We start from the raw sequence: 57445 nt of genomic DNA, 5'->3' as shown, positions 1-57445 counted from the left end.
CGAAAGCCCATCATTCGATTTGGCCCTGCCGAGGAATAGGCAAACTGCCCGCTGCCGTCGAAGGTGCGATCTTGGATGATCAGCGGAATGTCGTCGACACCCCACTCGGACGGGAGGGCATCGCCCCCTGCATCCGGGTCGGTCAGCAGCATCATCCCCGCGAGCCCTTGATAGACCTGCGGACCCGTTTCTCCGTGAATGTGCGAGTGATACCAGAGGGTTGTTTCCGGTTGGTCGATTTCGAGCTCAGGCGCCCAATCGCGGCCGGGTGCAATTGCCAATTGCGGACCACCATCCGCTTCGCCGGGCACGTGCAGCCCATGCCAGTGAGCAGTGACAAGCCTGTTCAATTCATTGATCACACGTGGTCGTGCGATGCTGCCCCTGCGGACGCGAAGCACCGGCCCAAGGAAATTCTGAGAATAACCGATCGTTGACGTATCTCGACCTGACAGGAAGGAGGCACGTCCGGTTCTGGCCACAAGGTCGGTCGATGCCCCGTCCGACAAATCCCAGATTTCGGGGATCGGAAGTGGTGCCCCAGCCTCGGCGGCAAATGCGCCGCGCCCGATCGCCGGCGTAACCAAAGCGGCGGCGCCCGCCGCGAGGAATGAACGTCGTTTCATGAATAGTCTCCTTTCAACAGGGGCGTGCTGCGCGGTCGGAAAACGGAATGGTGGGCCGAAACGCCCTCCGGTCGGGGCGACCGCCTGATCCGAGGATTGGCTTGCGCGCCTCAACCGCTGTCTCGCGGGGAGGAAACCGAAAACATGGTGAAGCGATTTCCTCTAAAGCCGCCGGTAGATGGCGCGCTGTGCACTTGGATTACTCGCTACACTGCCACCAGCCTTCGTAACCCGCGCGCAGGCGGTCATCAACGCGCAGGACCATGGTCGCCTTAGTCTCGTTCGCCAGCGACGTGTTCAGGTCCCCGCCTTGCGACGCCTCGAGGGCGATGTTCAACGCAATGTTGTCAAATGCGGGCAAAGTGCCGGTGAGTTCGACGAGATCATTGCTGATTTTGATCAACGCAGTTTCTCCATCGGTCACCAGCACAGGGCGGCTATCGGTCGTGTAGGCAAAGGTGCAGGCGGGACCGTTCGGAAAGGCCAAAGCAATTTCGTCGTCGCTCATGGGTTCTGCATCTAACCGCGCGATGACCGGGGTCGAGAGCGCCTCGTCGGGTGAGACGATTTTCGGCGCAGATGCTGGCTCGGACTCGGGGGCATCTCCGTTCGCGGCGATGTCCGAGATCAGATACCGCATCTCGGCGATTTCCTTGTTCTGGGCTTCGGCGATCCCGCTCGCCAACTCCTGGACCCGCGGGTCGGACAGGTTCGAGCGGTTCGACGTCATGATCGCGATTGAATGGTGCGGGATCATCGCACGCATATACGACAAATCGCCTACGGTGGTCTGACTGCGCACCAACCACAGTGACCCCGCAAAGACGACCACCGAGCCCACGAAAATCGCCGTATTGATCGCCTTACTCGCATACATCGAAAGCATGAAGGCCAGCATGATGAACGCCATGACCGCGCCCATCAGCACCGCCATGTAGGCGCGGGTTTCCGAGAAAAACACGTGCCCGATCAGATAGCTGTTCAGATACATCAAGCCGAACATCACGAGCGTGGACGTGGCGATCATCGCAGCAAAGCGCCAATAGGACATGGTTGGTCTCCTCTTTGTTATGAGGACACAACAACCTTCCCGCGCTGGAAGGTTCCAAATTTGTTGGCCGTCAGTGTGGCATGCCGCCACGAGCGGGAGCGCCGATCTACCAACGAGGAGCGAAAGCATCCGTTCGGGCCGGTCAGAGTTTGGCCACCCGCAAGCGAAGCGCGTTGCCGATCACGGAGACCGATGACAGACTCATCGCCGCAGCCGCCACGATGGGAGACAGGAGCACGCCGAAAATCGGGAAGAGGACGCCTGCCGCCAGTGGCACACCGCCAGAATTGTAGACGAAGGCGAAAAACAGGTTCTGTTTGATGTTGCGCATCGTCGCTTCGGCCAGACGGCGGGCGCGGACGATGCCGCCCAAGTCGCCTTTGACCAGCGTGATGCCCGCGCTTTCCACCGCCACATCCGCACCGGTGCCCATGGCGATGCCCACATCGGCGGCGGCCAGTGCGGGGGCATCGTTGACCCCGTCTCCGGCCATCGCGACCGACAGCCCCTCTTTGCGCAGTTTCTCGACCATCGCTTGCTTGTCTTCGGGGCTGACGCCTGCGTGGACCTCATCGATGTTCAGGTCTCGCGCGACCGCCTGTGCCGTCGCTTCGGCGTCGCCCGTCGCCATGATGATCCGAAGACCCGCCTCATGGAGCGCACGGATCGCCTCCGGCGTGCTGTCTTTGATCCGGTCCGCGACAGCGATGACACCCGCGGGGGTTCCGTCGATGGCAACGAACATAGCGGTTTTGCCCTCGGCCTGAAGCGCCTTCACGCGCTCATCAAGTGGGGCGGTGTCGACGTTCTCGCTGGTCAGAAGCGCTGCATTGCCCAAGAGCACCTGCGCGCCGGAGACCCTGCCTTTGACGCCTTTGCCCGTGACCGCCTCGAAATCGCTCGCGTCTGGGAGGTCGAGACCCTCTACCTTGGCACCCGCCACAATGGCTTCGGCCAACGGGTGTTCGGAGCCACGCTCAAGCGCCGCTGCATAAGTCAAAAGCTGCTCGCGGGAGGTATCGCCGATCGCTTCTGCGTCGGTCAGGGTCGGCTTGCCTTCGGTCAATGTGCCCGTCTTGTCGACGATCAGCGCGTCCACTTTGGAAAACCGCTCCAACGCTTCAGCGTCGCGGATCAACACGCCCGCCTGAGCGCCGCGCCCGGTGGCAACCATGATTGACATCGGCGTGGCAAGGCCAAGCGCACAGGGGCACGCGATGATGAGCACGGAGACGGCTGCAACGAAGGCGTAGGACAGTTGCGGCGCGGGGCCGAAGATCATCCACGCGACAAAGGCGATGATCGCGACGGCGACCACGGTGGGCACGAAGAACAGCGACACGCGGTCGGCCAGCCCTTGGATCGGGGCGCGAGACCGCTGCGCCGAGGACACCATGCCGACAATCCGCGAGAGCGTCGTGTCAGCCCCCACGCTGTCCGCCCGCATCAGGACCGAGCCTGATTTGTTGAGCGTGCCGCCGGTCAACTCGTCACCTTCGGCCTTTTCCACCGGGACCGGCTCGCCCGTGATCATGCTTTCATCCACCGAGGTGCGCCCCTCGGTCACAGAACCGTCCACCGGAACGCTTTCGCCGGGGCGCACGCGCAGGATGTCGCCGGTTTGGACCTCGTCCAGTGGCACGTCTTCCTCCTCACCGTCCTTGACTCGCCGCGCGGTTTTCGGCGCGAGGTCCATCAAGGCACGGATGGCGTCGCCCGTCTTGTCGCGGGCAGAGAGTTCGAGGACCTGACCGATGAGCACAAGCACGAGGATCACGGCGGAGGCTTCGAAGTAGATCGGGGCCATGCCCATGTCGTCGCGCACCGCGTCCGGGAAGAGACCGGGGGCCAGAAGCGCAACGATGGAAAAGAGGTAGGCCGCCCCGGTGCCGAGCGCGATCAGGGTCCACATGTTCGGGTTCACGTTCACTACGGAGTTCCAGCCACGCTTGAAAAACGGCCAACAAGTCAGCACGACAGGGGTGGCCAAGGCGAACTGCACCCAGCCAAAGGCGGTGTGCCCGATCCAATCAGCAAACGGCAGGCCGACATGGCTGCCCATTTCGAGGACGAACACCGCCAAAGCCAACGGCCCGGTGATCCAAAGCCTACGTCGGAAATCTACGAGTTCGGGGTTTGGACCGCTGTCCTCTGACGGTGTGATCGGCTCCAACGCCATACCGCATTTCGGGCAGTCGCCGGGGGCATCTCGGATGATCTCCGGGTGCATGGGACAGGTGTATTGCGTGCCCGTCGGCATCTCGGCCGCGGCAGGTTTCTCGCCAATGTAGGCGTCCGGGTCGGCTTCGAATTTCGATTGGCAACGCTCCGAGCAGAAGTAGTGCTTTGCCCCATCAAGCTTCAGCATGTGTTCAGCGCTGGCGCGTTCCACGTCCATGCCGCAAACCGGATCTTTCGCAGTGATATAGGCCTCGGGGTTGGCGCGGAATTTGTCGCGGCAACCCTCGGAGCAGAAATGATAGCTGTGGCCCTTATGGTCGAGAGAGGGGTTTTCTGCCGCCGTGTCGACCAACATCCCACAAACCGGATCACGCGTCACAGCTGCGCCCTTGTGGTTGTCGTGCTGGTGGTGAGCTTGATCGTCGTGTGGCATGGAATTCTCCGATTAGCGGTCCTTGCCGTGCAAGATGGTGCTTCCAGTCACTGGAAGGTCAAGGGCAGGTCATCAGAATTACCCACCCCGCGTAGTTTCAGTTCCCCGGCTGGTGGCTCCGCATATCCTGCATGGCCTGCACGCGATCGGACCATGTTGAGCGGATATAGCCCAGAACGTCGCGGATATCCGCATCGCTCAACGTGTCCGCAAACGCGGGCATGCCGCTCGTGAACCCTTCGACGCCGCGTGCTTCGAGCGCGGCTTGTCCGCCGAACTTGGTGTAGTCGAACAATAACTGGCTGTCGTGATGCCACGTGTGGCCGGCTTTGTCATGGGGCGGCGCCGGCATCACACCGTCCGCGCCCGGCGTCTGCCAGTCGGGCTGCCCCTCAAGGTCGGCCCCGTGACAGGCGGCGCAAGCCTCGGCATAGACCGCTTCACCGTTGGAGATATCTGCACCTCCGAGGATATGCTCGGAGGTGGCGATGGTCGGGGTCAATGCCAAGATGGCCGCAAGGATGGCTCTCAATCTCGATACTCCGAATGACAGGATTTACAGGTTGCACCAATCTCGCCCATCAGAGGGCGCAGATCGTCGGGGCCGGACACCGTGCCTTGACGCGTGGCGGCCAGCGTTTCCAGCGTCAACGCCTTTTCGTTAAAGTCGTCCGTGCTCTCCCAGATCGTAGGGCGCGCTTCGGACTTCGGCGTGATGACGTTTTCTTCGAACCGCTCCGGGATACGCGCGGCGCGGTTTTCGATCTCGGCCAGAGCGGCATCGACAGCGGCGCCATCGAAGGCTGTCTCGCCCTTCATCATCGTGCCGATGGTTTTCACGGCCTGCCCGATTGCGCTCATCCCGTCCATGCGGGCTTTGACGTTGGGGTCCTTGACCCCAGTGTGCGCGATTGCCGCCGTTGCGAGCGCGATGAACGCGCCCGCCATGATGGGTTTGATAATTTTCATGTCTTTCCTCCTCATTCGTGGCTCAGGCCACGTTGATCCATGTCGTCATGCCGCTTTTGGCATGGCCGAGCATATGGCAGTGAAACAGCCATTTGCCGGGGTTGTCGGCGGCAAAGGCGATCTCAAGCGATTCGTTCGGGATGCTCAAAATGGTGTCGCGCAGCGGTCCAAGGTCGCCACCCGCGCGCACCTCGCGAAAATGCATGCCGTGCAGGTGCATCGCATGGGCGAAGACCGTGTTGTTCTCGATCCGCATCCGCACGACCTCACCGCGATCGAGATCCGCGAAGGGCGCGTCCGGCATCCCGACCTGTCCGGCAAGCGACCAGAATTGGCCCTGCATCATAAGCTCACGAAACCCCATATCGCGCCCCTGATAGGACGCCGTTTCGAGACGACCCATCGCGCCGCCCTCCATCACCATGTCGAGCCTGCGGGCCTCCGTCAGGTCTGGCAGATCCGTGTTGGGGTTGGGCGGCAGAGGCGCGGGAATACCCCGCGCGGTTCGGGAATGGGTCCCGGTCACGGGAAACGCCACCTGCCCGCGCCATTGATCGTCGTCATCGAAACGAAGGATCGCTGCGGTCTCGCCTTCCTCCGCCGTAACGTCGACGATGAGATCGACACGCTGCGCTGGGGCAAGAATGATCTCGCCCATCACCGGCTCCGGCGCCTCCAATGGCATCCCATCCAACGCCATTGTCCAGCCCGTCAGTCCTTGAAGCCGCAGCGCGAAGATCCGCGCATTGGCAGCATTGATCAGGCGCAGGCGGAGGCGTTCGCCTTTGCGCGCGGGAAGCTCCAACTGATACTGCCCGTTGGTCCCGTTCAGGTTCCCCATGCGCCCACCATGCGACAGGCTCATGGGCTGATCGAAGTCGTCATAGAACTGCCCGTCCTCCGGATTGATCAGCCAATCGTCGAGCATGAGGACCTCGTCGCGGTCCACATCCGGCGCGTCGGGTTCCTCGACGATAAGCGCCCCGGCAAGGCCCCGCGCCACCTGCTCCATCGAATTGGTATGCGCGTGATACCAATAGGTTCCGGCATCCGGCAGCGAGAAGTCGTAGTCAAAGCTCTCACCGGGTGGCACCGCGTCTTGCGTCAGCCCCGCAACCCCGTCCATCGCGTTGTCGATACGGATACCGTGCCAGTGGACCGAGGTCGGCACGTCGAGGTTATTGACCAACCGCCGGGTCAACCGCCCGCCCTGAGGCACACGGATGGTCTGGCCCGGAAGCGTGCCGTCGTAGCTCCAAACCTCGGTCTGGGGATAATCCTCGGGGGCAAGTTGCACGGACGCCTTGCGCGCGGTCAGGGTGTTTGGCGTGTCGGCCCAAGTCGGGCGCGTGCAGAGCGCCGCCGCACTTCCTGCGAAAAAGGCACGGCGGGATAGGGTGAAACGGTCCATCAGTCGATCCCATTCGCGCGCTGGAGTTCACGGACGTAAGTGGTGATCGCCTGCACGTCGGCCTGTGTCAGACCGTCTTGCGCGGGCATATTGCCGAACTTCCAATGATGCGCCGTGACGCCATTTTGCACGGCCAGCTGAAACGCCATGTCGGCATGGTGGGATGGCTCGTAAATCTTGTGAACCAACGGCGGGCCGAAGCCCATTTTGCCTTGGGCGTTTTCCCCGTGACAATCGGCACAGACCGCGTTGAACCCGCGCTCGCCCATCTGCGCTTGGGGTGACAGGGTCTCCGGCAGGGTGACGGCGACGAGCGGCGCACCTTCGGCAGGGGTGTCACTCGGTGCGCTCGCGCCCTGCGGCATGGAGGTATCCGGACGAGTCGCAATGTAAGCGCTGCCCGCGACGATGACCGCCAAAGCGGCCAAAAGATAGAGTTTGTTCATATTGCTCTCGATAAGACTGCCCGCGCACTCCGCGCGGCTTTCGGACGTCGGACAAGACCGACGGCGAAACGAAAATCAGCCTCAGGCGCGCGGAGGCGGCAGATCGAGCGTTGGGCTGGCGGAAACAACGGTGATGCTCGCCGGCACGGCGATCCACTCGGTCACCACCCGATCCATCACGACAGGGCGTTGACCGACAGTCACCGCTGCCATCATGCAACTGGCCCCGTTTGCACAATCCCCCATGTGGGGCGTTGCGTCATGGTCCACAGCATCGGGGCAGGCATTGCAATCCATCCGAGACATCTCGCCTGTCACGCCATGCGGAGCATCGACGTCCATCACCAGAACCGTCGCACTAAAAAGCGCGGCGATCAGGGTAAATACGATGACCTTGGCAAGTGCCATGCAGACCTTTCGATGCTGAAGGAGTTGTGGCGCGACTTTGGAACATAACTAAAGAATCAAAACGAGCCGGGCAAGCTCGCGGAGCTTGAAGGTCATGCTGGACGCGAAGCGGACTTTCTCCGCAGCCAAAGCAACGGCAGCTTAGGGCCGCTTCCGGCCTCTCGCATTGTTGGGCTTCAACGAAAGCCTAGGGCCGAACACGTAGCCTGGGAGGTCGTGGTTCGGTCTCGTCCGGTGCCGCACCGGCGCATGACAGGTTTGGGCCCGAAGCTACCTTTCAGTCCTACACAAGAACAGCTTGCCACCGTGAGACAAGGCCGTATGCCAGCATGCTGGATGTGCGGACAGAACGCTTTTGAAGTCCTCGATGTTGGAAGTTTCATCGGCGATCAAGACCCATCCTTGCTTTTCCACATGGTCAAGCAATCTTCCTAGCACTGTGAGACGTTCTTGCCGAGCCAGCATGTGCAATGTCCGGTCAATCAACACGATGTCGAAAAAACCAACTGGCTCGTAGGAGGCAATGTCAGCGACAACGCCTTCAATAGGCAAACTCTCCTGCGCTGCCACATTCCTTAGATCACGGATGCCATTCTGCGAGATGTCCACTCCGACCACGCGATGGCCCTTTCTTGCGACAAAAATTGCATCGCGCCCTTGCCCACAACCGACATCCAAAACTCGGACGTCTTGCCGCCCAAGTTGATCAAAGAAATCGACAAAAACTGCTGTAGGCTCACCCAATGCGTCGCGGGTTTCGCCAAATAGCTTGTCATAATTATAGGCCATGAGAACAACGTTAGAAGATTGGCCATCAGATGGCCAATTGAGATTTTTCGTGGTCGACGATGTCGTCCCGCACTGCGGACCTCAGACTGGAAAACGATACTGCACGTTGCCACCAAGGACCGGTTCGTGGAAGCTGTGACGCTGCGATAACCAGTCTGGCAAATTCAGGATTGGGCCGTTCACGCCGATCTAAGGCTGTGCAAATTTTAGTGAGGTGCCGCAACGCGGAAGGTGGTACCGAGCCCGGTGTCGCCGTTGCGAAAGAAGCGGTAAAGGGCAGACGTCGTCAGTCCATGTGAAATAGTTTGGCGGTAATAACCCAGTGGTTCCCGGCATCGCGGATTAGTTGAAACAGATTTACGAAAGACCGGTCGTCCCATAGTCCATCTTCATAGATGGTTGCAGTTGCGGTTCGGCCAATGACGGAAATCGAACCGATGGTAGCTTTGTAGTTGGGCCCCGATTCGGTACTTGCGGCGCGCGCGATGAAGCCATCTGGGCGGCGCAGAAGCAGGTCACCGCCGAACCAACCAGCAACCATAGCTTCCGGGTGGAAAACCCGCCTGAGAAGTTCGGCATCGCCCTCGCGCGTTCCCTGAATGTAAGACTCCATTACGAGGGTCACTTCATCAACTTCCTGAGTTCTCAAATGATACTCCTCGGCCTGAAATTCCAGCACTCGAACCGGTCCGAGCCTAAGCGGAATTTCCCGCTCAGCCAATGGCAGTGCTGTCCCGTGGATTGTGTATTCGCTTGCCCACCGATTTCAAGGTCGCAGCGAATGTCCGAAATTTCGGGCCGCGGCACGGCGAAGGAGGCCCCATTTGAAAGACTGGAATGGTCCGTTTTCCGCATCACGTGTGGAGCGCGGAAAGTGGAATTTCGCTGCGGTTGCAAGTATGCCGTAGCCAAAGGTTAAAGGGGACGTACGATCGCACTATCCAGAATTCCAAGTACACCTTCGGGATGTACAATCACACTAAATTGGAGTGACAAAGGCACTTTGCTTGCATCCCCGTTCGAAGACAGCGCCAGAAAACCATTAAATGCGATAAACGTGTTTAAAGACGCAACATTTGTCATCTATTGGCTATAAGTCCAGACCTCAAAACGTGTTGATGGAAATGCCACCAAAGATCTCTTGCGAATTAATGCGATATCCGAAGCGGACTCGCGCTTTCGTTTCGGGAATGCCGATTGTCGCGGCGACAGATTGGTCGAGGTAGCCTTTATTGTCGCCTTGAACGGTGAATTCGAAATCGACATCCGGTTCGTTAAAACCAACGGCTAGCAACCCAAAATAGCCCGCGTCGATGGTTGTGAATTCACCAAGCGCGAAGACATGGCCGAAGGAGGTATCCGAGTAATGCTCGGCTACGAAGCGCAGACCGACCTTCGCGGTCGTTAGCGCCTCGTATTGAAACGCCGGACCAGCACGGAACGTGACCGGAAAAGCTTCTCCTATGACTACTTTGTAAGTTACAGAAGCATTTAAGTCGGTTCCCCCGATATATTGGCTGACGCCTGCGCCATAGGCAATTTCTCCGCGCTCGACGGACAATGTGCCGTTTGCGGTCGTCGGCGAAGCATCGACTTGGAAAAACGTGCCATCCGCCAGAACGGTACTGGGGCAGTTCAAAGCCACGCACGCAGCAAGGACTCCAGCCCAGATATTTTTCAGGAACTTTTTAAGTGCCATTGGCATTACTCCTGCTTCTTCTCCGAACTGAATGTGAACCGCCGCGCGATATCACGTAACATGCTCGACATCCGAACACTAAGGATTCCAGGGGTGTTATCCTCGGTGTAGAACTTGAGAAAAAGAGCTTGGCGTTGTTTGTCGTCTGGAAGTAGCTGCAACCTTACGCCGTTTTCCAGCCGCGCACTGACATAGGCTGGCACGCCGCCCACACCTTCAAGCTCGATTGTCCCATGCGTACCAACATCAAACCGGTGCCCCCGCAACCTTGCATGGTCGAGCGTCAAGTTGGACATCCAAAGTTTTAGATTCTGCCCTGCAAAGTGCACTTGCACCTGCTCTGGCACATCGGCCACATGACGTTCCCGCCGTGGCAACTCTACACAGGCCACCATCGTTACCATCAGCACGACGATGTTGTAGACGGTCCAAAACAATATCACCCATTTACCGTCGCCCGCATCGAAGAACGCGAAGCGGTCGAAAAAGACGCCGAGCATCAGGGCGACCACCGTGAGCAGAAGCATGAGAGCAAAAGGTAGCATCATCCGCCATTGCACCACGACTGTACTCCTGTCACCGCCTTTTGCGGTCACGCTGAACGGATGGCCATATGGTTTGATCAATCCCGTGATTGCGGACCTTGCAATAGGATAGGCCGCGATCAACTGGCTCACATCGCTAAGAACGGGGACCACTTGCCCACGCGACAGGAGGTTCAGTGTAAGTAACACCCACAGGTAATAAACGCCGAAATACGAAATAACATCGCCAAGCTGCGCGTTTACGACCGTCACGTTTCCGTACCAATAGAGCATCGGGAATACGAGTGCGGCCAGCCGGAAGGCAAAAGTCGTGAGCCAGTAGAAGACCGAGTCCAAAACGCTCCACCGATCCCTTAACCGCAAACCATTCTTGGCAAACGGTCCCATTGCCCCGCGCGCAATCTGCATCAGGCCAAGACACCAGCGCGCGCGCTGCGTCACGTATTCTTTCAACCCCTCGGGCGCAAGCCCTTCGGAAAGTGGTTCGTTCAGATAGACCGTGTGCCAGTCCCGGCTTTGAAGCACTAAGGTCAACAGGAAATCTTCGGTGATGCTTTCGGTCGGGAACCCACCGATTTCCTGTAAAGCCGAGAACCTGATTACCGACGACGTGCCGCAACAGAAGGCGATCCCCCAAGCGTCCCGCGACGGCAGCATATGGTCGAAGAAAAACCGCTGCTCGTCCGGATAGGACCGGCTCACACCGAGATTGTGTTGGATCGGGTCGGCATTGAAGAAGTGCTGCGGAGTCTGCACAAGCCCCACCTCGGGGTCGTGAAACAGGGCGAGCGACCGGCGCAAGAAGCCGCGGTGCGGTACGAAGTCGGCGTCCAGCACGGCCACGAAATCGGGCGGCGACGAACGTTTGGCGAGGCGTTCCAACGCATGGTTGATGTTTCCCGCCTTGGAGTCCTTGTTGTCCGAACGACTCATATAGCCGACCTCTGCGCGCTTGCAGTAATCGCGTAGCCAATCGCGCCGCCCGTCATCCAGAACTAACACCTCCTTGTTCGGGTGGCGCAAAGCTTTTGCCCCGATGATAGTACGCTCGAGCACGTCGAGTTCTTCGTTGTAGGTCGCGATCATAAGCGTCACTGAGGGTTCAGGGGCCGTGCCCCACCAATTTGCGTGTTCCGAGGCCTCCTGGGACCGTGTTTTGAACCGCATCATGATGGCAAAGGAACTCATGGACCCGATCAGAGCGAGCAACTCCAGACCGAGCAACGCCCAACTTGCGAACCAGTCCAAAGTAAACCCTAGCGGTGCGACAGTTTCGGTCGCTCGCCAAAAAATATACCGAACGGCTAGCACCATCGCGATCACGAGCATGACCACGCGATGCGACGTCTTGTTTTTGTCGAAGACGATAGGGATCACGACCGCGAGCCCCAAGATCAGAGTCAGTTGGACCACGCTCGACCAAAGATCGCTCGGATAGATCATCTTTGTGCCCCTAATTCAGGAATCGGCGCAGCGGATCTAGGGGCCGGTCCTCGAAGAACACACGACCGGTCTTGCCCAGATTACAACCGGAGGAGCCATCCGAAGTGCGAAGCTCAGGCACAATCAGGGTCACGTCATAGCGTTGAAGATGCTCGCCGCTCGGTTTGATCGCCATATTCTCATACACTGCTTCGGCACTGGCCCCTGCAAGACGCGAAATTGTGCCCTCCATTACACGCGCTTCTCCGGCCAGTCGAAAAATGGCGGGATCGCCTGTGCTTAGACGATTATAGACCATCTCCGAAACACTCAGGGAAACGACCGTCGACGAACAATCGGCAATCTGCACGACCGGATCACCGCGCTGAATATTCAGTCCATTGCCCGACAGCTTCTCCCAAAGCACGCCATTGACCGTCGCCACGACATCGTCGCCAGTGAGCCGGCTCATCCGTTGGCGTTCCCGCGTGATACGTTCTTCGTAAGACGCGACCACTGCCTGCGCCGCTGTCATTTCCGCTTGCAGCCGTGCCGATAGATGTCGAGCGGTCTCGGACCAATAGGCGTAATTCCATGTCGCCCCCGCCGAATTGTCGAGGAAGATCCCTTCCTTCGCGCCGTTCAATTGAAGTACCCGCAATGACTCCGGCTTTTCTTGCCCTTCGGCCCCAACTGTTTGGTCTTGAACCGCATCCGTTTGGGGTGCGTTCAGGTCGAGCAACCTCTCCGGCGAGTAGAATTCTTCAGTACCCGCATCAGCGTCCGCCCCAACACCTCTAAATATTTCCTTAGCGCGAAAGCTCGCATACGCTTGGTACTTCTGTTCAAGTCGCGTCCTGTGATCCTCGACGGCAGCGATTTGAGTATCGAGACGCTCGACATCGGACAGCGCGATTTCGTGCTCCAGAACGAGATCGTCCAGCCGCAGCCCGTCCGCACGTCTGTCGATCACCGTAAACACAACCGTGTCAGCTGACACCCCCGAACCGACAATACGCGATAGTACATCGACGTCACCCGCGACAGGCGAGCGAACCGTGATGATCGGGGCGTTTACGAAAGCATTGGAACTCGCCCCCGTCACATGCTCGGCCACAAGTATGTAGAGTGCTCCGACAATAACGATAAGCCCGAATACTAGCCGAAAGTACCGCAAGATGAACCTCTTCTGGTTTAGTCCAGCCGGATGCCGAAGCCTTTGGTTTTATTAATCATCATACGAACCAATATTGTCGAAAGTAAGGAACGTCCTATCCATCACAGAGCCCGCTTTCCCGCCTAGCGACATAAGCCAGAAGCCCCAAAGTCGCTGGATAGTAAGGCTCTTGCGTGTCTTGTCCCGGGGCAAGGCGCCCGCATCGGATCAGCTCCGATACGGCTCTGTAGCCAGCGAATGTGCTGCGCTCCAAAATCTGACCATCGACAGTGGATACGACCGGCAGGTCTCGTCCTGCGGGCCATAGAGCGACTTTTTGTGAGACCGCCGGATGATCACCTCGGCCCGACCAAAAAAGATAAAGCGCTGCCCGGATCGCATCATATCCATGCCGATTGCTGTACCCAGTTGCGGGGAGGAAACCGTCCGGCGTGACGAGGACCCAGTCGGGGACGAGACCGACACTTGCGAGTTCGGAGAGGATGATTTCGCCGTGATCGGCCGCGCGTACCAGTTCCTCGGCGCCCGCAAACGCGCCCACCTCTCGCAGCGCGCGCGACATGACGTAGGAAGGATTGAACAAGACTCCCTCAGCGAAAACCGGCGCATCAGCGCTCGGACTCAGAACCGGCTCCTCCGGTGCTCGTGGGTCCGGCAATAGACAAAGCTCGACCAAAGCATTTGCAATGTCTCGGACGGTGTCACCGTAATCGCCCCAACCTGAAAAGACCTCGGCTCTAAGAAGGGCCCACGCCCTAAAAAGGTCCCCATCCGTCGCTGTGTGCCAGTCCCTTGCACCAGTTTCTCTTTGTGCCACGTCTGAAGGGCTCCATCGCCACGCCATAAGCGCGTCTTTACGGATCAGAAGTTGCTCGGTCGTCCATGCCTCGATTGCATCGAAAGCTGCGCGGTCCCCAAAAGCCTGTGCCAGCAAAAGGCCGTATCCTTGCCCTTCCGAGTGGCTCACGCCGCCCTGCATTTCATCAATCACACGACCGCTCTCCTCCAAAAAGTCCGATTTCCAGTGTTCCCAGGCAGTCAAGGTGCCTGACCTCACCAGTGTCGGGACCGCGGCAGGCAATGCAGCCCCCAAAGCCAAAGACATAAGGGTTCGCCGGTTCATCGGATACTTATCTCCTGTCTGTCTGCCGAGATTTCGATTGAAGAGACTATTCTTCAGGAAAGCCTCCTTGCCACTTGGGAAACCTAGTCTTGCCTCAATTTCGCCAAACCTATTTATCAGATAAGGATTAATGCAGCCACGGGGTCATGCAATGTCCTTGACGAAGAAGGCACAACATCAGCCGCGCATTATCAGCACATTGTTCCTTACAGCAACAGTGGCATTCCTGCTGGCTATCTTCGTTTTTCTATTTCCATTCCAGAAGAAGCTCGAGGACCTTTCGATCCGCTCGCAAGGTCAGGTCACTCACCACGCAGCACGCTCGATCCAACTTGCCGTGTCGAGCCTTGTCGCACGGGAATGGGACAGTCTGGTTGGGTTTAGCACTTATGTGAACACCGAGGATTACGACGGCATGCGCGTTCTGACAGACGCCGCCATGATGGCGTCCGACGGCGTAACATGGGCGGCCGTAGTCGATCTTGACGGAACGGTTCTGGCAGGTGGATTGGGAGTGAACGAAGGCACCAACGTCTCCACAATGGCGTGGTTTAATCAAGGCCTTCGCCGCGACACTGTTCAAACCGTCGCAGCACGCAGCGCCACGGGCGAAGCCTCGATTTTCATCTCGCGCCCGGTCCGTGACCGGCTGGGCCGAGTAAAAGGGCTCGCCGTATACAAGCTGCAAGGTTCGTGGTTGGAGGACTTCATCCAGAGCTCCGCCGAACGGCTCGACGTGGACGTCACCGTTCTTGACAACAGCGCAGCCCCCTTGTTCCTGCGCGAAGGTGATCTGGACACACACCTGTCGCCCTTGATCCTGTCCCGCGCCGAACTTGGCACGAACTTCGAGAGCATCGTGATGAAGGACGGTAACAGAGGCAGTGTTTCCGGCGTTCTCCCCGAGCTTATCGAAGGCGACATGCCCGACTTCGGCTGGTCCCTTGTTGTGCAAGTGCCGATTGCGGCAAGCATTGGCACAATCGGGAACGTGTGGACGTCCATGATCTGGACGGCTTTCTTCCTGTTCGCCGCCATCGGCGTGCTCGCTCTTGTCTTTGCTCTGCGCTACCTCAAACCGCTTGCCGATCTAGCCCTTGAAGCTGCGCAGATAGCAGATGGTGAAGAGATCTACCCGTCAGAAGCAACGCGCAGTTTTGAAGCTGAGCAATTATCCAATGCACTGGCCCGGCTGCAGGTTCGCGTGCAAGACACCCCAAAAACAAGTAGCAGATAAAAAGTCTGTACGAAAATGCAACGACGGGGGCCAACTTTCACGTATCCGACATTTTCGCGCGATGTAGTGAAGGACCGGATTGGGGAAGCTGCGCTGCAGCGAAGCCGATAATTGCAATGTTCTGGCATGGGCCGATTCCACTGCAAGATTTCAGGTCCTTGGCGTTACGAACACCGCAATGCATGCGAGGTCCGCTTCATGCTTGTTCCGGCCTCACGCCCACTAACGGGGAGGTATCTTTCGTCGCAGGATGGACGCTAGATTGAGTGCAGAGCGTTCAGACGGGAGATTTCGATGAAAGTGACAGCTGTGCATGAGCCACCGGTCTATTACGATCTGTCGGGTTCCATCGAGCGAGGAGTGGAGATCATCGGACGCGCCGCGGCAGGAGGAAGCAAACTTGTCGTGTTTCCCGAAGCTTGGTTTCCCGGTTATGTCGATTTCGTTTGGGCATTGACACCGACCCATGACGAGGACGGCGATTACGCGGCGATCTACAAACGGCTGTGGGACAACGCCTCCGATCTGACCACAAATGTTCTCGCCCCGATCCAGGAGGCGGCCCGCGAAAACCATATCGTGGTTGTGCTTGGAATACAGGAGAAGTCGGGAGGGACGCTCTACAACACAGGGGTCGTCATCGACGCCGACGGCACGATCCTGAATATCCACCGAAAGCTCATGCCGACCAACGCAGAGCGGACCGTTTGGGGGTTCGGCGACGGCTCCTCCCTTCGGGTGGTGGACAGCGCGGTTGGACGCATCGGTGTGTTGCTGTGTTGGGAGAATTACATGCCGATGGCGCGAATGGCGCTCTATGCACAGAATATGGAGATCCTTTGCGCGCCAACGGCTTATAACGAAGAGGTCTGGCACGTCACGATGCAGCATATCGGTATGGAAGGGGGCTGCATCGTCGTAGGCGTAAACGGGTGCGTCCGCTTCGATAACTTGCCTGCCGATCTGCCCGGGCGCGAAGACATGATCGAGTGGGGCGAATGGGTCAGCCCCGGCAATGCGTCGATCATTGCGCCGGGCGGTCGGGTGTTGGCGGGACCTGCGCAGAAGACACAAGGATTGATCGAAGCCGAGGTCGATCTTTCGTCGGTCGCGGAACGCCGCCGGCTGTTTGACGTGGCCGGACATTATGCCTGCCCGGACGTGTTTACGCTGAAGGTTGATACGCGGCGCAAGGAACCGGTTCTGTTTACGTGAGCTGCAAGTCGACCCCTATGCGTGCAAGGCCGGAATCGAAACCGGCTTTGTATGACAGGCTTGTTGCGCGAAACACTACGTCGATCATCTCCCCAAATGGCGCCGCAGCGAATGGCTGGTTGGCGGGCCGAAACCGCAGCATCCGAGCGTGGTGCCGAGAATGCGGTGCGGGCCGCCCTTGAAAGCGGCCCCCTGTAGGTAGATTTCTATGGCCTCGGCAATCGCCAAGGCACCCTCAAGCTCCACCACAATGTATCGTACCGCGCTTTTTTTGGTGTGGTCTAGGAGGAGCTGGACGGCTCGAAGGTCTCCGGTCTTCTTGTTGATCTGAGTGACTTTTGTTCTGCGGATTGAATGGGTTCTGTTAGCGCTCGCTCCTAGACCAATCGACGTCACCCGGTCCCGAACGATACGCGCGTGTTGGCGTTTTGAGATGTTCAGGCGCTCATGGAACCGGCCAGGCCACAGGTACTTGAAACCGACCATGACCGCATTGCCATCTGTGACCGTGTCATCGCAAAAAAGTTTCGAGGGGCCAATTTGGGCCGGATACGGAACCGTAAATCTGGGCAAATATTGAGTTGTCTTTCCACACGCCAGAAAGGTCTTTCCTAGTATCCTCAGAAAAGGGGCCCCGGCGCGCTTTGGGGGGCGCAACCGGGGAGGGGTACTGAGGGAACCAATTGTTTCCAATATCGATACAATACTAGTATTCATATCTCAATTTTTTTCAGTCATGGAAGATTTTTAAGGTTTCACCCACCTTTTGAGGAGAGCGCCGAAGGGATTCCGGTTCTTATTGGTCATCAAGTGGACCCTGGAAACCTTCAATTCGTGTGTCGTCGGAACCGCGCGTTCAACGACTTCTTGAGCACAGTTTTCGGTTCGACGGTGTTTTTGAAAATTGCGTTACGGGAACAGTCTTCACCGGGACAATGGCAGGCGAATACGAGGCACAAGAAAAATCAATTCCTGCCACGGTCCTGACGCAGAACGAAGTCCCACTAGGTTCGCTATGATCCTTGAAGTTCGTGGAAAACACATTGGAAATCGTCGACATCTCGAAATTTGCGGCGAATGCCAAAGAATGGAGATCGCATGATCTGGGAAGCAGTACAAATGCGGCTGATCATTTGTTCTACAGTTTGGCCAAATACGCGTTCTCGGAGTAACGGCCCTATAGGTAGCGAGACGGCGCACTAACCCGACTTAACCCTCATTTTTGGATGGCAATTTTCGCGCAAGGGTTGAGTACAAAACGGCCTGCGTTTTGCACAAGTAGAAAAAACAAAGTCATATACACCATGCTGCTTGAGTGTCTTGTTTTGCTCTTCAACTTGGGACTGTGGGAAAGAGGAAAACGAGAACGTATGCGTGTTGTGTGGGGACTCACTGTGGGAGGAACCTCCCACACCTGACCATTTTGTTCCCTTTTCTTCCCCTTTTGAATCGTGGAAAATTCCCCGGATATTCCACATATCTTACTGATTTATATGAGGAAAAATATGGAGCGGGTGAAGGGAATCGAACCCTCGTCGTCAGCTTGGGAAGCTGCTGCTCTACCATTGAGCTACACCCGCGTGATCGCTGAGATACGAAGCGCCGGGGGCTTCGTCAAGCCTAACCGCGCCGGCGTCTGCGGCGGCCGCCACCAGCGCCGTCGCCCCCGGTGTTGAAGTCGACCTCCGGCAGGGTCACCACGCCGCGCAGGAGCGGAAAGGGGTCGGCGGCGTTCGGCATGGCGGTGGCGGCAACGAAATGTTCCTGGAACCGGGGTTCCACGGCGGTTTCGATCTTTTCGATTTTGCGCACCAGCCCCTCGATCTCGCGCCGTGCCTCGCGGTTCAGGAGCGCGATGCGCGCGCCGGTCCCAGCGGCATTGCCTGCGCTCGTGACCTTTTCCAGCGGGCAGTCGGGGATCATGCCCAGCACCATGGCGTGCTTGGGCGAGATATGCGCCCCGAAAGCGCCTGCGAGCACCACGCGGTTGACGCTGTCCACACCGCGTTTGTCCATCAGGAGCCGCGCGCCGGCATAGAGCGCGGCCTTGGCCATCTGGATCGCGCGGATGTCGCCGTTGGTGACGGTGATCTGCCGGTCTCCATTTTCCCAAAGAACGTAGGAATGAGTGCGCCCATCGAGAATGCAGCGCGGCGTCCCGGTTTGGTCTGCCGAGCCGATGAGGCCGGTCGGGTCCACAATGCCCGCCATGCGCATCTCGGCCACCGCCTCGATGATGCCCGAACCGCAAATGCCGGTGATGCCGGTCGCGGCGACGGCGGTTTCGAAGCCGGTTTCGTCGGACCACAGGTCCACGCCGATCACACGGAAGCGCGGCTCTTTCGTCGTGGGGTCGATCTGGACACGCTCGATTGCGCCGGGGGCGGCACGCTGGCCGGCACTGATCTGCGCACCTTCGAAGGCGGGGCCGGTGGGCGAGGAGCAGGCGAGGACGCCGGTTTTGTCGCCAAGCATGATCTCGGCATTGGTGCCGACGTCCACGACGAGTGCGAGGTCGTCGGAGCGGTGTGGCGCTTCGGACAGGGCGACCGCAGCGGCATCTGCACCGACATGGCCCGCAATCAGCGGCAGGACATACGCGCGGGTGCCAGGGGCGATATCCAGCCCGAGATCATTGGCCTTGCAGGATTGCGCCGACCCGACGGCCAGCGCGAAAGGGGCCTGGCCCAGTTCGTATGGATCAAGGCCAAGAAAGAGGTGGTGCATCACCGGGTTCATCACGAAGGTCGCATCCAGCAGGCTGCCGCGCTCTATTCCCGCCTCTTCGATCAACTCGTCGACCAACCGCCCGATGCCCTCGCGCACGACCGCTGTCATCTCGGTCGCGCCGCCCTCGTTCAGCATGGCGTAGGAGACCCGGCTCATCAGGTCTTCGCCAAAGCGGATCTGCGGGTTCATCAGGCCGGAGGAGGCGAGCACCTCGCCGGTGTCTAGCTGTACGAGATGGCCTGCGATGGTGGTCGACCCCAGATCCACGGCAAGCCCATGCAGCTTGCCTTCGTAAAACCCCGGCCAGAGCGCCACCACGACCGGGGCGCCGTCATCGTGGATCGCGGCGGTGACCAACCATTTCCCGGCCCGCAGGGTCTTCTGCAACGACGGGAGAAGAGCGCGGTCGAAGTCGAGATCGTCGTGCCCGGTCTGCGCCTTGAGCGCATCCAGGAGCCGCTCCGCATCGCTCGATGGGTGATGCATGTCCGGCTCGGCAACCTCGACATAGGAAAGCGACACCGTTGGAGAAAGCACGATGTCGCGGACCTCGGCGCGTTTTCGCACCACCTGCTTGTGTACCTGGCTTTCGGGGGGCACGTCGATGACCACGTCCGACAGCACCTGCGCCTGGCATCCCAGCCGACGCCCCGGCTTCAGCCCGCGCACCCGGTCATATCGTTCCTCGACCGCGTTGATGGGCGACAGGGCGTCGGGGGAAACGGTCACGCCGTGTTTCGAGAATTCGCCGACACCCGGCGCGACCTGACACTTGGAACAGATCCCTCGCATCCCGCAGACGGAATCCAGATCGACCCCGAGCGCACGGGCTGCGTCCAGCACCTTCGTGCCCGGTGCCACGCGACCGCGTTTGCCCGAAGGCGTGAAAATTACCAAAGGGTCCTGTTCACTCATGCCGCGCGTCCCTTGTCCACGGTCCCCTTCATTGTTCCGAAAATACTTCGGGGGTGCGGGGGCAGAGCCCCCGTTTGCGACGCAAGTCGCAAGTTCAGCGTCTTACATGGAAAAGGACGTGCCGCAACCGCAGGAGCTGGACGCGTTCGGGTTGTCGATGATGAACCGGGCCCCAATCAGTTCCTCGGTGAAGTCGATCGTGGCACCTGCGAGGAACGGGAGCGACACTTCGTCGATCACGACTTTCTCGCCCGAGCCTTCGAGCACGAGGTCGCCGTCGCCGGGATCGTCCAGCGCGATATCGTATTGAAAGCCCGAACATCCGCCACCTTCGACGGCGACGCGCAGGGCTTTGCCGTCCTTGCCCGCACCGATCTCGCCCAGCCGGGCGAAGGCGCGGTCGGTCACTTTGGGGGGCAGGTTGAGTTCCATATCGACACCCGTGTTTTCCTTGTCTCTCCAATGGAATATAGGAGGAGTGCCGGGGGGCGGCAAGGGAACGAGGCGAGCATGACAGCCACATTCGCGTGTGATCCGAAATCGAGCCGCGGGCGGCTCTTCCCTGAGGACGAAAGCGTCTTCCGGTCAGCGTTTCAACGCGACCGCGACCGCATCATCCATGCCTCGGCGTTTCGCAGGCTGAAACACAAGACGCAGGTTTTTCTGGAGCATGAGGGCGATTACTACCGCACGCGGCTAACCCATTCGATCGAGGTGGCGCAGGTCGCGCGGACCATTGCGGGCACTCTTGGTTTGAACGAGCACCTGACCGAAGCCGTGGCGCTGGCGCATGACCTTGGCCATACGCCTTTCGGACATACCGGCGAGGATGCGCTGGACGCGCTGATGGAGCCCTATGGCGGGTTTGACCACAACGCGCAGGCGCTCAGGATTGTGACTTCGCTCGAACGCCACTATGCCGATTTCGACGGGCTCAACCTGACGTGGGAGACGCTCGAGGGAATTGCCAAGCACAACGGCCCGGTGACCGGCGATATTCCCGTGGCGCTGGCGGAATACAACGCACGCCACGATCTCGAACTTGGCACCCATGCGTCGCTCGAGGCACAGGTGGCAGCGCTTTCCGACGACATCGCGTACAACAACCACGATCTTCACGACGCGATCCGGGCACGCCTGATCAGCGAGGAAGACATCTACGAGATCCCGATGATCAAACGCGCATACGACGAGGTGGACCGGCGTTATCCGCTGCTCGATTCGAACCGTCGGCGGCACGAGGCGCTGCGCCGTGTTTTCGGTACCATGGTCGAGGACGTTTTGGCGCGGTCGCAGGAATTGATCGCGGAAGCGAAGCCGGGTTCCGCCGAGGACGTTCGGCACGCGGGCCAGCAGTTGATCCGTTTCTCGGACGCGTTGTGGCAAGAGTTGAAGACGCTGCGGGGCTTTTTGTTCCGGCAGGTCTACCGCGCCCATTCGGTCGTCTTGATGCGCAAGGAAGTCACCATGATCGTGAACGAGCTTTTCCCGCTCTTCATGGAAAACCCCGAGCTTCTGCCTTCGGAATGGCGCGAAGACGTGGCGAAGGCCACGGATGAGCGGGCGCTGGCGCGGATCGTCGCGGATTACATCGCGGGCATGACAGACCGTTTCGCCATCGAGACGCATGGCCAGCTCGTTGGCGGGGCCGATACACGCTCGCGCTTGTGACGAGGCGTGCCAGCCGTTGACCTTTGGGCCAGAGGTGCTAGACCGCGCGGGTCTTATTCCAGAGGAACACCATGAACCTTTTTGCCGACATCCGTTCGCTCGTGATCGCGTCGCTCGATACGATGGTGAGCGAGGGCGCATTGCCCGAAGGTCTCGATTTCGCCAATGTCGCGGTCGAGCCGCCGCGCGATCCGGCGCATGGGGACATGGCGACGAATGCCGCGATGGTTCTGGCCAAGCCCGCCGGTGCCAAGCCGCGTGACATTGCGGACGCGCTCGCGGTCAAGCTGGCGGCGGACGACCGGGTGGCGAGTGCGGATGTGGCGGGGCCGGGGTTCTTGAACCTGCGGCTCGATGCGTCCGTCTGGTCCGGCCTTGTCGAGGCGATCCTCGTCGAGGGCGATTACGGCCAGTCACAGATGGGGCAGGGCGCGAAGGTGAACGTGGAATACGTGTCGGCCAATCCGACGGGTCCGCTTCATGTCGGCCACACGCGGGGCGCTGTGTTCGGCGATGCCTTGGCCAGCCTTCTGGAATACGCCGGTCATGACGTGACCCGGGAGTATTACATCAATGACGGCGGGGCACAGGTCGATGTGCTCGCGCGCTCGGTCTATCTGCGGTATCTCGAAGCACACGGGCAGGAGGTCGCCTTCGAGGACGGCACCTATCCCGGCGATTACCTGATCGAGGTGGGCGAGGCGCTCAAGGCGAAGGTCGGCGACAAGTTCGTGGGTAAGGGCGAACAGTTCTGGCTCGATGAGGTGCGGGAATTCGCCACCGAGAAGATGATGGACCTGATCCGCGCCGACCTTGCCGCGCTTGGCGTCGAGATGGACGTATTCTTTTCGGAAAAATCGCTTTACGGCACCGGCCGGATCGAGGCGGCGATCGAGGACCTCGAGGGCAAAGGGCTCATTTACAAGGGCACGCTCGAGCCGCCCAAGGGCAAATTGCCCGAGGATTGGGAGCCGCGGGAGCAGACCCTGTTCAAGTCGACCGACTACGGTGACGACGTAGATCGCCCGATCATGAAGTCGGACGGCGCGTGGACCTATTTCGCCCCCGACATCGCCTATCATTTCGACAAGGTTTCCAGAGGGTTCGATCAGCTTATTGATGTATTCGGGGCCGACCATGGCGGCTACGTCAAGAGGATGAAGGCGGCCGTGGCGGCCCTGTCCGGCGACCGGGTGCCGCTCGACATCAAGCTCACGCAGCTCGTCAAGCTCTACAAGAACGGCGAACCGTTCAAGATGTCCAAACGCGCAGGCACTTTCGTGACGCTGCGCGACGTGGTGGACGAGGTCGGGCCGGACGTGACCCGGTTCATCATGCTCACCCGCAAGAACGACGCGCCGCTCGATTTCGATTTCGACAAGGCGTTGGAGCAGTCCAAGGACAACCCGGTGTTCTACGTGCAATATGCCAATGCGCGGTGCCATTCGGTCCTGCGCAAGGCCGCTGATCTGGGCGCGCGGGCTGGGGTTCCGTTGCTTGCCGATTCCGCGGAATTTGCCGTGGCCCAGAAGCTTGCGGAGTGGCCGCGCGTGGTCGAGATCGCCGCGCGGACGCATGAGCCGCATCGCATCGCATTTTATCTCTACGATCTGGCGTCCGAGTTCCACACGCTTTGGAACAAGGGCAATGACGACGCGTCCCTGCGCTTCGTGCAGGACAGTGATTCTGCTGCAACAGAGGGAAAAATTGCTCTTCCAAAAGCCGTTTCCGTTGTGATTTCAGCGGGCCTTGGTATTCTCGGCGTGACGCCACTCGAAGAAATGCGCTGATACAACAAAGTGCTGCCGGGTGGTGAATGAGGTTCGGCCCGCGGCGTCGCGGGTCAGGCAAGGCACCAGATAACGGCGAGGGCGGACGCGCCTTGAACGCCGAAGCGAGGCAGGACATGGCAGACGCGCATTGGGGGAGCCGACCGGCACCCGTCGTGACGAATCCCGGATATTATCAACCGCAGCACCACGCGCCGCAGCAATCGCCGCAAGATCACGCGTCGCAGACCTATCACGGCAATCATCCGTCGGCGCAGCCGCAGCCGCAACAATGGCAAGCTGAGCAGCCGAGCACACGCATTGCGCGGAATGAGCCGCCGATGCGCGCGCCGGCTCAACAGCAGGTGCAGCCACAGGGTCATCCCTATGCCGGTCAACATGCCCCGGGGTATCCGGCGCAGATGGATCCGGCGCATCACGGGTATGGCGGGCAGCCGCAGCACTCGCACGCGCAGGCTCACGTGCAGATGCACACGCATGCCCAACAACAACCTCAATCGGCGGCGCACGGGTATCCGGCGGCACCTTCGCAGCCGTATTATCCGCAACATGAGCAGGATTATCGCGCGCAGCCTCTGGATCAGGACGGCGGCTCGGGGCGATTTGGCCGATTGGTCAATGGATTTGGCGCGATGACGTCGATTGCGCTTATCGCCGGTCTTGCTGTTTGGGGCTACAACCTTGCGGTGCGGGACGCGACCGAGGTTCCGGTCGTGGCCGCGCTCGAGGGAGCGATGCGGATCGCGCCGGAGAACCCTGGGGGCGAAGCCGCGGAAAACCAGGGACTTGCAGTCAACAACGTGGCCGCGGTCGGTGTTGCCGAAGGTCCGGCCGACCAAGTGCTCTTGGCACCCGGTGCCGAAGACCTGACGCCTGAGGATGCGCCTGTCGTGTCGGAACCCGTACTGGCGGCTACGCCGGAGGCCGAGGCCGGGGAGTTCCGCCCGGAGGAAGACCTGTCGGCAGAACCGGTGTCGGCAGATGCCGACGATGCGCGTTCCGATGCGCTGGCCCTCGCGGACGAAATCGCATCGGGTCAGGAGCCTCTGAGCGAACCGGAAGCCGAGGCGAGCGCGATGGACGAGGCCGTGGAAGAGGCGATCGGGTCCGAACTCGCGTTCGCATCCGAAGAGGTCGTGACCGGTCCGGGGCCAAAGGTTTCGCCGCGTCCGCGGGCGCGGCCCGAAAATCTCGTCACCCGCGCTGCGGCCCAGCCGTCGACCGATGCGCTTCTGGCCGCGACCGAGGTCGCAACGGACGAAGTCTCGGCGGCCGACATTCCGGCAGGAACCCGGCTCGTGCAACTCGGTGCCTACGACACCGAAGACGTGGCACGCGCCGAATGGGATCAACTCGCCGGGCGTTTCGACGAGTACCTCACCGGCAAATCCCGCGTGATCGAACAGGCGCAATCGGGTGGCAAGACATTCTATCGCTTGCGTGCCATGGGGTTTGACGACCTGTCGGATGCCCGCCGGTTCTGCGCCGCACTGATGGCGGGGCAGGCGGCCTGTATTCCGGTCGTCACGCGCTGATATGCCTCTCGGCGCGACGATCCTGGGCTGTCAGGGCCCGAGACTCAGCCGTGCTGAGCGCGACTTCTTCGCGAAAGCCCAACCCTGGGGTTTCATCCTGTTCGCACGGAATGTGGAGGACCCGGAGCAGCTTGTCTGGCTGACCACGGAAATTCGTGAAGCGGTCGGGCGGGACGCCCCGATCTTCATCGACCAGGAAGGCGGACGGGTGGCCCGGCTGACCGCACCGCATTGGCGGGAATGGTTGCCGCCGATGGAACAGGTGAAGCTGAACCCGCGCAAGGCGGCCGAAGCGATGTACCTGCGTTACCGCATCATCGCGCATGAACTGCGGGCGGTCGGACTTGACGGCAATTGCGCCCCGGTTCTGGATCTGGCCCAACCCGACACGCACGACATCCTCATGAACCGCTGCTACGGCAACGACGTCGTCAAAGTGGCCGAGATCGCGGGCGCGGTTGCCACGGGGCTGGTGGACGGTGGCGTTCTCCCGGTGGTCAAACATATCCCCGGACACGGGCGCGCCACGGCGGACAGCCATCTGGAACTGCCGGTGGTCAAGGCCCGGGAAAAGGCGCTGCGGGTTTCCGACTTCCTTGCCTTCCAGAGCGTATCCGGCCTTCCGCTCGCAATGACGGCGCATATCGTCTATACCGACATCGACGCCGAGAACCCGGCCACGACCTCACCCAAAATGATCGAGATCATCCGGGACAGGATCGGGTTTTCCGGGCTGTTGATGACCGACGACATTTCGATGAAAGCGCTCGAAGGACCCTTTGCCGCGCGCGCATCGGCGGCGAGAAATGCCGGTTGCGACATCATCCTCCATTGTAATGGCGAGATGGACGAGATGGTCCAGGTTGTCGAAGGCGCGGGCGCGCTCGACGGTGTGGCGGCGGCACGCGCCGAGACCGCGCTCACATGGCGCAAGGAGCCTGATGCCATTGACATTGACGCGCTGGACGCGGAATTTGAGGCCTTGTTGACGCAGTAGCTGGGCCGCCCCTTTCACCATGTCCGACGAAGAGTTCCAGGCAGATATTCTGTCCGTGTCCGAGCGCATGGCGGCGGAGGCGCTGATCGTCGAGGTCGAGGGCTACGAAGGCCCACTCGACCTGTTGCTCACCCTGTCGCGCACCCAGAAGGTTGATCTCAGGCAGATCTCGGTGCTGGCGCTTGCCGAGCAATACCTTGGTTTCATCGAAAAGGCGCGTCACCTTCGCATCGAGCTGGCGGCCGATTACCTCGTGATGGCCGCGTGGCTTGCGTTTCTCAAGTCGCGCCTTCTTCTGCCGCCCGATCCGTCGGAAGAGGGGCCTTCGGGTGAGGAACTGGCCGCGCATCTGGCGTTCCAGCTTGAGCGCTTGCAGGCGATGCGGGACGTGGCCGCGAAGCTCATGGCCCGGGACCAGAAAGGCCGCGACTTCTTCGTGCGCGGACAGGTCGAGGTGGTCGAGCGGCGGCGGCGTATCACGTATACGGCGACGCTTCTGGACCTCATGCAAGGCTATGCCCGCATCCGCACCCGTGACGAGTTTCGCCCCTTCGTCATGGACCGCGACAGCGTGATGACCTTGGAGGAGGCGCTCGACCGGATGCGTGGGTTGATCGGTTTCGCGGGCGATTGGACCGACATCATGTCATACATGCCCGAAGGCTGGGAAACCGACCCTGTGCGTCGCCGCTCGGCCACTGCCGCCAATTTCGCCGCCTCGCTCGAACTCGCCAAGGCGGGTGCGATCGAGATACGGCAGGGCGAGACCTTCGCCCCGATCCAGATTCGCAGGAAACCGAATGACTGACGACGCCGACACCACTGAAACCGAGATCGAGGAAAGCCTGTTCGAGGCGCCGCCGATGGGTGAACAGGAACGTATGGTCGAGGCCGTGCTGTTCGCGTCCGCCGAACCCGTGACGGTGGCCGAACTGACCGCCCGGATGCCGCACGGATCGGACCCGTCCGAGGCGCTGGTGCATTTGCGCAAGCGTTACGAGGGGCGCGGCGTGAACGTGGTGCGCGTGGGTGATGCCTACGCGATCCGAACGGCATCGGATCTCGGCTATCTCATGCAGAAGGAAACGGTTGAGCAAAAGAAGCTCAGCCGGGCCGCGATCGAGACGCTGGCGATCATCGCCTACCACCAGCCTGTCACGCGTGCCGAAATCGAGGAAATCCGGGGCGTGAGTGTCAGCCGTGGCACGGTGGACCAGTTGATCGAGATGGAATGGATACGCTTCGGTCGCCGCCGCATGTCGCCGGGCCGCCCCGTCACTTTCGTCGTCACGCAAGGCTTTCTGGATCATTTCGGGCTGGAAAGCGCACGCGATCTGCCGGGTTTGAAAGAGCTTCGGTCCGCCGGGCTTCTGGAAAGCCGTCCGGCGCCGGACGCGGGCGTGGGCGAGGAGGAATCCGACGACGACGACGAGGGTCAATCCGAGCTCTTCGAAGAGTGATTCACAAAAACGCCGCTTTTTGCTATATGATTGGCAATACGCCAGGAAAGAGCAGGCCATGAATATCGAACGAATGATCATGATGATCGGACGCATGATAATGCGGCGCGTGATCCATCGCGGCGTGGATGCGGGGATTGATTATGCCTCCCGCCGCGGGAAGACCCGCGAAGAGATGACGCCCGAAGAACGTAAGCGGGCCCAGTCGGCGAAGGCGACCGCGAAACGCGCGAAGCAAGGTGCGCGGCTGGCGCGGCGCATGCGCTAGAGCCCTTATCGGTTTCGCTTGGGCTGCGCCCAATCGACCGACCGGGGGACCAGTCCCCCGGACCCCCTGAAGTATTTCGGGAACAATGAAGGGATCAGGTGGGCGTTTTGAAATGCTTCGACAGCTTGAGACCCTGGCCCTGGTAGTTTGATTTCAGGTCCGCGCCGTAAAGCGTTTCGGGGATTTCCGACATCTTTTCATAGACCAACCGCCCGACGACCTGACCGTGTTCCAGCACGAAAGGCGCTTCGTGACAGCGGACTTCGAGCACCCCGCGTGAGCCCGCGCCACCGGCGGCGTCATGGCCGAAGCCGGGGTCGAAGAATCCCGCGTAGTGGACGCGGAATTCGCCGACCATTGCGAGGTAGGGCGCCATTTCGGCTGCGCAATCGGGCGGGATATGGACGGCTTCGCGGCTGACGAGGATGTAGAATGCGCCGGGGTCGAGGATGATGCGGCCTTCGGTGGTGCGGATCGGTTCCCAGAACTCCGCCGGGTCGTAATGCCCGATGAGGTCGAGGTCGATCACGCCGGAATGGGGCTTTGCACGGTAGCCGACCAAATCGCCCGAGGCGGGTTTCAGGTCGACCGAGAAGCCGAGGCCGTCGTCGATCACGGCGTCGCCGTCGACGAGCCGTTCGGAAGCGTGGCGCGCGCGCAGGTCGTCGTCCGAGAGGATCGCCTGGCCTTCGCGGAAACGGATCTGGTTCAGTCGCATACCGGGGCGCACGAGGACCGAGAAGCTGCGCGGGCAGATCTCGGCGTAGAGCGGGCCGGTGTATCCGGGCGCGATGCGGTCGAATTCGACGCCGCCATCTGTGATCGCCCGGGTCAGAAGATCGAGACGCCCGGTCGAACTTTTGGCATTGGCGACCGCTTGCACGCCGTCTGGGAGCGCGAGGCTTTCCATCAGCGGGACCACGTAGACTGCGCCTTTTTCGAGCACCGCGCCATTCGTCAGGTCGATGCTGTGCATCTCGAACTCGGCGAGCCGGTCTGCGACCGTTGCCCCTTCGCCCGCGAGAAAAGACGCGCGGACGCGGTAGGCTTTCGTGCCGAGTCGCAGGTCGAGCGAGGCGGGCTGTATCTGTTCCGGGATCACGGCGGGGCTGGCGGTAATCGTGCCGGCCTCGATCATCGCCCGGATCGCCTGATCCGGCAGAACACCTGTGGTCATCCATGCACCTCCCGGATACACGAACGCCCGCCCCGATGAGGGCGGGCGGTTCGGTGATTGGTCGGGCTAGCAGGACTTGAACCTGCGACCTTCCGTCCCCCAGACGGACGCGCTACCAGACTGCGCCATAGCCCGACGTGGGGGGTTACATAACAGTTTTCCGGGCGCGGGCAAGACCTCATTGTCGGGATTTGGAACCTATCCGAGACCGCCGGGCGGCCGCCTGTGCCTGTCGGGATCGCGCAGTGTTTCAAGACGGTCCGACAGAGCGCGAAGTGCCGCTGGGGGCAGGGTCAGGCCACGGGCGCGCATGCGGCGCAGGACGGGTGCGACCGGCGCCTGTAGCGGAACGAGTTCGCCGTCGAGCGGATCGCTTCCGATATCCGGCATGACGAGCGCCGGCCGAAGCGGTTCGGCGGTCTCTGAGGCATGGATATTGGCCTCGGTCTCGGGGTCGGATGGGGCGATCGGGTCGGGCAGGTCGTCGTCGAAGGTGTCCTGGTCCGCGATGGTGCCGGTGTCGTCGTTCGTGCCTTCATCCACAGGCTCGGCGTCAGCCCCATCGGGCAGTTCCGGGGCGGGCATATCCTCGGGGTCTTCGGTAAGGGCTTCATCCTCGGTGAACGAAGCTGTTCCGGGCGCATCTTCGATATCGCCGGGTGTCTCCATGCGGGCATCCACGGGAACGCGGGCCTCGTCCGGTTCTGTCTCTTCGGGCTCGGGGTCTTGAGGTTCGGGCTCCGGGGGCTCGGCCTGTGCCTCGTCCGTTTCGGCCGGGTCGGGGGCGTGGTCGTCCGTGGGTGGCGCGCTGTCTTCATCGGTTTCAGGAGTGAGCGTGTCGTCGACGATATCCCCGTCCTCGGTGTCGGTCACTTCGGTATGGAACGATGTGGCATCGGGGTTCGGTTCGATCGGGTCCTCTGCCGTGTCAGCGGCGACGTCCTCGGATATGTCGTCGGTTTCCGTCGGTTCCGGGTACTCGAAATCGGCCGATTGCTCGGTGTCGGCCGGGTCCGAGGCATCAGCAGGTGCCGGAGTTTCCGCCTCGGGGCCTGCTTCCGACGTGTCGGTGACGGCGCGTTCGGGCGGCGTGGGCCTGGATGGGGCCGGGGGGAGGTCCGCGTCGGTGTCGCCCGCTTCTGGAGCCTCGACGATTTCGGCGTCTTCGATCTCGGCGTCGGATTCGCGAGATTTGCGAAGGGAGACCACATTGGTTTCCGCGTCGGCGTCGAGCGGTGGCGACATGGCGGCGACGTGCTTGACCCCCTGTTCGCGCAGGAGTTTCTGAACACCGCGGATGGTCAGGCCGTCATCGTGCAGAAGCTTTCTGATCCCGCCGAGAAGCTGCATGTCCGTTGGGCGATAATACCGCCGTCCACCGGCGCGCTTGACCGGTTTGACCTGCGTGAAACGGCTTTCCCAGAACCGAAGCACATGGGTCGGCACGCCGAGCCATTCGGCCACCTCGCTGATCGTGCGGAAGGCCTCAGGTGACTTCTGTTCCATCGCTTTGCCCGTTCATTGACTGCTCTTTCGGGACGGGATTGTCAGCTCTTGTTCCCCGCAGCGACCCGTTCTTTCATGATGTGGGAGGGGCGGAAGGTCAAAACGCGGCGGGGTGAGATCGGCACCTCTTCGCCCGTTTTCGGATTGCGCCCCACGCGCGCGGCCTTGTCGCGCACGGAAAACGTCCCGAAGGACGAGATTTTCACGGTTTCTCCACGCACCAGCGAATCCGACACATGGTTCAGAACGCTTTCGACCAGTTGCGCGCTTTCGTTCCGCGAAAGACCGACTTCGCGAAATACCGCTTCGCTCAGGTCCATGCGCGTCAGCGTCTTGTCACTCATACCGTCCCCCGAATTGGTTTGCGATAGCTTGGGGCGGTTCTTTTTTCATGTCAACATCAATGGCTTGTGGGCAGGATTTGAGGCGCGTCGCAAGCGGGATTGCGCCGCGTGGGGGCGTGTCGGCGAAGGATGGCCATGTCGATGTGGTCCGGGTGCGTTGGCTTATTCGCTGGCCTTGGCGTTTCGGACTGGAAAATCCCTACCAGCGGATAACGACGGCGCCCCAGGCCAAACCGCCGCCGATGGCTTCGGTCACGACCACGTCGTTGTCGCGAATCTGGCCTTTTGCCTTACCGACGGAAAGCGCGAGCGGGATGGAGGCCGCGGACGTGTTGCCGTGGTCCTGCACCGTAACGACGACGTTGTCCATCGAGAGGCCGAGTTTCTTCGCCGTGCCTTCGATGATGCGGATATTGGCCTGGTGGGGCACGATCCAGTCGATGTCGTCATGGGTCAGACCGGCTTTGCCCAATGCGGCGTCTGCGGTGGCGGCAAGCTTTGACACGGCTTGCCGGAAGAGGGGATTGCCCTGCATCCGAAGTTTGCCCGCGGTTCCCGTGGTCGAGACGCCACCATCGACATAGAGCATTTCACGATAGCTGCCGTCCGAGTTCAGATCGGCAGACAGGATACCCCGGTCGGTGTTCTCGCCCGTGCCAGTTGCTGCTTCGAGCAGGAGCGCGCCTGCTCCGTCGCCGAACAGGACGCAGGTCGCCCGGTCTTCCATGTCGAGGATACGAGAAAAGGTCTCGGCACCGATGACGAGCACGGTCTTGACCTGACCTGACACGATCAGCGCGTTGGCCTGGGCGAGGGCGAAGACGAAGCCGGCGCAGACGGCCTGGATGTCGAAGGCGAAGCCGGTGCGCAGGCCCAGACCCTCTTGCACCATTGTCGCGACAGAGGGAAAAGTTAGGTCCGGGGTCGACGTTGCGACGATCACGGCTTCGACCTGTTCCACGCCCATCCCGGAATCGACCAGAGCAGCCTTGGAAGCCTCGATCGCCATTTGGGATGTGGTTTCACCGGGGGCCGCGAAATGCCGCCGTTCGATACCGGAGCGGGTGCGAATCCATTCGTCCGAGGTTTCGATTCGCTTTTCGAACCAGGAGTTCTCCACCACGCGTTCGGGCAGGTAATGCCCGACGCCTCGGACCACGGCGCGTGTCGTCATTTTTCCCCGCTCGGCTTTTTCTCGATCAACGCAGGCGCATCTTGCGCGTCACCGGGAGCATAGGCAACCCGTGCGGCGAGCTTTTCGTTGAAACCGGACTGGGCGAGGTCGAAGGCGAGTTTGATCGCGGCAGAGATGCCGGTGGCGTCCGCCGAACCGTGGCTTTTCACAACCGTTCCGTTGAGGCCGAGAAACACGCCCCCATTGGAGCGCCGCGGATCCATACGCTTCTTGAGCCGGCGCAGCGACGTGGTGGCGAGGATCGCAGCGATCTTCGACAGGGGCGTGGCGGTAAACGCCTCTTTCAGAAAGTCGTTGACCAGTTTGGCGGTGCCTTCGCCCGTTTTGAGCGCGACGTTGCCGGTGAACCCGTCGGTCACGATGACGTCGACCCGGTCGGAGAGTAAATCGCCGCCTTCGACGAAGCCCACGAAGTCGAATTCTGCCACCGGCGCGGCTTCGGCAATCAGTTCCGCCGCAGCGCGAATCTCACCGCGTCCCTTGTGCTCCTCGGTTCCGACATTCAGCAGACCCACACGGGGCCGCTTGATGCCGTGCCCGTTGCGCGCATAGGACGCGCCCATCAGCGCATATTGCAGGAGGTCCATTTCATCGGCGCGGATATCGGCACCGCCGTCGAGCATGATGTTGAACCCAAGCGGGTTGCGCGAGGGCCAGAACACCGCGATGGCAGGGCGCGATACCCCGGGGAGTTTGCGCAGCCGCAGCATCGAAAGCGCCATCAGCGCACCGGTGTTGCCGCAGGAGACGCAGACTTCGGCTTCGCGGGATTTCACGCTCTCGACCGCGGACCACATGGAGGTGTTCTTGCCGTGGCGGATGATGTGCGACGGCTTGTCGTCCATCGTCACCACGCCTTCAGCGTGACGGATATCGCAGATGCCGGACAATTCGGGGCGCTTGGCGACGAGCTTTTGAAGCTCCGGGCCATCGCCGTGCAGGACGAAGCCGATGTGCTTGTTCTTGCGCGCAGATTTGGCAAGACCGGCGACAACAGCCGCCGGTCCGCGATCGCCGCCCATAGCGTCGACCGAAATGATTGTGCGATGCAGCCCCTGACCAGAGGCGGATGTCCGATTATCGGTACCCGTCGTGTCCGTCATGGTCAGAAGTCAGACAGTCGGCTTACGCCGCGTCTTCGTCGTCGAAGTCGACCTCGTCCGCCATCGCAACGACTTCGCGATCAGCATAGTGGCCGCAGGACGGGCACACGTGATGCGGACGCTTGAGTTCGCCACAGGACGGGCATTCGTTCGGGTTGCCGGCCACGAGGGCGTCATGCGATCGGCGCTGGTTCCGGCGCGACTTGGTCACTTTATTCTGAGGGACAGCCATGTCTCAACCTCGTGTTTGCGGGGGCCGGGACCGTTTCTCGACGGCGAGGCCCAGTGTTTCTCGTGAGTCTGGACGCCTCATACGCGGTTCGGCGCAACGTTCCAACCCATCTTTTGAAAGAGCGGCGAACATACTGCGATTCTGCTGTCTTGCAAGGATTTTCTCAGGGGTCTGTCGCGGGGCCGTCTATTGGTCCTCGTCCGGCCCGTCCCCAGACTTGCCTGCAAGCTGATCGCGCAATGCAGCAAGGCCCGCGAAGGGTTTTGCATCGTCGTCCGACATCGGGTCGCGCCCCGGTTCGGTGAAGCTGGCATCCTCGAGTTCCGCGCCTTCGGCTCGCGGATAATCGGGGAGGTTGAGTGCCACAGCCTCGGCCAGCACCGTGCCGAAGTCGATTTCGGACCCGAGACGTTCGACGCTCACATCGTCCGGTGTTTCGCTTTCCTCCGCCTTGACCGGCGGCAGATCGCGCAGCCAGCTTCGCTCAACCGGCGCCTCGATCCGTGTCGTGACGGGGGCGAGCGTCACGACGCAGGGCTGGACCACCGTAGCGCCAAGATTGCCCGCGAAACGCCAGTCGGCCTTTCCGAATGGTGCGAGCCTGCCGGACAGGCGCACCTTTCTCATCCCGTCGATGCCAAGGGCGGTCGCAAGCGCGTCGGCGCTGTCGGTATCGAGTTTCACGTCGATCTCATGTGGTCTGGAGTGATCCAGATCGGACACTTTGAGGACTGGGCCGTAACTTTCGGACATGGTTGGTCACCGTTCCATCACTTCGTTTCTTGAACGCCGGGCGTTGGTCCTGTAAGCGGATACCTAACGAAAGCACGGCACCGCAAGGGGGGCAGTATGTCGGCGACAGGCAAAATGGCGCGCACTCTGTTCAAATCACTGGTCGGCATTGTCGGCATTGCGGCGCTCGTGGCGTGCACGCCGGTCTATCGCAATCATGGCTACATCCCGACCGATGAGGATGTCGAGGAAATCATGGTTGGCGTGGACACTCAGGAAACGGTGTCCGCGATTATCGGCAAACCTGCTGCGGCGGGCCTCTTGACCGAAGAGGCGTGGTATTACGTCCAGAGCCGGTTCAAGCATCTTGGCTACAACGAGCCCGAGGAGGTCGAGCGCGAAGTGCTTCAGATCACCTTCGACGAGGATGGTCTGGTCGAGAATATCGAACGCTTCGGTCTGGAAGAGGGCCGCGTTGTTGTCCTGTCACGCCGGGTCACGACCTCGAACACCCGTGGTGTCGGGTTCCTCCGGCAGCTTCTGGGCGGTATCGGTCAGGTCAATCTGAACGACATTCTGGGGAATTGACGCCGAAGTCATGTCACCGCTTCTTCTGTCGCACGAAGGCTACAGCGTTCGGCTGGCCGAGGGGGCGGAAGATGTGGAAGCCGCGCAAGGGCTTCGTTACCGGGCATTCGTGGACCAGGCGGGGCAAGGGCGTGACGCGGATCGCTTCGACAGGGAATTCGACCATGTTCTGGTGCTGCGCGGGGATGTCCTCGTCGCGACATTCAGGTTCCGGCTCTTTGCAAGCGGTCGCGACGCAACTGCGGGATACAGCACGCAGTTCTATGATCTCACGCCCTTGGAGCGCTTTGCGGGACCTGTCCTCGAAATGGGCCGGTTCTGCATGTCGCCCGGCGACAGGGACCCGGATATCCTGCGACTGACCTGGGGTGGCATGGCGCGCCTCGTCGATCGGTCGGACGTGTCCCTGCTGTTCGGATGCTCGTCGTTCCCGGGAACAGATCCAACTCCATTTGCAGACTCGTTCGCGTTTCTGCGCGCCCGACATCTTGCCCCTTCAGTCATTCGTGTCGGAAAAAAAGCAAAGGAGGCCGTAGCGTTCCCGACGCATGAGCCCGATCCGATCGAGGCGCAGCGCAGGATGCCGCCGCTTCTCAGAACCTATCTCATGATGGGAGGGTGGGTGAGCGATCACGCGGTTGTCGACCGGGCGCTGGTGACGCTCCATGTCTTCACAGGTGTCGAGATCGCCAAGGTTCCGGCCAACCGGGCGCGGGCCCTTCGGGCGCTTGCGGGTGATTGACGGGGCGGGCGGCGCGTCATAACTGACGCGCATGGCGCGCGCACCCCTTCTCCAGCTCTCCGACATTTCGCTCACATTCGGTGGCGATCCCGTTTTCGCGGACCTGTCACTCGTCGTGCAACCGGGCGACCGCGTGGCGCTCGTCGGGCGCAACGGCTCGGGCAAGTCGACCCTCATGAAGGTCATGGCGGGGCTGGTCGAGGCGGATCATGGCACCCGCGTCGTTTCGCCGGGTGTAAGCGTCGGTTACATGGAACAGCACCCCGACCTGACCGGGTTCGCGACACTTGGCGACTTCGCGGCGAGCACGTTGGAACCGGGCGAGGAATACCGGGTCGAGCAGGTCGCCGAAGGTCTGAAATTCAACCCCGGCGTTTCGACTGCGACGGCGTCGGGCGGGGAACGGCGGCGCGCGGCGCTTGCCAAGTTGCTTGCCGAAGCGCCTGAACTGATGCTCCTCGACGAGCCGACCAACCACCTCGACATCGAGGCGATCCAGTGGCTCGAGGCCGAATTGTCCACGACCCGCGCGGGGTTCGTGCTGATCTCCCACGACAGGGCGTTCCTGAACGCGCTGACCCGCGCGACGCTGTGGATCGACCGGGGGCGGGTGCGGCGGCAAGAGGAAGGTTTCGCCAAATTCGAGATTTGGCGCGACAAGGTCTGGGAAGACGAGGATGTCGCCCGCCACAAGCTCGACCGCAAAATCAAGGCCGAGGCACGTTGGGCGGTCGAAGGCATTTCGGCCCGGCGGAAGCGGAATCAGGGCAGGGTGCGCGCCCTGGGCGAATTGCGAAAGGAGCGCGCGGCGCAGATCAAACGGCAAGGCACGGCGGCGATGGCGCTCGACACTGGGCCGAAATCCGGGCGCAAGGTGATCGAGGCTGAGGGTCTATCCAAGACGTTTGACGGACGAACGATCCTTCGCGATTTCTCGATCCTCGTGAACCGAGGCGAACGCATTGCGCTTGTGGGGCCGAACGGCGTCGGGAAGACCACGCTACTCAAGATGCTCATCGGGACGGAAGCGCCTGATTCCGGCCGCGTCAAGCTCGGCACCGGCATTGAAATGGCCGTGTTTGACCAGAACCGCGCAAGCCTGATGGACGATGCGAGCCTTTGGGAGAACCTTGTGGGGGACCCGGACATGAGAGTTTCCGGCAAGGCCGATCAGGTGCTCGTGCGCGGGACCCCGAAACATGTCGTCGGCTACCTCAAGGAGTTCCTGTTCGACGAAAGGCAAGCCCGCGCCCCGGTGCGCTCCTTGTCGGGGGGCGAAAAGGCCCGGCTGATCCTGGCGAAAATCATGGCGAAGACGTCGAACATGCTCGTGCTGGATGAGCCAACCAACGATCTGGACGTGGAAACACTGGATCTATTGCAGGAACTCATCGGCGAATATGACGGCACGGTTTTGCTGGTCAGTCACGACCGGGATTTCCTCGACCGGGTGGCGACGACCACCATCGCGATGGAAGGCGATGGTCGCGCGACGATCTATGCCGGGGGCTGGACCGATTATCAGGCGCAGAGAGGCGATGCCGCCCCAACGGATCGGTCGAAAGCGAAGTCGAAACCCAAGGCCGAGGCCAAACCCGCGCCCACGAAACCCGCCGAAACGTTGTCATTCACCGAAAAACACCGCCTGGAAAAACTCCCCGCCGAAATCGAACGGCTGGAAGCCGAGATCGGCAAACTCGAGGCGCTTTTGTCGGACGCCGACCTCTTCACCCGCGAACCCGTGAAGTTCAACAAGGCGACCGAAGCTCTCGTCGAACGGCAGGAGAAACTCGCCGCTGCCGAAGAGGAATGGCTCACCCTCGCGGAAAAGGCCGAGACCTGATCGTCCTTTCCGGTCGTCAAATATCTCAGGAGGTCTGGAGGAGAGGTCCTCCAGAGGCCGCGCAAGCGGCCTTCGCCCCCGCGCCGCACGAAGGCGGCGCAATCACCCGTTCAGGATTTTTGCCGCTTCCGGTGCGAAATAGGTCAGAATGCCGTCCAGACCGGCGCGTTTGAACCCGGCAAGGCTCTCCATCATGACCTTCTCGCCGTCGAGCCAGCCGTTTTGCGCGGCGGCCTGCAGCATCGCGTATTCGCCAGACACCTGGTAGGCGTAGGTCGGTACGCCGAACCGGTCTTTCACGGCGCGGCAGATGTCGAGATAAGGCATGCCGGGCTTCACCATCACCATGTCCGCGCCTTCCATCAGGTCGCGTTCGACGAGGCGCAAAGCTTCCTCCGCGTTGCCGGGGTCCATCTGGTAGGTTTTCTTGTCTCCCTTGAGCGCGCCAGATGCGCCCACGGCGTCACGGAAGGGGCCATAAAAAGCGGAGGCGTATTTCGCGGAATAGGACATGATCGACACGTGGCTGTGCCCCTCGGCTTCCAAGGCCGCTCGCATCGCACCGATCCGTCCGTCCATCATGTCCGACGGGCCGAGGATATCGGCCCCGGCCTCGGCCTGCGCCAGCGCCATTTTCACGAGCGCATCCACGGTTCGGTCGTTGACGATCTCACCGTCCACGACGAAGCCGTCATGTCCGTTGATATTGTAGGGGTCGAGCGCGATGTCGGTCATCACGGCGATGTCCGGCACGGCGTCCTTGATCGCTTTCGTGGCGCGGTTCGACAGGTTGTCCGGGTCCCATGCGCCCGCGCAATCCTCGGTCTTCACGTCCTGCTCGATGAAGGGAAACAGGCAGATCGCCGGGATGCCGAGGCTTTCCGCCTCTTTCGCCGCCGTCACGACGCGATCCACCGTGAGCCGCTGCACGCCTGGCATCGACGGCACGTCGTAGGCGTCGTTGTCACCTTCCATCAGGAAGACGGGCCAGATCAGGTCGTCCACGGTCAAGACCGTCTCGCGCACAAGAGCGCGCAGGGCGGGCGAACGGCGGTTGCGGCGCAGGCGCGTCGTGGGGAAGGGGGCGGTGGTGCGGGCCATGATCTGTTCTCCGTCGATGTGCCCTTCAATTGCACGAGAAAACTGCGCTCTCAAGGGGTGGCGCACGGCGAGCCTCGCGCGTATTGTCGCGCGAAACAAGGACCGAGAACGGGCAGGCAGCACGGTGGACTGGTATTCAGCCGTATTCGAATTGATCGACATGCGATCATTTTCCAACCTGTGGTACTGGATCGCGCTCGCCGCCGTCTGGTCGCAGACGAGCCGTTACGTGCTGGGTGTGCCCTACGACATGATCCAGCGTGCGGACCGGCATGGCGGCCAACCCGAGATCGACTTGGAAGACATGGTGCGCATCAATTGCAATCGTCTGCTCTACGTCGCCAACACGTCGGGTTTGTGGATCGTGGGCATCCTTGCAATGCTCATGACCTCGATGATCCTCATCGCTTTCGTCTACGATGTCGAGTTTGCGCAGGCGGTGTTCTTGCTGGGCGCACCCATGCTGGTCGTGGGTTTCCTGTCGCTCAACACCGCGCGGGTCATTCAGGAACAGGGCCTGACCGGCAAGGCGCTTCGCAAAAGAATGCACCGGCATCGCACCGCCACGCAGTTCGTCGGCATGGTCGCCATCTTCGTCACCGCGCTTTGGGGCATGTATCAGAACATGACCATAGGCGCGCTCGGCCAGTGATCCGTGGTTGACACGCGGCGCTGACGGGGTAGGTCCGGGCCATGACGGATCGCAATCACATCACCCTTTCAGGCGCCCCTGAAGGCTTTGACGCCCAACTCGTGGCCAAGGAGCTTGCCCAAAGCGGTGGGCCGGTGATTCACATTGCGCGCGACGAAAAGCGCATGGCCGCAATGCAGGCGGCCCTGGGCTTTTTCGCCCCGGATGCGACCGTCCTGACTTTTCCCGGGTGGGATTGTCTGCCTTACGACCGCATGTCCCCCAATCCCAATGTCGCGGCGGCGCGCATGGCGACGCTCGCCGCGCTCGCGCATGGCGTGCCGGGGCGGTTCATCCTGTTGACGACCCTCAACGCCGCCACTCAGAAGGTGCCCGCGCGCGCTGTTTTGAAAGAGGCGAGTTGGTCCGCCGCCGTCGATAACCGCATCGACGTGGATGGTTTGCGGGCGTTCCTGGTGCGCATGGGATTCTCGCAGGCTCCGACCGTGACCGAGCCCGGTGATTTCGCGGTGCGCGGCGGGATCATCGACATATACCCGCCCGGTGACGAGGGCCCGGTGCGTCTCGATCTTTTCGGTGACGTGCTCGACGGGGCGCGCCGGTTCGACCCGGCAACCCAGCGCACGACCGAGAACCTCTCTGTCGTCGAACTTGCGCCCGTGTCCGAGATCATTCTCGACGACGCCTCGATCGCGCGGTTTCGCCAGAACTATCGGGTGGAATTCGGGGCGGGCGGCACCGAAGATCCGCTGTACGAGGCGGTGTCCGCAGGGCGCAAGCATCAGGGTATGGAGCATTGGCTGGCGTTCTTCCACGACAGGCTCGAGACCCTGTTCGACTATCTCTCGGACGCCAGCGTGATGCTCGACGATCAACTGGAACCTGCCCGGATCGCCCGGTGGGCCTCAATCGCCGACCAATACGAAACCCGGAAACTGGCGTTGGCGGACCGTTCGCGGCTCGACACGGTTTATAAACCCGCGCCGCCCGAAGGCCTTTATCTCGACGACACCGGCTGGGCACAGGCGGTGGCGCATCATCGGGTGATACAACTGGTTGCGCTGCCACAGGCCACGGGGCCGGGGGTGCTCGATGGTGGCGGGCGGATCGGGCGCAATTTCGCGCCAGAACGCCAACAGGAAAAGGTAAATCTTTTCGAAGCTTTGGCGCAGCATGTTAGAGTGCGGCGAGAGGAGGGGCCGGTCATCGTCGCCTCCTATTCCGAGGGCGCGCGCGAGCGAGTCGGAGGGCTGCTTGCCGACGAGGGTCTGACCGCTGCTTCCGAGATCGTGGACTTTCGAGACGTGCCGGACGATCGTGGCGGGCTCTACCTCGCTGTCTGGCCGCTCGAGCACGGGTTCGTGGCACCTGGCCTCACGGTCATTTCCGAGCAGGACGTGCTGGGCGATCGGTTGATCCGGCCGGCGAAGAGAAAGCGCCGCGCCGAGAACTTCCTGACCGAGCACCAGAGCCTCACGCCGGGCGAGTTGATCGTCCATGTCGATCATGGCGTCGGCATCTACCAGGGGTTGGAAACGATCACCGCCGCCGGTGCGCCTCACGATTGCGTGGCGCTGGAATACGGGGGCGGGGACCGGCTGTTCCTGCCTGTCGAGAATATCGAACTCCTGTCGAAATACGGACATGAGCAAGGGCTTCTCGACAAGCTCGGCGGTGGTGCGTGGCAGGCCAAGAAGGCGCGGCTCAAGGAGCGCATTCGCGAGATCGCGGACAAGCTTATCCGGCTGGCCGCCGAACGCCACCTGCGCAAGGCGCCCGTATTGGAAGCGCCACACCACGCGTGGGAGGAATTCGCGGCCCGGTTCCCCTATACGGAAACCGACGATCAGCTCTCGGCCATCGCGGACGTGATGGAGGACATGGCAGCGGGTCAGCCGATGGACCGGCTCGTCTGTGGCGACGTGGGGTTTGGCAAGACCGAGGTGGCCATGCGCGCGGCCTTTGTCGCGGCGATGTCGGGCAAACAGGTCGCCGTGATCGCGCCTACCACGCTCCTCGCGCGTCAGCATTACAAGAGTTTCTCTGACCGTTTCCGAGGCTTTCCGATCCAGGTCAGCACCCTGTCGCGTTTCGTGAGCCAGGGGCAGGCGACGCGCACCCGTGAGGGGATGAAGGACGGGACCGTCGACATCGTCGTGGGCACCCACGCGCTGCTGGCCAAGGGGGTCAGGTTCAAGGATCTGGGCCTTCTGGTCATCGACGAAGAGCAGCGTTTCGGCGTGACCCACAAGGAACGGCTTAAGGAGCTGCGCTCGGACGTCCATGTCCTGACCCTGTCGGCCACGCCCATTCCGCGGACTTTGCAGATGTCGCTCACCGGTGTGCGCGATCTGTCGATCATCGGCACGCCACCGGTAGACCGCCTGTCGATCCGCACTTACGTGTCGGAATTCGACACGGTGACGATCCGCGAGGCGCTCCTGCGCGAACATTACCGGGGCGGGCAGAGCTTTTTCGTCGTGCCGCGGGTCAAGGATTTGCGCGAAATCGAGGAATTCCTCACTGAACACGTCCCGGAGGTCAGCTTCGTCACCGCGAATGGCCAGATGGCGGCGGGTGAGTTGGACGACCGGATGAACGCCTTTTATGACGGCAAGTTCGACGTGCTGGTGGCCACGACCATCGTCGAATCCGGGCTCGATATTCCCACGGCGAACACCATGGTCGTCTGGCGCGCCGATATGTTCGGGCTGGCGCAGCTTTACCAAATCCGGGGCCGGGTGGGGCGCTCGAAGACCCGTGCTTATGCCTATCTCACCACCAAGCCCCGCGTGCCGCTCACGCCCGGTGCCGAGAAACGCCTGCGCGTCCTGGGCAGTCTCGACAGCCTTGGCGCAGGGTTCACGCTGGCCAGCCAGGACCTCGATATTCGTGGTGCCGGCAACCTCCTGGGCGAGGAGCAGTCGGGCCAGATGAACGAGGTGGGTTACGAGCTTTACCAGAACATGCTCGAAGAGGCGATTTCCAAGATACGTTCGGGCGAGCTCGAGGGGCTTACGGAACATGACGAGCAATGGGCGCCGCAGATCAATCTCGGCGTGCCGGTCATGATCCCGGAGGCCTATGTGCCGGACCTCGACGTGCGGCTCGGGCTTTATCGCCGCTTGTCCGATCTGACCACCAAGGTCGAGCTTGAAGGTTTCGCCGCCGAACTCATCGACCGTTTCGGGAAGCTGCCGAAAGAGGTCAATACCCTGCTCCTCGTGGTGCGGATCAAGGCCATGTGCAAACGGGCAGGGATCGCACGGCTCGACGGTGGGCCGAAGGGCGCGACGATCCAGTTCCACAATGACAAATTCGCCTCGCCCGAGGGACTCGTCGAGTTCATTCAGGCGCAGCGTGGACTTGCCAAGGTGAAGAACAACAAGATCGTCATCCGCCGCGACTGGAAAAAAGAGTCCGACAAGATCAAAGGCGCATTCGCCATCGCCCGTGACCTTGCCGAAAAGGTCGTGGCGGAAAAGAAAAAGGCGAAGGCCGCGAAGCGCGCCTGAACCCCAGAACAGTTCGCTGAATGCCCCGGACGAACCGTCGCATTTGCAATATTCAAAAAATTGAATATAAGTTATCGACTCGGTTTTCGGAGACTGCAATGCAACAGATCATTCTCGTCGTCTTGGCCATCGTTCTTGGCCTTGGTTTCGGCGCGCTCACCGGCGGCTTCGCGTTTTCATCGCTTGTCTGCGTCGTGGCGGGCGTGTTTCTGGTGACGCCGTCGCTCTTCAAGTTCGACACCCACGACCTGAAACTTGTCGGGCACCATATGCCGACCTTCGGGCGAAACCTGGCGATCAATTACCTGATCCTGCCGCTCATCGCACTGGTGATCGGGTTCGCGAGCCGTGACATCGGCATCGCCGGCGCGTTGTTCCTGCTGGCGCTGTTGCCCGGTGGTGGCATGGTGATGATGTGGATCAAGACGTCCGGTGCGAATCCGAAACTGGGCTTTATCCTGTTCATGCTGAACCTTGCGCTTCTGCTCCCGGTCACATTGGTCTTTTCGCAGTTCTTCGATCTCGCCAGCCCTTACTTCCCGGCACCGGACCTGAGCCAGACAACCGCGGCAACCGGGCGTTCTGTGCGGCCTTTCGCACCTTTCGTGATCCTGATCGTGATCCCGTTCCTGCTGTCTCGCCTCGCGCGCGCCTCTTCGCCGAAGCTCATCAGCTTCGTCGAGCGGCATCAGCAGATCATTTCCAAAGCGACCATGTTCGGGATCGTGTTCTACCTCTTCTCGCTCTCCACCTCGCAGATGCTCTTTTCCGTAGAACTGATGGCACTTGCGAAAGCCGTGGTCGCGACGGCGGCTTTCTATGCTGCCGCAGTGCTGGTCGCCGGCATGGTGACGAAGGACACGCCCGAGGGCCGCGCGGTCTACTGGCACGTGGTGACGCGTTACATCACGCTCGCGCTGATCCTCGCCGTATTCTCGATCGACACGTTCGGGGCGACTTTCATCCTGCCGGTCATGGTGGCCTATTTCATCCAGATCGGCGCGGCGGGGGCACTTCGCTCGCGCATGCTGGCGCGAAGCGGCGCGATGCCCGCCTAGGCCCGGTCGCGCTTCATGTCCGTGACCACCAGCGACAGCGCGATGGCCGAGCAGATCGTGGCACCGAGCATGATCGGGCGTGGCGTGCCGTCGAAAGCCTGACCAAGGGGCGCGGCGATGAACATGGCCGCCCCCATGCCGACCGCCCCGATGACGGCGGCGGCGGTCCCGGCCAGATGACCCAGGGGTTCCATCGCCAGAGCCGTCACGTTGCCCAGCGTCAGGCCGTTGATGAAGAACAGGGACAGCGACCAAAGGCCGAAGACCAGGATGCGGACCCAGGGCGGCGCGGCGTCCAGCGCGCCCGAGGCGAAGAGCGTGAACGCGAGTGCGGCGAAGACCATCTGGCTCCCGAAGGCCCAGATCAGCATTCGACGCATGCCGACACGCACAACGAGTCTAGAATTCAGAAATCCGGCGCCGGCGGCGAAGACAGAGACGCAGGCGAAATAAAGCGGGAACGCGTCGCCCACGTTCATCGCATCGACCCAGAGCTGCTCGGCGGAGCTGAGATAGGCGATGAACTGGCCGTACATCATGACCTGAACCAGCACGTAGCGGGCCGAAACCGGGGTGGTCAGCACCTCTCGCGCGGCGGCCAGGATCGGGCGCAGGCGAAACGCCCGGCGGTATTGCGGCGCAAGCGTTTCGGGCTGTCTGACCAGATACCAAGTCAGGATCGTGACACCGAACGCCATGTAGACGACGAACAGGCCGCGCCAGCCTACGGCCCAGATGATCTGTTGGCCGATCAGCGGCGCCATGGCCGGAACCACGACGAAGACCATGAAGATCAGCGAGGCGACCCGCGCCTGTTCGGCGCCCGAAAACATGTCGCGCGTCACCGCCTGGCTGATCGTGCGGGTTGCGGCGGCACCCATGCCCATCACCAACCGAAGGGCGAGGAGCATTTCGAGAGAGCTGGCAAAAGCGGCGAGGGCCGAGGCGATCACGTAAAGTCCGATCCCGGCGGCCAGCGCCCGTCGCCTGCCTATTGAGTCGGAAAGCGGGCCGAAGATCAGCATTCCGATCCCGCTTCCCAGTATGAAGGCGCTGATGATGAATTGTGTGCGCGACTTGTCATCCGGGGCAAGCGTTGCGGCGAGGTCGCTCATCGCGGGCAGGATCGAATCCGTCGAGAAGGCCATCAGCGACATGAGCGCGGCCAGAAGCGCGACCAGTTCCGGTGTGCCGAGGCGTGTTTGGGGGCGTACGAGGGCCATGTCCTACCTTTCACGCCCTCGTTACGCCCGCACAGTCAGAATGGCCAGTGATCGGACCTGTGCAGTGACGCAGAAGTCAGTGGGTGGTGTCGTCGCTCTCGCGCAATCCCTGCTGGATCTCGTCGATAACTTTGAGCCACAGATCGGTGGGCTGCGCCCCCGGCACGACATGCTGGTTGGCGATGACGAAAGTCGGCACAGCGTTCACGCCTTTCTCGCGGGCGTCGATGTCACGCGCGCGAATGTTGGCTTCATCCGCGCCGGTTTCGAACAGGCGTTCGACCATCTCTCGATCCATGCCGGTGCCTTCGGCGATGTCGCCGAGAACGGCGCGGTCCCCGATGTCGCGACCGTCGACGAAATACGCCTGAAACAGCCGGGAGACGGTGGCGGTCTGACGTCCCTCCAGATGCGCCCAGTGGATCAGGCGATGAGCATCGATGGTAGATGGCGTGCGCTCGATTTTGTCGAGGTTGATCGTCAGGCCGCTCGCCTCGGCCTCTTTCTGAACTGGGAGATAGGCCTGAACCGCCCCATCCTTGCCACCGAACTTGGCCTCGAGATAGGCGCGCCGGTCCATCCCGTCCGCGGGCATGTCGGGGTTCAGCATGAACGGGTGCCATTCGATTTCGAACGGGTGGTCGGGCCTTTCCAGAAGCGCTGCGTCGAGCCGGGCCTTGCCGATATAGCACCAGGGGCAGATCGGGTCGGAGAAGATGTAGAGTTTTACCATGAGCCTCACCTAACGCCCCCGGCGGGAAATGTCATCTGCTGAGCGGTCACAAACGGGCGCGCAAGTCTCGGCGCAGGAGTTTGTTGTTTGCGCCCTTCGGCAGGCTTTCGACGGCGATGAAGCGGCGTGGGCATTTGTAATGCGCAAGGTTCGCTTCGGCGTGGGCCGAAAGGTCGCCGTCCGGCACCGGGTCGGTTTCGGGGACATAGAAGCAGGCGATGACCTTGGCGTCGGCCTTGACCTGCCATTCCACAGCGGCGGCCTCATGCACGCCGGGGTGGCGGGTCATCGCGGCCTCGACCTCGATGGGCGAGACGCGGTAGCCGCCCGCGTTCATCATGTCGTCGTCGCGTCCGAGATAGGTGATCGCACCGTCTGTGGCCATTTCCACCATGTCGCCGGTCAGGAACCATTCGCCCCGATACCGCGCGCGTGTTTCATCCTCGGCGCCGTGGTAGCCCAGCATCAGGCCGGGATCACTGGCATGGACCGCGAGCACGCCGGGGGCGCCGCGCGGCACAGGACCGTCAGCACCGATGACCGCGATTTTCCGGCCCGGCTGGGCGTATCCAAGCGCTCCGCTCGGGGCAGGGTGTCGGGGGTTGCCGGAAACGAAGGTCGAGCATTCCGACATGCCGAATGCTTCGTGAAGTGTGGTGCCCGTGGCCTCCTGCCAACCCGCGCGGATGGTTTCGGCCAGCTTCTCGCCCGCGGACAATCCGTGGCGCAAGACGGGGCAGGGCGGCAGGCCTGCACGCAGCATCTGACGGTAGACGCCGGGCGCGGCGGCGAAGATGGTGACGTTTTCCGACGCGATCAGCGCAGGCAGGTCGGACGGCGTATGACCTGCGCCCGCGATCAGTGCGGTCGCGCCGCGCGACCACGGGTCCATGAGACCGGTGCCGAGCGTGTAGGTCCAATTGAACGCGCCCGCGTGCATGACGCGGTCATTCGACGTCAGGCCATACCAGCCCTCCCACATCATCCGCCGCGCCCAGATCGCGCGATGGGCATGGACCACAGCGCGGGGCTGGCCAGACGTGCCGGAGGTAAAGATCGCGTAAGCGGGGCGGTCCGGATCTCCCATGTCAAAGGGCGCGGGCGCGTGATCCGCGAATTCGTGTAAGCTTCTTTCGCTCAAGACCGGTATGGCGGGCGCGTGGGGGAGTGCGACACCGTGTCCTGCAATGACCAAGGCAGGGGCGAGGTCAGCGGCCATGCCAGTGATCTCGCGCTCGGTCAGCTGCGACGAGGTCGGCACCGGCACCAGCCCGGCGGCAATGCAGCCCAGAAACGCCAGAGGGAATTCCACTGTGTTCCCGAGCCGCAGCAGAACCCGCTCGCCGGGCGTGAGACCTAGCGCGAGAAGACCGCCCGCGATGCCCTGAACGGTGCGCCGGAGTGCACCGAACGTCCAATCCTGCCGCGCAGAGCCATCGCCGACGATCCGCAGCGCCAGCCGGTTGTCCGGCGCGCCGCCATCCTCCAGCACGTATTGCGCCATGTTGAAGACGGCGGGAGGAGGAGGCAGTGCGGGGCCGGGGGCGTCGATGGACAACATGCGCCTTTCCTGCCCCCAAGTCCTGCCAGTTGCAATGAGATTACCGGGCAGGCTAAAACGCGCCATGACCGAGAGCCGCCCAGATCAGCCAAGCCTCATCCGGCTCGCACGCGAGAGCGGCGTGGATGGCCCCGATCCACAACCCGTGGACCTGGGTGAACGGGTGCGAGAATTGCGCAAGTCGCGGGGCTGGACGCTGGAACAGGCCGCGAAACAAGCGGGGCTCGCACGATCGACGCTCTCCAAGATTGAAAACGGTCAGATGTCGCCCACGTTCGAGGCGCTGAAAAAGCTGTCCGTCGGTCTGGAGATCACCATGCCGCAGCTCTTCACGCCCCCGGACGATCCGCGCGTCTCGGGTCGCATGGCGGTAACCAAATCGGGCGAAGGCCAGACCCACCCGACGACGACCTATGAGCACGAACTGCTCGCATCGGCGCTGACCAAAAAGGCGATGCTGCCCTACCGCGCCCGTGTGCGCGCCCGCAGCTTCGAGGAATTCGACGGCTGGGTGCGCCACGACGGGGAAGAGTTTCTCTACGTCCTGACCGGCGAAATCCGGCTGATTACGGAATTCTACGAACCGGTCGACATGAAACGGGGCGATAGTGCTTACTACGACGCGTCGATGGGCCATAACGTGATCTCCATATCGCAGGACGACGCCACTATTCTGTGGGTCACGGCGCTGTGAGACCGTGATACGGCTGTTGCCACCTGGCGCAGAATCATGATGCCTGTCGGCCAACGCACCAAGCGCCAAACGGTGACATCAAGAAGGCACGTCACATGATCCAAGTTCTCGGTACGTCCTGGGCGCTTTTCCTCGGCATGATGCTTCTCATGGTGGGCAACGGCATCCAGGGGACCCTGCTCGGCATACGGGGTGGTATTGAAGGGTTCTCGACCGAGGCGATGTCGATCGTCATGGCGAGTTATTTCGCGGGATTCCTATTCGGGTCGCGTGCCGCGCCGGAGATGATCCGGCGCGTGGGCCATGTCCGTGTCTTTGCGGCCCTGGGCAGCTTCATCTCGGCGGTCCTGATCCTCTATCCCGTCGCTGCTGATCCCTGGGCCTGGTCTTTCCTGCGCCTTCTGACCGGATTTTGCTTCTCGGGCGTCTACGTGACCGCCGAAAGCTGGCTCAACAACAATGCGACCACCGAGAACCGGGGCAAGGCGCTCGGGATCTACATGATCGTGCAGATGGCCGGGATCATCACAGCTCAGGGTCTGATCGCAATTGGCGACCCGTCGGGTTTTTTTCTCTTCATCCTGCCCAGCGTGCTCGTCTCGATTTCGTTCGCGCCGATCCTGCTTTCCGTTTCCCCTACGCCTGCGTTTGGAACCTCGAAACGTATGACACTGCGCGAATTGTTCGGCGCATCGCCTCTGGGCGTCGTCGGTATGCTTCTGGCCGGGGCCGCCAATGCCGCGCAGTTCGGTATGGCCGCCGTTTTCGGGACGGCGATCGGGCTGTCGGTGCAGCAACTGACGCTGTTCGTGGCGATGTTCTACATCGGGGCGCTGGTTCTTCAGTTTCCTCTCAGTTTCCTGTCGGACCGGATCGAACGTCGTCGCCTCATCATCGTGACCGCCGGAATTGCGGCAGGTGCCGCGGTGTTCCCCGCATTCTACCAGAGTTTCCCTGCTTTGCTCGGCGCGGCCTTCATCATCGGGGGCATGATCGGGCCGCTCTACGCGCTGCTTATCGCCTATACGAACGATTACCTCGAATACGAACAGATGGCCTCGGCGTCGTCGGGTCTGATGTTCATCAACGGGGTTGGGGCGATTACCGGTCCGATTGCGACAGGCTGGATCATGGGGCGGTTCGGTGCGAGCGGCTTCTTCGTGGTTCTGACGGTCACGCTCGGGCTCATTGTCGCGTACGGGCTCTATCGCGCGACTCGCCGTCCTGCGGTGCCGGTCGAGGAGACGTCCTCCTACGTCGCGGTCATGGCGCAATCCTCGCCCGTGGCGATGGAACTTGCGCAGGAAGTCTATGCTGACGCGGTCGAAGAGGCCCTGGAGGAGCGTGGCGCGAAACAATCCTCGTGAAACGAGTGTCAGCGTTTCAATTATGCGCTACCCACCGCGCAATAAACGGATATTTCCTTGCTCGAATGTGAAATTTTTGTAACCTCGAAGGAGGGGTGCAATAGGCCAAGGAGGGTAACATGGCCAATCCTGAGGAGATCCTCAGCTACTGGATCGACGAGGTCGGACCAAAGGGCTGGTATGAAGGATCAGAGGAGCTGGACGCGGACATTCGCGACAAGTTCTACGAGACGTGGGTGGCGGCACAGCAAGGGGCATTGTCACTGTGGCTCACATATCCCAGCGGGACGCTTGCCTACATCATTTTGAACGACCAGTTTTCCCGGAACATGTTCCGGGGAGAGGGCAAGGCGTTTTCGTCCGACAAGGCCGCCATGGCGGCTGCAAAATGCGCGATCGACAAGGGCTGGGACTTGAAGATCGACGAACCGGCGCGGCAGTTTTTCTATCTGCCGCTGATGCATTCGGAATGTCTGGTCGATCAGGACCGCTGCGTGCGGCTGATGCTGACGCGGATGCCCGAGACCGGCGCGCCGAACCTGCTTCACGCCAAGGTCCACCGCGAGGTGATCAGACGGTTCGGTCGCTTCCCGTATCGCAACGAAGCCCTGTCGCGTCAGACGACGCTTCCCGAGGCTGCGTTCGTGAACGAGGGCGGCTATGGCGCGGTGCTCAGGGAATTGTCCGCTTAACGGCGATTGGGTGCCACGAAGCCGTCGTCGAGCCTGAGTTCCAATGCGCGTGACGGAACGATTTCGAACGCGCCGTTCAGGATGTCGTCGATGAGCGCCGGGCCCGGTGTGACGCCGGGCGTGTCGAAATACCCGCCGCGTTCTGCGGCGATTTCGATGTTCGATCCGTTCCAATAGACGATGATGATCTCGTCGCCGGGGGATGGGAGAAAATCAGCCACGACCGCGACGCAAGCGGGGGCCCCTTCGGGAGTGACGTATCGCGTGCAGCCTGTATGGGCGAGCCTTTGTTGATACTCGGGCAGGTCGGTGAGCAGGCGGCCGGGGTCCACACCTTCGGGCCGATACGCGAGCCTTTCTTCAAGGTCCGCTCGGAGGTCCTCTGTCGAGACGGGGCCACCCGCTGATTGCCTCGGATTCAGATCGCCGTTGTCGAGGGCTTCGATGCGCGCGGCCACCTTGTCATGCTGCGGGTGGGACGTGTCGCGATATGGCGCAAACGCGCGTGTGCCCGCGCGCCCCCAGACACGCGTGATCCGCCAAAGGTCAAGTTCGTCTGCCGGCACCTCACCGCGGTCGAAGCGGGCGAGTTGCGAGCGGGCCGAGATCCGCTCGGCGTTCAGGATCGGTGTAAGCCAGATCGCTGCGACGGCGAGTGTGACAAGAGCCATTGCGATGTTGCTACGCCGCATAAGGGCTTTCCAATCGGTGCTAAACAGGGCCGCAACGTAGCAAAGGCCGTATGCCATCAGAAGAAGACCGATCGTGCAGGCGAGCACGCGGTCCGGTGTCCAGCCATATTGCCCAACCCGTTCCGCCACCGCCCAGACAGCGAGTGCTGCGAGAACGAGCGAAAGCACGGCGCCGACGCGGGCCGAGAGGAGGAGCGTCGGTGCCGAGGCGCTTTCGTCGTCGGTTCGGTCGAGCGTGACGGTCACCAGCGTGATGAGGGTGATTGCCATCGTCATGACCGTCGCCCCGGCCGAGATGTTACCGAGAAGCGCAGACAGCCCCTGGATGGGAGCGATGATGGTAAAAATGACGCTCACGCCCGCGACTGGGGGCAACAGGAGCCTCAAGAGCCTGAGCACGATCTTGGGCGAAATCAGATGGCGCAACTCGTGCACGACCGCGAGCGCAAGACCAAGGACTGCGCCGGTCAGAACAGACGGCACCGGGTCGATGTCCGCAAAGTCGCGCAGAGCGTCGATCCCGACGAGTTCCAGGATCGCGGACGACAGAAAGTAGAGGCCCCAGAAAACGCCGGCGAAAATCGCTGCCACGACATAGCGGACGACGATCTCCCAAGCCCGGGAGAAGAGGGCGGGGTAGTCGTGCCATGTTGTGTCCGGGTCAAGGACCGCAAGCGCGAAGGGCGTGGCGACGAACACGATGATGGCACCCGCGAGAAAACCGTGGTTCGCGTCGGCCATGTTGTCGAGATCATGGAAGCGCAGGGTGAAAATCGCCATGAGAGCACTGACGGGAAGTGCGATGGAGAGAGCACTGCGGACCGCGCGTGACGCTGACAGGGGACCGAGCGCGATCAGCAGAACCAGAAAGAACGCGCCCACGCCAGAAACCAGCGCGGCAATGAGCAGGGGCGATTCCGTCACTTTGGGCAAGATTTCGACGAGCGCATAGGCCGACAAACCCGCCACTGCGCCGCAGGCCGACAAAACGGCGCGACTACGCGCGACGCCAGTTTCGTGAATATCGACCATTTTCAACGCCTTCCCTATCTGTCAGGCTGAACTTGTCCACAGCGCGACCGCGAAAGCAAGGAATTGACGTTGGGACAGGGAGGGTGATTGAACCGTCTGTGAAACTAGTTTAAGGGTAAACTACTTTTCGTAAGGAGCATCTGATGGCCGACAATAGCTTTGATCTGATCGTGGTGGGGTCCGGCCCCGGTGGCTATGTCGCCGCGATCCGTGCTGCCCAATTGGGATTGAAAACCGCCGTGATCGAGCGCGAGCATCTGGGCGGTATCTGCCTCAACTGGGGCTGCATCCCGACCAAAGCGCTTTTGCGCTCGGCCGAGGTCTATCACCTCATGCACAGAGCCAAGGATTTCGGGCTTTCGGTCCAGAAGCCAGACTACGACCTCGACGCGGTGGTCGATCGTTCGCGTGGCGTCGCGAAACAGCTTTCGGGCGGCGTCCAGCACCTGCTCAAGAAGAACAAGGTTACCGTGTTCATGGGCGAGGGCAGCATTCCCGCGAAGGGCAAGGTGTCGGTCAAGACCGACAAGGGCACCGAAGAGCTCACCGCCAAGAACATCATTCTCGCCACCGGCGCACGCGCCCGCGAATTGCCGGGGCTCGAGGCGGACGGCGATCTCGTCTGGACCTACAAGCACGCGTTGAAGCCGCCGCGGATGCCCAAGAAGCTCCTCGTCATAGGTTCGGGTGCCATCGGGATCGAATTCGCCAGCTTCTTCAACACGCTCGGCGCGGATACAACCGTGGTCGAGGTCATGGACCGGGTGCTCCCCGTCGAAGATGCCGAAATTTCGGCCTTCGCCAAGAAGCAGTTCGAGAAACAGGGTATGAAGATCCGCGAGAAGTCGACGGTCAAGAAATTGGACCGTGGCAAAGGTAAGGTCACGGCGCATATCGAAAAGGATGGCAAGACCGAGACGCAAGAGTTCGACAGCGTGATTTCGGCGGTCGGGATCGTCGGTAATGTCGAGGGCCTCGGCCTTGAGGAGTTGGGCATCAAGGTCGATCGCACCCATGTCGTGACTGACGAGTATTGCCGCACCGGGGTCGACGGGATCTATGCCATCGGTGACATCGCCGGCGCGCCCTGGCTTGCGCACAAGGCGAGCCACGAGGGCGTCATGGTTGCCGAACTCATTGCCGGGCAGCATGCCCATCCGGTGAAACCCGAAAGCATCGCGGGCTGCACCTATTGCAACCCGCAGGTCGCGAGCGTCGGGATGACCGAGGCCAAGGCCAAGGAAGCTGGCTATGACATCAAGGTCGGCAAGTTCCCCTTCATCGGCAACGGCAAGGCCATTGCGCTCGGCGAGTCGGAGGGCATGGTCAAGACCGTGTTCGACGCCAAGACCGGGGAGTTGCTGGGTGCGCATATGGTCGGCGCGGAAGTGACCGAACTAATCCAGGGATACGTCGTCGGGCGACAGTTGGAGACCACCGAAGAAGACCTGATGAACACCGTGTTCCCGCACCCGACACTATCGGAAATGATGCACGAAAGCGTGCTCGACGCTTACGGGCGCGCGATCCACTTCTAGGATCGGGCAGGACACGGAAAAAGTGGAAAGGCGGGCAGTGCGCCCGCCTTTATCTTGCGTGGTACAGGCTCAGGCGCGTTCGATCTCGCCGCCCGCCATTTGCCAGTGACCCAACCCGCCGATGTTGGACACCTCGAAGCCGAAGTTCTGGAACACCTGCGCGGCCATCGATGACCGGGCACCGGAGGCGCAATAGACTGCAATGGGTTTCGACTGGTCGAGCGCCGGGTTGAAATCGGGCGAAGAAGGGTCGGCCTGCATACGGATCACGGCGAGCGGAATGTGGACCGCGCCTTTGGCTTTGCCCGACATGGCAAGCTCTCCCGCATCGCGGACATCGACCACGACGACATCTCCGGTCGCGGCTTTCTCGACAGCGTCTTTGGCCGTCATACCAGGGGTGCGCGGCTGGCCGCCGCTGCGAAGCATGTTGAACATCGTTTGTTTCCTCGAACTTGTGCGCAACGCGGTGGCGTAGCGGTGTGTCTTGCGTTGGGAGGAAAGATATTCAAAAAGATGAATATTACAAGCCCCCCAACGAAATCGCTGCCGAAACCCGCCTACTCGATGGTGATCGGCGTGGTCGTGAGGATCCGGGTCTCGGTCCCGGCAAAGATATAGCGCAACTCGTATTCACCCGGCGTTTCAGGCAGATCGAGCGTCCCTGTGCCGCCCTCACGGGCATAGACGTAGTCGATGTACTTGTTGGGTGCGGCGCCGGGTTCGGCCACCACGACATAGTCACGCTGGTAATTCGGCCCCTCCCATGTCACGTCGATGCGCTCATCTCCGATCACGCCGGACACATTCGCGGTGACGTCGGTGACGGTGATCGGGCGCGTTGCGATCACCTGCCGGGGCTGGGCGCTCAGGACATAGCGCACGAAATACTCTCCGGGCATCGCGGGTGCCGTGATCTGGGCGGGACTGCCCGACTTCGTATATTCATAAGCTTCGTAATCGTTCGGCGTGTCGTCGTTGGTCGAAATGTCGAGCCAGTCGTTCTTGGTGTCAGGGCCGGTCCAGTCGACGGCGACTTGCGACCCCGCCACGACGCTCGCAGGTGCGGAAAGCGTGACTTGGGCGGCCTCGACCGTCAGGGCCGCACGTGCAAGCACGTCGCTCTGGTCGGCGTTGGGGATATAGCGCAGCTCGTAGTCGCCCGGTTCGCCCGGCACTTCGATCTTCATCGGACTGCCTTCGCTTGTGTAGGTGTAGGTCACATAGCCGGGCTCTCCGGCTTTACCGATACCGATGTAGTCGCTCTTGTAGTCGGGGCCTTCCCACGTCACCTCGATCTCGGTTCCGACGGTCGCGGACGCGGGGCCGGAGACCGTGGCGCTGACTTCGGTCAGGGCCAGGGGCGTGGCCGCAAGGATCTTGCGGCCCTGCGACAAGATATAGCGGATCTCGTAATCGCCCGGCTCGATCGGGGTCTTCACCTCAAGCGGGTTGGTGCCCTTGGTGTAGGCATAGGTCTCATACCCGCTGTCGTCATCGACCCGCGAAATGGCGATGTAGTCGGCATCCGCGTCAGGGCCCTCCCACGTCACCTCGATGGTCGATCCGGCAATCGCTTCGACCGGACCTTCGACCGAGACCGTCGCCGGACTGACTTCGAAGGTTTCCGACCGCGCCGCGATCTCGCGAGAGGCGCTGAGAACGTAACGCAGTTCGTAGGTGCCTTCCTCGGTCGGCATGTCGAGGGACAAGGGCGAGCCTTTGTTGGTGTAGGTGTATGCTTCATACCCGCTATCGTCGGGTTTCGAGACTGTGATGTAGTCGCTTGTGTAATCCGGGCCCGTCCAGACGATATTCTCTGCCGTGCCGACGGTCGCGGCCTCGGGTACGGTGAGGGTGATGTCGAGCGGCGTCACTTCGATGGTCGTGCTTCCCAGGATGTCGCGACCATCGCCCAGAACGTAGCTGATCGTCGCGGTGCCGGCGACGGGCGGCATACGCAGGGTCAGGGTGTCTCCTTCTGCATCTGTGACATTCGCGTATTCGTCGTAGAACCCGGGTTTCATGCCCTCACGGGCGGACGATATGTAATCGCCACCGCCGCGGGGCCCGGTGAACGTCACGTCGACAAGCGAGCCGGCCGGGGCCGACGCAGGTGCTTCGACGGTGGCAGGCGGGGCGTATTCGGGCAGGGCGATCACGACGACCTGACCTTCGGTCGTCACCGAGTATGTCGCCTCCGCGCTGGCCTCGTCCACGAGCCGAAGGACCGTTGCCGTACCCTCGGTGGCTTCTTCCAGAGTGAAGGCGGGGGAGGCTTCGTCGGCCCCGTCTGCGAGCGTCGCGTCGCCGGCGGAGATCGACCAGATCAGCCCGTCAGTGATGACCGGACCGCCTTCGCCATCGGTGGCGCGGAAGGTTATATTGATCATCGCCGGTTGGGGTTCCGGGGCAGGGGCGGCGGCCACTTCGGTCAGCGCGTCCGCCAGTTCACCTGCGTCGTCCGCGGTGCGGAACGTGCCGCCGGTCTCATCGGCAAGGCATTGAAGCTGAGCGCGGGCCGCAGGGTCGGCCACGTCGAAGCCGATGACATGGGCGGTGAACCCGACGCCGGTTTGTTCCAATTGGCGACCGACCTCACAGGGGTCGTAGTCACAGGTCTCTATCCCATCCGAGACGAGGATCACCGTCGCGACCTCCTCGGAGTATTTGAGCGCTTCGGCGGCCTGAATGACGGCGGCCGAGAGCGGTGTCTTGCCCACCGGGGAAATGCCGTTGACTGCGGCGGCCAGGGCAGCGCGATCGGTGCCGGGTTCCGCGAGGAGTTCAATATCACCGCAATCGCCTTTGGTCCGGTGTCCATAGGCCATGAGACCGAGCGCCTGATCTTCTGGCAGGCTGTCGAGAAGCCCTCCGACCACGTCCCGCGCGATCACGATCTTGTTCACCCCGTCGATCTGTCCCCACATCGAACCGGATCCGTCGAGCACGAGGATCGCGTTGGCGCGGTCCTGCGCCAGTGCGAGGTTGGAAAAGCCAAGGATTACAAGGACGGACAGCAAAATGCGAAACATGAGGTTCCTCCAAAGGCAAAGATCAATGCCGGGACGCTAGCCGATGGGAGCGCATTCGGAAACGGAATTAATCCGATTGTTCCGCTTTCGTTCTCATTTTTCGTTTGCGCCTGCGACTGCATCCACTATCTATGGACCTGTCGTTTCGAGGTGGGTCATGGCTGAACTCAAGTTCATCGAAGTGCGCGGGGCGCGCGAGCACAATCTCAAGAGCATCGACGTGGACATTCCGCGCGACGAGCTTGTGGTTATTACCGGCTTGTCCGGGTCGGGCAAATCTTCTCTCGCCTTTGATACGATCTATGCCGAGGGGCAAAGGCGGTATGTCGAAAGCCTGTCGGCCTATGCGCGCCAGTTCCTCGACATGATGGAAAAGCCTGACGTGGACCATATCGCGGGCCTGTCCCCTGCGATTTCCATCGAACAAAAGACCACGTCGAAGAACCCACGTTCGACCGTGGGCACCGTGACCGAGATTTATGACTACCTCCGGCTTCTGTTCGCCCGCGCGGGCACGCCTTACAGCCCCGCCACCGGGCTGCCCATCGAGGCACAGCAGGTGCAGGACATGGTCGACCGGGTGATGGAGATGGAGGAGGGCACGCGGGGCTACCTGCTGGCCCCCATCGTTCGGGATCGGAAGGGCGAGTATCGCAAGGAATTCCAAGAGCTTCGCAAGCAGGGCTTCCAGCGGGTCAAGGTCGATGGGGCGTTTTATGAGCTCGAAGACGCGCCGACGCTCGACAAGAAATTCCGCCACGACATCGACGTCGTTGTGGATCGGATCGTGGTGCGTGAGGGCATGGAGCAACGGCTGGCCGACAGTTTCCGCACCGCGCTCGACCTCGCCGATGGGATCGCGATTTTGGAGACCGCGCCGAAAGACGGCGAGCCGGAGCGCATGACGTTTTCCGAAAACTTCGCTTGTCCCGTCTCGGGTTTCACCATTCCTGAAATCGAACCGCGACTGTTCTCCTTCAACGCGCCGTTCG

General features: G+C 61.5%; 49 protein-coding genes, 2 tRNA genes and 2 pseudogenes (2 of these 53 running past the window's edge). 20 read left to right on the top strand and 33 right to left on the bottom strand.

Annotation, left to right across the window (positions count from 1 at the left end; all coding sequences use genetic code 11):
• From KJP28_RS12170 to KJP28_RS12105, 14 genes are all read right to left on the bottom strand, one after another.
• Positions 1 to 626 carry the start of a multicopper oxidase family protein gene (locus tag KJP28_RS12170; protein ID WP_218392790.1) on the bottom strand. The gene continues 961 nt to the left of window position 1, outside the view, so the window shows 626 of its 1587 coding nt (coding positions 1–626); the start codon lies at positions 624 to 626; its stop codon lies beyond the left edge, outside the window.
• Between the two features lie 199 nt (positions 627 to 825).
• Positions 826 to 1677, bottom strand: coding sequence for a DUF305 domain-containing protein (locus KJP28_RS12165; RefSeq protein WP_218392789.1), 852 nt, complete (start codon positions 1675 to 1677; stop codon positions 826 to 828).
• Positions 1678 to 1819: 142 nt separating this feature from the next.
• Positions 1820 to 4291, bottom strand: a complete 2472-nt coding sequence (locus KJP28_RS12160) for a heavy metal translocating P-type ATPase (protein WP_218392788.1) — start codon at positions 4289 to 4291, stop codon at positions 1820 to 1822.
• 97 nt (positions 4292 to 4388) lie between these two features.
• Positions 4389 to 4823: a c-type cytochrome gene (locus tag KJP28_RS12155; RefSeq protein ID WP_218392787.1), complete on the bottom strand. Its 435-nt coding sequence runs from the start codon at positions 4821 to 4823 to the stop codon at positions 4389 to 4391.
• Complete coding sequence (locus KJP28_RS12150) at positions 4820 to 5260, bottom strand: c-type cytochrome (protein ID WP_218392786.1); 441 nt, start codon at positions 5258 to 5260, stop codon at positions 4820 to 4822. The genes KJP28_RS12155 and KJP28_RS12150 overlap by 4 nt, the downstream gene beginning before the upstream one ends.
• A 22-nt stretch (positions 5261 to 5282) precedes the next feature.
• Positions 5283 to 6671, bottom strand: coding sequence for a multicopper oxidase family protein (locus tag KJP28_RS12145; protein ID WP_218392785.1), 1389 nt, complete (start codon positions 6669 to 6671; stop codon positions 5283 to 5285).
• Positions 6671 to 7117, bottom strand: a complete 447-nt coding sequence (locus tag KJP28_RS12140) for a c-type cytochrome (protein ID WP_218392784.1) — start codon at positions 7115 to 7117, stop codon at positions 6671 to 6673. Before KJP28_RS12140 ends, KJP28_RS12145 begins: the two co-directional genes overlap by 1 nt.
• A gap of 81 nt (positions 7118 to 7198) precedes the next feature.
• Complete coding sequence (locus KJP28_RS12135; RefSeq protein WP_218392783.1) at positions 7199 to 7525, bottom strand: hypothetical protein; 327 nt, start codon at positions 7523 to 7525, stop codon at positions 7199 to 7201.
• Between the two features lie 270 nt (positions 7526 to 7795).
• Entirely contained in the window at positions 7796 to 8314 is a 519-nt protein-coding gene (locus tag KJP28_RS12130) for a class I SAM-dependent methyltransferase (protein WP_218392782.1), read from the bottom strand.
• A gap of 286 nt (positions 8315 to 8600) precedes the next feature.
• Positions 8601 to 9035: a nuclear transport factor 2 family protein gene (locus KJP28_RS12125; protein ID WP_218392781.1), complete on the bottom strand. Its 435-nt coding sequence runs from the start codon at positions 9033 to 9035 to the stop codon at positions 8601 to 8603.
• A gap of 384 nt (positions 9036 to 9419) precedes the next feature.
• On the bottom strand, positions 9420 to 10013 hold the full coding sequence (locus KJP28_RS12120; RefSeq protein WP_218392780.1) for a hypothetical protein: 594 nt from the start codon (positions 10011 to 10013) through the stop codon (positions 9420 to 9422).
• A gap of 5 nt (positions 10014 to 10018) precedes the next feature.
• Positions 10019 to 12001, bottom strand: a complete 1983-nt coding sequence (locus tag KJP28_RS12115; RefSeq protein WP_218392779.1) for a glycosyltransferase family 2 protein — start codon at positions 11999 to 12001, stop codon at positions 10019 to 10021.
• Between the two features lie 10 nt (positions 12002 to 12011).
• Positions 12012 to 13097: an HlyD family secretion protein gene (locus tag KJP28_RS20090; RefSeq protein WP_218392778.1), complete on the bottom strand. Its 1086-nt coding sequence runs from the start codon at positions 13095 to 13097 to the stop codon at positions 12012 to 12014.
• Between the two features lie 154 nt (positions 13098 to 13251).
• A complete protein-coding gene (locus KJP28_RS12105) occupies positions 13252 to 14280 on the bottom strand; it encodes a family 8 glycosyl hydrolase (RefSeq protein WP_255552320.1) in 1029 nt (342 codons plus the stop codon).
• Between the two features lie 151 nt (positions 14281 to 14431).
• Between KJP28_RS12105 and KJP28_RS12100 the strand changes: the two genes are divergently transcribed.
• Entirely contained in the window at positions 14432 to 15517 is a 1086-nt protein-coding gene (locus KJP28_RS12100) for a cache domain-containing protein (protein ID WP_218392777.1), read from the top strand.
• 294 nt (positions 15518 to 15811) lie between these two features.
• Entirely contained in the window at positions 15812 to 16732 is a 921-nt protein-coding gene (locus KJP28_RS12095) for a carbon-nitrogen hydrolase family protein (protein ID WP_218392776.1), read from the top strand.
• A 201-nt stretch (positions 16733 to 16933) separates the two neighbouring features.
• On the opposite strand, the pseudogene KJP28_RS12090 reads toward KJP28_RS12095, so the two are convergent.
• The 4 genes and pseudogenes from KJP28_RS12090 to KJP28_RS12075 form a co-directional block, all read right to left on the bottom strand.
• Positions 16934 to 17221 (bottom strand): annotated as a pseudogene (locus KJP28_RS12090) (site-specific integrase); the annotation flags it as partial.
• 1017 nt (positions 17222 to 18238) lie between these two features.
• Positions 18239 to 18312: transfer RNA gene (locus KJP28_RS12085), tRNA-Gly, on the bottom strand.
• Between the two features lie 40 nt (positions 18313 to 18352).
• Positions 18353 to 20377 (bottom strand): ASKHA domain-containing protein, encoded by a 2025-nt coding sequence (locus KJP28_RS12080; protein WP_218392775.1) that lies wholly within the window; start codon positions 20375 to 20377, stop codon positions 18353 to 18355.
• A 102-nt stretch (positions 20378 to 20479) separates the two neighbouring features.
• Positions 20480 to 20809 (bottom strand): HesB/IscA family protein, encoded by a 330-nt coding sequence (locus KJP28_RS12075; RefSeq protein ID WP_218392774.1) that lies wholly within the window; start codon positions 20807 to 20809, stop codon positions 20480 to 20482.
• Between the two features lie 78 nt (positions 20810 to 20887).
• Between KJP28_RS12075 and KJP28_RS12070 the strand changes: the two genes are divergently transcribed.
• The 7 genes from KJP28_RS12070 to KJP28_RS12040 all read left to right on the top strand — a co-directional run bounded on the left by KJP28_RS12070 (position 20888) and on the right by KJP28_RS12040 (position 28098).
• A complete protein-coding gene (locus tag KJP28_RS12070) occupies positions 20888 to 22048 on the top strand; it encodes a deoxyguanosinetriphosphate triphosphohydrolase (protein WP_218392773.1) in 1161 nt (386 codons plus the stop codon).
• A 71-nt stretch (positions 22049 to 22119) separates the two neighbouring features.
• Positions 22120 to 23838: an arginine--tRNA ligase gene (gene argS / locus KJP28_RS12065; protein ID WP_218392772.1), complete on the top strand. Its 1719-nt coding sequence runs from the start codon at positions 22120 to 22122 to the stop codon at positions 23836 to 23838.
• 116 nt (positions 23839 to 23954) lie between these two features.
• Positions 23955 to 25373 (top strand): SPOR domain-containing protein, encoded by a 1419-nt coding sequence (locus KJP28_RS12060; RefSeq protein WP_255552319.1) that lies wholly within the window; start codon positions 23955 to 23957, stop codon positions 25371 to 25373.
• Between the two features lies 1 nt (position 25374).
• Positions 25375 to 26370, top strand: coding sequence for a beta-N-acetylhexosaminidase (nagZ, locus tag KJP28_RS12055; RefSeq protein WP_218392771.1), 996 nt, complete (start codon positions 25375 to 25377; stop codon positions 26368 to 26370).
• Between the two features lie 19 nt (positions 26371 to 26389).
• Positions 26390 to 27178, top strand: coding sequence for a segregation and condensation protein A (locus KJP28_RS12050; RefSeq protein WP_218392770.1), 789 nt, complete (start codon positions 26390 to 26392; stop codon positions 27176 to 27178).
• Positions 27171 to 27830: an SMC-Scp complex subunit ScpB gene (gene scpB, locus KJP28_RS12045; protein WP_218392769.1), complete on the top strand. Its 660-nt coding sequence runs from the start codon at positions 27171 to 27173 to the stop codon at positions 27828 to 27830. Before KJP28_RS12050 ends, scpB begins: the two co-directional genes overlap by 8 nt.
• Before the next feature lie 58 nt (positions 27831 to 27888).
• Entirely contained in the window at positions 27889 to 28098 is a 210-nt protein-coding gene (locus KJP28_RS12040; protein WP_218392768.1) for a hypothetical protein, read from the top strand.
• Between the two features lie 94 nt (positions 28099 to 28192).
• Here KJP28_RS12040 and KJP28_RS12035 read toward each other — a convergent pair whose 3' ends face one another.
• From KJP28_RS12035 to KJP28_RS12000, 8 genes and pseudogenes are all read right to left on the bottom strand, one after another.
• Complete coding sequence (locus KJP28_RS12035; RefSeq protein WP_218392767.1) at positions 28193 to 29275, bottom strand: 2'-deoxycytidine 5'-triphosphate deaminase; 1083 nt, start codon at positions 29273 to 29275, stop codon at positions 28193 to 28195.
• A 58-nt stretch (positions 29276 to 29333) separates the two neighbouring features.
• Positions 29334 to 29410: transfer RNA gene (locus tag KJP28_RS12030), tRNA-Pro, on the bottom strand.
• Between the two features lie 1109 nt (positions 29411 to 30519).
• A pseudogene (locus KJP28_RS20120) lies at positions 30520 to 30781 on the bottom strand (MerR family transcriptional regulator); the annotation flags it as partial.
• Positions 30782 to 30822: 41 nt separating this feature from the next.
• Positions 30823 to 31125: an integration host factor subunit alpha gene (gene ihfA, locus KJP28_RS12020; RefSeq protein WP_218392766.1), complete on the bottom strand. Its 303-nt coding sequence runs from the start codon at positions 31123 to 31125 to the stop codon at positions 30823 to 30825.
• Between the two features lie 199 nt (positions 31126 to 31324).
• Positions 31325 to 32299, bottom strand: coding sequence for a beta-ketoacyl-ACP synthase III (locus tag KJP28_RS12015; protein ID WP_218392765.1), 975 nt, complete (start codon positions 32297 to 32299; stop codon positions 31325 to 31327).
• Positions 32296 to 33423 (bottom strand): phosphate acyltransferase PlsX, encoded by a 1128-nt coding sequence (plsX, locus tag KJP28_RS12010; protein ID WP_218392764.1) that lies wholly within the window; start codon positions 33421 to 33423, stop codon positions 32296 to 32298. Before plsX ends, KJP28_RS12015 begins: the two co-directional genes overlap by 4 nt.
• Before the next feature lie 22 nt (positions 33424 to 33445).
• The gene (gene rpmF, locus KJP28_RS12005; protein ID WP_218392763.1) at positions 33446 to 33655 is read right to left on the bottom strand and encodes a 50S ribosomal protein L32; all 210 of its coding nucleotides are present in this window, start codon (positions 33653 to 33655) and stop codon (positions 33446 to 33448) included.
• Between the two features lie 186 nt (positions 33656 to 33841).
• A complete protein-coding gene (locus KJP28_RS12000; RefSeq protein ID WP_218392762.1) occupies positions 33842 to 34408 on the bottom strand; it encodes a YceD family protein in 567 nt (188 codons plus the stop codon).
• 96 nt (positions 34409 to 34504) lie between these two features.
• Here KJP28_RS12000 and KJP28_RS11995 point away from each other — a divergent pair, with 96 nt between their 5' ends.
• The 3 genes from KJP28_RS11995 to KJP28_RS11985 are packed head-to-tail and all read left to right on the top strand — an operon-like array spanning position 34505 to position 37560.
• A complete protein-coding gene (locus tag KJP28_RS11995; RefSeq protein ID WP_218392761.1) occupies positions 34505 to 34975 on the top strand; it encodes an outer membrane protein assembly factor BamE in 471 nt (156 codons plus the stop codon).
• A 10-nt stretch (positions 34976 to 34985) separates the two neighbouring features.
• On the top strand, positions 34986 to 35717 hold the full coding sequence (locus tag KJP28_RS11990; RefSeq protein ID WP_218392760.1) for a GNAT family N-acetyltransferase: 732 nt from the start codon (positions 34986 to 34988) through the stop codon (positions 35715 to 35717).
• A 31-nt stretch (positions 35718 to 35748) separates the two neighbouring features.
• A complete protein-coding gene (locus KJP28_RS11985; protein ID WP_218392759.1) occupies positions 35749 to 37560 on the top strand; it encodes an ABC-F family ATP-binding cassette domain-containing protein in 1812 nt (603 codons plus the stop codon).
• Between the two features lie 102 nt (positions 37561 to 37662).
• Here the strand turns inward: KJP28_RS11985 and hemB are convergent, their stop codons facing one another.
• Positions 37663 to 38661 carry a porphobilinogen synthase gene (gene hemB, locus KJP28_RS11980; protein WP_218392758.1) on the bottom strand — a complete coding sequence of 333 codons (999 nt, stop codon included), beginning with the start codon at positions 38659 to 38661 and terminating at the stop codon, positions 37663 to 37665.
• Between the two features lie 124 nt (positions 38662 to 38785).
• Here hemB and KJP28_RS11975 point away from each other — a divergent pair, with 124 nt between their 5' ends.
• From KJP28_RS11975 to KJP28_RS11965, 3 genes are all read left to right on the top strand, one after another.
• Positions 38786 to 39313, top strand: a complete 528-nt coding sequence (locus tag KJP28_RS11975) for a component of SufBCD complex (RefSeq protein ID WP_218392757.1) — start codon at positions 38786 to 38788, stop codon at positions 39311 to 39313.
• 41 nt (positions 39314 to 39354) lie between these two features.
• Positions 39355 to 42828 carry a transcription-repair coupling factor gene (gene mfd, locus KJP28_RS11970; protein ID WP_218392756.1) on the top strand — a complete coding sequence of 1158 codons (3474 nt, stop codon included), beginning with the start codon at positions 39355 to 39357 and terminating at the stop codon, positions 42826 to 42828.
• Between the two features lie 98 nt (positions 42829 to 42926).
• On the top strand, positions 42927 to 43886 hold the full coding sequence (locus KJP28_RS11965) for a hypothetical protein (protein ID WP_218392755.1): 960 nt from the start codon (positions 42927 to 42929) through the stop codon (positions 43884 to 43886).
• On the opposite strand, the gene KJP28_RS11960 is transcribed toward KJP28_RS11965, so the two are convergent.
• The 3 genes from KJP28_RS11960 to KJP28_RS11950 form a co-directional block, all read right to left on the bottom strand.
• On the bottom strand, positions 43883 to 45109 hold the full coding sequence (locus tag KJP28_RS11960) for a multidrug effflux MFS transporter (RefSeq protein WP_218392754.1): 1227 nt from the start codon (positions 45107 to 45109) through the stop codon (positions 43883 to 43885). The genes KJP28_RS11965 and KJP28_RS11960 overlap by 4 nt on opposite strands.
• A gap of 76 nt (positions 45110 to 45185) precedes the next feature.
• A complete protein-coding gene (locus KJP28_RS11955) occupies positions 45186 to 45842 on the bottom strand; it encodes a DsbA family oxidoreductase (protein WP_218392753.1) in 657 nt (218 codons plus the stop codon).
• A 46-nt stretch (positions 45843 to 45888) separates the two neighbouring features.
• Positions 45889 to 47403 (bottom strand): acyl-CoA synthetase, encoded by a 1515-nt coding sequence (locus KJP28_RS11950; protein WP_218392752.1) that lies wholly within the window; start codon positions 47401 to 47403, stop codon positions 45889 to 45891.
• A 64-nt stretch (positions 47404 to 47467) separates the two neighbouring features.
• Between KJP28_RS11950 and KJP28_RS11945 the strand changes: the two genes are divergently transcribed.
• From KJP28_RS11945 to KJP28_RS11935, 3 genes are all read left to right on the top strand, one after another.
• Positions 47468 to 48097: a helix-turn-helix domain-containing protein gene (locus KJP28_RS11945; RefSeq protein ID WP_218392751.1), complete on the top strand. Its 630-nt coding sequence runs from the start codon at positions 47468 to 47470 to the stop codon at positions 48095 to 48097.
• 95 nt (positions 48098 to 48192) lie between these two features.
• Entirely contained in the window at positions 48193 to 49464 is a 1272-nt protein-coding gene (locus tag KJP28_RS11940; RefSeq protein WP_218392750.1) for an MFS transporter, read from the top strand.
• Between the two features lie 119 nt (positions 49465 to 49583).
• Positions 49584 to 50156, top strand: a complete 573-nt coding sequence (locus KJP28_RS11935) for a DUF924 family protein (RefSeq protein ID WP_218392749.1) — start codon at positions 49584 to 49586, stop codon at positions 50154 to 50156.
• On the opposite strand, the gene KJP28_RS11930 is transcribed toward KJP28_RS11935, so the two are convergent.
• The gene (locus KJP28_RS11930) at positions 50153 to 51880 is read right to left on the bottom strand and encodes a DUF4153 domain-containing protein (protein WP_218392748.1); all 1728 of its coding nucleotides are present in this window, start codon (positions 51878 to 51880) and stop codon (positions 50153 to 50155) included. The genes KJP28_RS11935 and KJP28_RS11930 overlap by 4 nt on opposite strands.
• Positions 51881 to 52023: 143 nt before the next feature.
• On the opposite strand from KJP28_RS11930, the gene lpdA reads away from it, so the two are divergent.
• Positions 52024 to 53418: a dihydrolipoyl dehydrogenase gene (lpdA, locus tag KJP28_RS11925; RefSeq protein WP_218392747.1), complete on the top strand. Its 1395-nt coding sequence runs from the start codon at positions 52024 to 52026 to the stop codon at positions 53416 to 53418.
• A gap of 69 nt (positions 53419 to 53487) precedes the next feature.
• On the opposite strand, the gene KJP28_RS11920 is transcribed toward lpdA, so the two are convergent.
• Positions 53488 to 53856: a rhodanese-like domain-containing protein gene (locus KJP28_RS11920; RefSeq protein ID WP_255552317.1), complete on the bottom strand. Its 369-nt coding sequence runs from the start codon at positions 53854 to 53856 to the stop codon at positions 53488 to 53490.
• A 122-nt stretch (positions 53857 to 53978) separates the two neighbouring features.
• Positions 53979 to 56453, bottom strand: a complete 2475-nt coding sequence (locus KJP28_RS11915; protein WP_218392746.1) for a vWA domain-containing protein — start codon at positions 56451 to 56453, stop codon at positions 53979 to 53981.
• A 157-nt stretch (positions 56454 to 56610) separates the two neighbouring features.
• Here KJP28_RS11915 and uvrA point away from each other — a divergent pair, with 157 nt between their 5' ends.
• Positions 56611 to 57445, top strand: partial view of an excinuclease ABC subunit UvrA gene (gene uvrA / locus KJP28_RS11910; RefSeq protein WP_218392745.1) — the beginning only. The gene runs 2051 nt beyond the window's last position; only the first 835 of its 2886 coding nucleotides appear in the window; its start codon is at positions 56611 to 56613; its stop codon lies off the right edge, out of view.

The sequence above is a fragment of the Maritimibacter dapengensis genome (genome assembly GCF_019218265.1).
Taxonomy (GTDB): Bacteria; Pseudomonadota; Alphaproteobacteria; order Rhodobacterales; family Rhodobacteraceae; genus Maritimibacter; species Maritimibacter dapengensis.
The sequence above is the reverse complement of the archived record's forward strand: the minus strand, read 5'-3'. Positions and strand labels throughout refer to the sequence as shown.

What these genes read in the sequence shown, in the direction of transcription:
- KJP28_RS12165 (WP_218392789.1), bottom strand. Translation starts at nt 1,677, where the DNA reads ATGTCCTATTGGCGCTTTGCTGCGATGATCGCCACGTCCACGCTCGTG.
- KJP28_RS12160 (WP_218392788.1), bottom strand. Translation starts at nt 4,291, where the DNA reads ATGCCACACGACGATCAAGCTCACCACCAGCACGACAACCACAAGGGC.
- KJP28_RS12150 (WP_218392786.1), bottom strand. Translation starts at nt 5,260, where the DNA reads ATGAAAATTATCAAACCCATCATGGCGGGCGCGTTCATCGCGCTCGCA.
- KJP28_RS12145 (WP_218392785.1), bottom strand. Translation starts at nt 6,671, where the DNA reads ATGGACCGTTTCACCCTATCCCGCCGTGCCTTTTTCGCAGGAAGTGCG.
- KJP28_RS12140 (WP_218392784.1), bottom strand. Translation starts at nt 7,117, where the DNA reads ATGAACAAACTCTATCTTTTGGCCGCTTTGGCGGTCATCGTCGCGGGC.
- KJP28_RS12135 (WP_218392783.1), bottom strand. Translation starts at nt 7,525, where the DNA reads ATGGCACTTGCCAAGGTCATCGTATTTACCCTGATCGCCGCGCTTTTT.
- KJP28_RS12130 (WP_218392782.1), bottom strand. Translation starts at nt 8,314, where the DNA reads ATGGCCTATAATTATGACAAGCTATTTGGCGAAACCCGCGACGCATTG.
- KJP28_RS12120 (WP_218392780.1), bottom strand. Translation starts at nt 10,013, where the DNA reads ATGGCACTTAAAAAGTTCCTGAAAAATATCTGGGCTGGAGTCCTTGCT.
- KJP28_RS12115 (WP_218392779.1), bottom strand. Translation starts at nt 12,001, where the DNA reads ATGATCTATCCGAGCGATCTTTGGTCGAGCGTGGTCCAACTGACTCTG.
- KJP28_RS12105 (WP_255552320.1), bottom strand. Translation starts at nt 14,280, where the DNA reads ATGAACCGGCGAACCCTTATGTCTTTGGCTTTGGGGGCTGCATTGCCT.
- KJP28_RS12100 (WP_218392777.1), top strand. Translation starts at nt 14,432, where the DNA reads ATGTCCTTGACGAAGAAGGCACAACATCAGCCGCGCATTATCAGCACA.
- KJP28_RS12095 (WP_218392776.1), top strand. Translation starts at nt 15,812, where the DNA reads ATGAAAGTGACAGCTGTGCATGAGCCACCGGTCTATTACGATCTGTCG.
- KJP28_RS12080 (WP_218392775.1), bottom strand. Translation starts at nt 20,377, where the DNA reads ATGAGTGAACAGGACCCTTTGGTAATTTTCACGCCTTCGGGCAAACGC.
- KJP28_RS12075 (WP_218392774.1), bottom strand. Translation starts at nt 20,809, where the DNA reads ATGGAACTCAACCTGCCCCCCAAAGTGACCGACCGCGCCTTCGCCCGG.
- KJP28_RS12070 (WP_218392773.1), top strand. Translation starts at nt 20,888, where the DNA reads ATGACAGCCACATTCGCGTGTGATCCGAAATCGAGCCGCGGGCGGCTC.
- argS (WP_218392772.1), top strand. Translation starts at nt 22,120, where the DNA reads ATGAACCTTTTTGCCGACATCCGTTCGCTCGTGATCGCGTCGCTCGAT.
- KJP28_RS12060 (WP_255552319.1), top strand. Translation starts at nt 23,955, where the DNA reads ATGGCAGACGCGCATTGGGGGAGCCGACCGGCACCCGTCGTGACGAAT.
- nagZ (WP_218392771.1), top strand. Translation starts at nt 25,375, where the DNA reads ATGCCTCTCGGCGCGACGATCCTGGGCTGTCAGGGCCCGAGACTCAGC.
- KJP28_RS12050 (WP_218392770.1), top strand. Translation starts at nt 26,390, where the DNA reads ATGTCCGACGAAGAGTTCCAGGCAGATATTCTGTCCGTGTCCGAGCGC.
- scpB (WP_218392769.1), top strand. Translation starts at nt 27,171, where the DNA reads ATGACTGACGACGCCGACACCACTGAAACCGAGATCGAGGAAAGCCTG.
- KJP28_RS12040 (WP_218392768.1), top strand. Translation starts at nt 27,889, where the DNA reads ATGAATATCGAACGAATGATCATGATGATCGGACGCATGATAATGCGG.
- KJP28_RS12035 (WP_218392767.1), bottom strand. Translation starts at nt 29,275, where the DNA reads ATGACCACAGGTGTTCTGCCGGATCAGGCGATCCGGGCGATGATCGAG.
- ihfA (WP_218392766.1), bottom strand. Translation starts at nt 31,125, where the DNA reads ATGAGTGACAAGACGCTGACGCGCATGGACCTGAGCGAAGCGGTATTT.
- KJP28_RS12015 (WP_218392765.1), bottom strand. Translation starts at nt 32,299, where the DNA reads ATGACGACACGCGCCGTGGTCCGAGGCGTCGGGCATTACCTGCCCGAA.
- plsX (WP_218392764.1), bottom strand. Translation starts at nt 33,423, where the DNA reads ATGACGGACACGACGGGTACCGATAATCGGACATCCGCCTCTGGTCAG.
- rpmF (WP_218392763.1), bottom strand. Translation starts at nt 33,655, where the DNA reads ATGGCTGTCCCTCAGAATAAAGTGACCAAGTCGCGCCGGAACCAGCGC.
- KJP28_RS12000 (WP_218392762.1), bottom strand. Translation starts at nt 34,408, where the DNA reads ATGTCCGAAAGTTACGGCCCAGTCCTCAAAGTGTCCGATCTGGATCAC.
- KJP28_RS11995 (WP_218392761.1), top strand. Translation starts at nt 34,505, where the DNA reads ATGTCGGCGACAGGCAAAATGGCGCGCACTCTGTTCAAATCACTGGTC.
- KJP28_RS11990 (WP_218392760.1), top strand. Translation starts at nt 34,986, where the DNA reads ATGTCACCGCTTCTTCTGTCGCACGAAGGCTACAGCGTTCGGCTGGCC.
- KJP28_RS11985 (WP_218392759.1), top strand. Translation starts at nt 35,749, where the DNA reads ATGGCGCGCGCACCCCTTCTCCAGCTCTCCGACATTTCGCTCACATTC.
- hemB (WP_218392758.1), bottom strand. Translation starts at nt 38,661, where the DNA reads ATGGCCCGCACCACCGCCCCCTTCCCCACGACGCGCCTGCGCCGCAAC.
- mfd (WP_218392756.1), top strand. Translation starts at nt 39,355, where the DNA reads ATGACGGATCGCAATCACATCACCCTTTCAGGCGCCCCTGAAGGCTTT.
- KJP28_RS11965 (WP_218392755.1), top strand. Translation starts at nt 42,927, where the DNA reads ATGCAACAGATCATTCTCGTCGTCTTGGCCATCGTTCTTGGCCTTGGT.
- KJP28_RS11960 (WP_218392754.1), bottom strand. Translation starts at nt 45,109, where the DNA reads ATGGCCCTCGTACGCCCCCAAACACGCCTCGGCACACCGGAACTGGTC.
- KJP28_RS11955 (WP_218392753.1), bottom strand. Translation starts at nt 45,842, where the DNA reads ATGGTAAAACTCTACATCTTCTCCGACCCGATCTGCCCCTGGTGCTAT.
- KJP28_RS11950 (WP_218392752.1), bottom strand. Translation starts at nt 47,403, where the DNA reads ATGTTGTCCATCGACGCCCCCGGCCCCGCACTGCCTCCTCCTCCCGCC.
- KJP28_RS11945 (WP_218392751.1), top strand. Translation starts at nt 47,468, where the DNA reads ATGACCGAGAGCCGCCCAGATCAGCCAAGCCTCATCCGGCTCGCACGC.
- KJP28_RS11940 (WP_218392750.1), top strand. Translation starts at nt 48,193, where the DNA reads ATGATCCAAGTTCTCGGTACGTCCTGGGCGCTTTTCCTCGGCATGATG.
- KJP28_RS11935 (WP_218392749.1), top strand. Translation starts at nt 49,584, where the DNA reads ATGGCCAATCCTGAGGAGATCCTCAGCTACTGGATCGACGAGGTCGGA.
- KJP28_RS11930 (WP_218392748.1), bottom strand. Translation starts at nt 51,880, where the DNA reads ATGGTCGATATTCACGAAACTGGCGTCGCGCGTAGTCGCGCCGTTTTG.
- lpdA (WP_218392747.1), top strand. Translation starts at nt 52,024, where the DNA reads ATGGCCGACAATAGCTTTGATCTGATCGTGGTGGGGTCCGGCCCCGGT.
- KJP28_RS11920 (WP_255552317.1), bottom strand. Translation starts at nt 53,856, where the DNA reads ATGTTCAACATGCTTCGCAGCGGCGGCCAGCCGCGCACCCCTGGTATG.
- KJP28_RS11915 (WP_218392746.1), bottom strand. Translation starts at nt 56,453, where the DNA reads ATGTTTCGCATTTTGCTGTCCGTCCTTGTAATCCTTGGCTTTTCCAAC.